We start from the raw sequence: 55599 nt of genomic DNA on the forward strand, positions 1-55599 counted from the left end.
GGGCGAAACTGCGGCCCAGGCCCCCAGCCATTGCCGTGGCCATCCGGGCGCCCCTGCCAGTCGCCACCGGGCCGTTGCCCCGGGCCACCGGCTTGCCAGTGGTGATCATCACCGTGGCGGCGGGGAATGTCCTGGTAATACCCCTGGCGCGGCGGCTGGGTCTGGCGCACTTCGTCGCGCGAGTTGAGCGAGCGCCCCGACGGCCCCTCGCCAGGCCCTTCAGCCAGGGCCCCAAGGCTGATGCTCAAACCTAGCAAACCAACACCTGCCAACTGCCAGATGCGCGACGTCATGGTGTTCCTCTCGGTAGAAAAAACTGCAACCATCGCCAGTCTACCGCGCCCATGACACAGGCCAATTAAAATTCCCGGCATGAAAAAAGGGAGGCCACAGGGCCTCCCTTCAGGAATTGTCGTCCGTGCTCGGCACTTGTGGCGCCGGCTCACCTCACACCGTCTTCTGGAAGGTGTGTAGCCCGGGGGCCTGCAGATCCTGTTGGATGGCTGGCCGCGACCGCCCGCCTAGGGCGCGTCGCCGTGGACTGATGTCCGGGCAGTGATTCTGGTGATAAAGATACCGGAGGGGTTGCGACAGAGGATTGCGAAGATTGCTCAGATAAATAGCACTTGCGCAATTTTTCACCCTGGATTGATAATTCGCAGCAATCCGAACAGAGAAGGCAAATGCCATGAGCAAACTTGACCGCTACGACCTGAGCATCCTCGCCGAATTGCAGCGCGATGCGCGCATTTCCAACCAGGAACTGGCCGAACGCATCGGCCTGTCGCCATCGCCATGCTCACGTCGGGTCAAGCAACTGGAAGACGACGGCTACATCTCGCGCCAGGTGGCCCTGCTCGACCGCAAGAAGCTGGGCCTGAGCCTGACCGCCTATGTGTTGATAGGCATGGACCGCCACACCCCGGAGCGCTTTGAAACATTCGAGGCCGCCATCCGCAACCTGCCGCAGGTGCTCGAGTGCAGCCTGGTCACCGGCATGGATGCGGACTATCAGCTGAAAGTGGTGGTGCCGGACATGGACCACTACCAGAAACTGCTTCTAGGCAGCCTGACGCGTATCGAAGGCGTCACCAGCGTGCGTTCGAGCTTCGTGCTCAACCAGGTACTGGCCAGCACCGAGCTGCCATTGACCCACCTGCGTTAAATGCTCACGCCAGCCGGCGTATAATCGGACGCTCAACCCGCCTGGAGAACACCGATGGATCCCGCCGTATTCGAAGAATGGATGATGATTATCCTGGTCACCGTATTGATCGGTTTCATGGGCTTCATCGTCTGGGACCTGGCGAAAAAGTCCAAGGCAGGCAAGTTCGGCACGCTGATCCTGTTCTTCGTGCTGGGCCTGGGGGTGCTGGCCTTCATCATCAAGAGCGTGGTGGTGGGGTTTCTGGAAGGCGTATAAAACATTTCAGGACCATTCGCGGGCACGCCCGCCCCCACAGGTTTGGCGCTGCCTTCAAGTACTGCGCCGTCCCTGTGGGAGCGGGCGTGCCCGCGAACAGACCCTTGACCTGAGCTAAAGCTTGGCAGGGGCCTCGCGCCAGCACCCCTGCTCCAGCCCATCCAGAGCCCAGTTACCGATCCGCACGCGCACCAGGCGTAACGTCGGCAAGCCCACAGCCGCCGTCATCCGCCGCACCTGGCGGTTACGCCCTTCGCGAATCACCAGCTCCAGCCAGCTGGTCGGCACACTTTTGCGAAACCGTACCGGCGGGTTGCGCGGCCACAGTTCGGGTTCTTCCAGGCGCCGCGCCTCGGCCGGCAAGGTCGGCCCATCGTTCAGCTCCACACCATCGCGCAAACGCTGCAACTGCTCGTCACTCGGTTCACCTTCCACCTGCACCCAGTAGGTTTTGGCCAGCTTGTGCTTCGGGTCGGCAATCCGCGCCTGTAGCCCACCATCATTGGTCAACAACAGCAGGCCTTCGCTATCGCGGTCCAAACGCCCGGCCGGGTATACGCCCGGGATGTCGATGAAGTCCTTGAGCGTCGCGCGCCCTTCACCGTCGCTGAATTGGGTCAGCACGTCGAACGGTTTGTTGAACAGGATCAGACGCGGCTCGGCGGGTGGCGCCTTGGCCTGGCGACGCGGGCCGGCGGCAGGCCGCGCCGGGGGGCGGCGCGGCTTGTTACGGGGTGGCAGTGACATGGATCCTCAGCGGAACGGCGGCTCATCGAAGCTGCGCAGTTTACGCGAGTGCAGCGAGTTGAGCTCGGTGCGCAGCAAGTCGAGGGCGGCAATGCCGATCTTCAGGTGCTGGCTGACCGCCCGGTTGTAGAAGGCGTTGGCCGAACCTGGCAGTTTGATTTCGCTGTGCAGCGGCTTGTCGGACACACACAGCAAGGTGCCGTAAGGCACGCGCAAACGGTAGCCCTGGGCAGCAATGGTGCCGCTTTCCATATCCACCGCCACGGCACGCGACAGGTTGATCAGCGGGCGTTCCTGGGCCCAGCGCAGCTCCCAGTTGCGGTCGTCGTAGGTCAGCACGGTGCCGGTGCGCAGGCGCTTTTTCAACTGCTCGCCACGCTCGCCAGTGACCTGTGCGGCAGCCTCCTGCAAGGCCATCTGCACTTCGGCCAGGGCCGGGATCGGGATATTCGGCGGCACGACCCGGTCGAGAATGCCGTCACGGCGCATATAGGCGTGTGCCAGCACGTAGTCGCCGATGGTCTGCGACTGCCGCAGGCCGCCGCAGTGGCCGATCATCAGCCAGCAATGCGGGCGCAGCACGGCCAGGTGGTCGGTGATGTTCTTGGCGTTGGACGGGCCGACACCAATGTTGACCAAGGTAACGCCATTGCCGTCGGCGGCGATCAGGTGGTAGGCCGGCATCTGGAAGCGGTGCCAGACCACGCTGGCCACCAGGGCCTGGGTTTCGCCATGGTCCATGCCCTTTTCGATCACGACGTTGCCCGGCAGCACCATACGCACAAAGCGCGAGTCGTCACGCAGCTGTTCCAGGCCATGGCTGATGAACTGGTCGACATAGCGGTGGTAGTTGGTCAGCAGGATCCACGGCTGTACATGGCGCCAGTCGCTGCCGGTGTAGTGCACCAGGCGGCGCAGCGAGAAGTCGACCCGCGCGGCATCGAACAACGCCAGTGGCATGATTTCGGCACGGTCCCAGTCGTACAGGCCATCAGCGATGTTGTCGGTGGCCGCCGACAGGTCGGTGCTGGGGAACACCCGCGCCAGCTGCGCAGCGGTAATGCCGCTGCCGGCCAGCTCGTCGCCCTGGTCGACCACATAGGGGTAAGGGATGTTCTGCTCGCTGACGCCGACTTCTACCGTGACGGTGTAGTCATGCATCAGCGGGCGCAGTTGTTCCAGCAGGTAGCCACGGAACGCAGCGGGCTGGGTGACGGTGACGCTGTAGGTGCCGGCAACCTGGACCTTGGCGTAGGCGCGGGTGGTGGCGGCGACTTCGCCATGGCTGTAGTAGGTCAGACGCAGTGCCGGGTAGCGGAACAGGTCGCGCTCATCGGCATCGGGCTCGGTACGGTCCTTCAGGTAACGCTTCAGGGCCTTACTAAGGGCCCCTGTGGCCTGTTCATGCAAGGCCGCCAGACGGTCGACGGCCTGTTCGGGGGTATCAACGACTACAAAAGCGTGGCTCACACTGTGCTTCCTGTCTGGACATGCATGTGATCCATCTTGCCTGCCTTCTTGGTTAAATACACCCCCATTGATCGCTGTTGGGTTGATTCGCGGGCGAGTCCGCTGCTACAGCGGCCAGGCAGGCGTAGCCCTTGTTACCAATGCCATCACATCCACACCTCGCGGTAGCGCCCCATACACCCGGCCACCACCGGCCAAGCGGCTGCCGATAAACGCATCACTGACCTCTGTATTCCCCGCCTCCAGCAGCAGCTTGGCCTGCAACGCCAGGGCAATATCCTCGGTCAGTTGGCGCGCGCGGTACTGCATGTCACCGGTGTCGGCAAACGCCCCCTTGAGGTTGCCGATATGCGCCGCCAGGCGCGGGTCGCCATGCCCGTCACCCAGCTCGGCAAACAGTGCATCGAGCACTCCCGGCTCCTTGGACAATGCCCGCAGCACATCCAGGCACTGCACGTTGCCCGAGCCCTCCCAGGTCGAGTTGACCGGCGCCTCGCGGTACAGCCGTGGCAGAATGCTGTCTTCCACATAACCCGCGCCACCCAGGCATTCGGCGGCCTCGTTGATCATGGCCGGCGCACGTTTGCAGATCCAGTACTTGCCCACCGCCGTGACCAACCGGGCGAAATGCGCCTGCTGCGGGTCGTCCAGTTGCTCCAGCGCCTGGCCCATGCGCAAGCTCAGGGCAAGCGCGGCCTCGCTTTCCAGGGCCAAGTCGGCCAGCACGTTCTGCATCAGAGGTTGCTCATTAAGCACCCGCCCGCCGACCTTGCGATGCGCGCAATGGTGGGCTGCCTGTGTCAACGCCTGGCGCATCAGTGCGCTGGAGCCGACCATGCAGTCGAACCGGGTCATGGCGACCATCTCGATGATGGTCGCCACGCCACGCCCCTCTTCGCCAATCATCCACGCCAGCGCACCGCGGAACTCCACCTCGCTGGAGGCGTTGGAGCTGTTGCCCAGCTTGTTCTTCAGGCGCTGGATATAGAACTGGTTGCGGTTGTCATCCGGGCGGTGGCGCGGCAGCAGGAAGCAGCTCAGGCCTTTTTCGGTTTGCGCCAAGGTCAGGAAAGCGTCGCACATAGGCGCCGAGCAGAACCACTTGTGGCCAACCAGCTCATAGGCTTGCCCCGGGCCCGGTGCACCGACCGGATAGGCACGGGTAGTGTTGGCGCGCACATCGGTGCCGCCCTGCTTTTCGGTCATGGCCATGCCCAGGGTGACCCCGGCCTTGTGGCGGTCACCAACGTTGCGCGGGTCATATTCGCAGGCAAGAACTTTCGGCAGCCAGTATTCAGCCAGCTCAGGCTGCAGGCGCAATGCCGGCACGGCAGCAAACGTCATGGTCAGCGGGCAGCCGGTGCCGGCCTCGGCCTGGCTGTGCAGGTAGGTCATCGAAGCCCGTGCAACATGGGCGCCAGCACGGGGTTCGGCCCATGGTAAAGAAGGCAGGCCATGTTCGACGGCGGTACGCATCAGTTCATGGTAGGCCGGGTGGAACTCGACCAGATCGATGCGATGGCCATAGCGGTCGTGGCTGCTGAACTCCGGTTTGTGCGCGTTGGCCAGGAAGCCTGCCTGCATCAGCGGGCCGCCGGCCAGGGCACCATAGGCGTCGATCCGCGACTCGGCCCAGCCCGCGCCAAAACGCCTTGACCATTCTTGCAAGGGCAGGTCGAGGCGGTACAGGTTGGCGCCGTCGAGCGGCGGCGGCTGGTTGGTGACTTCGTGGGTTTCAGCGTACTGGTGCAGGTTCATCGGAGGGCTCCTGGATCCGGGTAAGCTTGAGAGACCCAGTGAAGCACTGCTTGCGGGGTAGTCAAAGGGGTATTCATGACTAAACGTGTGGTTGCTGGCGTGCGCGCGTGTAGGAGCGGGTTTACCCGCGAATACGGTGGTGGCGGCAACGGTGAACGGCGGGTGGATATCGGCCAGCAGACCCGGCCCTTTCGCGGGTGAACCCGCTCCTACAACGACCTGTGTGTAGGAGCGGGTTTACCCGCGAATACGATGGTGGCGGCAACGGTGAACGGTGGGTAGATATTGGCCAGCAGGTCCGGCCCTTTCGCGGGTGAACCCGCTCCTACAACGACCTGTGCTGTGTAGGAGCGGGTTTACCCGCGAATACGGTGGTGGCGGCAACGGTGGGTGGATATTGGCCAGCAGACCCGGCCCTTTCGCGGGTGAACCCGCTCCTACAACGACCTGTGCTGTGTAGGAGCGGGTTTACCCGCGAATACGGTGGTGGCGGCAACGGTGAACGGTGGGTGGATATTGGCCAGCAGACCCGGCCCTTTCGCGGGTGAACCCGCTCCTACAGCGAGCGCCGCGCCTGCAGCATGTTCGGGTTCATCTGCGCCTGCGAAATCGCCATGTCCAAACTCAACTCGAAGCGGCTACCCAACCCGCGCGTCGATTCATGTGCCAATCTCGCCCCCAGCAACTCCCCCATCTGCCGGCAAATCGACAAGCCAATCCCCAAACCGCCATACCGCCGGGTCATCGAACCATCGACCTGGAAGAACCGCTGGTACAGGGTCGACTGCTCCAGATCATCGAAACCGATACCGCTGTCGCTGACGGTAAAGGTCAACGCCAGATCACCCGGCCCCACCCGGCGGCCGCGCACCTGGATCATCACCCCGCCCTGATGGGTGAACTTCAAGCCGTTGTCCACCAGGCAACCCAGGCAGTGCGCCAGTTTCTGCCCGTCACCGAGCAACTCGTCCGGCAGGTCGGCCGGAATATCCAGGCTCAGGTACAAGCCTTTGCCCAGAGCCTGCCCGGCATAACCGGCGCGCAAGCCCTGCAACAGGGCGCGCAGGCTGAACGGTGCCGGCTGCACCCGCAGGCGGCCGGCCTGCAATTCGGACAGGGTAAGAATGGCGTCGACCATATCCATCATGCCTTGGGCGGACCCCACTGCCGTGTGATGGTACTGAGCCATTTCGGTATCCATCGGCAGGGTATGCATCAGCTCGAGCGAGCCAATCACCCCGTTCATTGGGGTGCGCAGCTCATGAGTCACGCTGGCCAGGAACTCGTCCTTCAGGCGATTGCTCCTGGCCAGTTGCAGGTTCAGTTGCTCCAGCGTGCGCCCAGTGTCGCGCAAGGTCTGCGCCTGCTGCTCGCGCAGGCTGTTGATGCGGTCGGCCAGGGCCAGCGACAGCAAGGCCACCTCCAGCGCCGAACCCAACTGGCTGGCATACATGGTGATGAACACGTTCGGCAGGTAACCCAACACCATCAAGGTGTTGACCAAGCCGCCAAGCAGGAACGCCGTCCAGGCGATGATGAACCAGCGCGCCACTCGAAAGCCGCGCCACCAGGCGTACAAGCCGGCGCTGAAGACGCTTACGGTGAACAGCAGTGCCAGCAGCGTGGCCATGCGCAGAGCAGTACCGTAGGGCATGCTCACCGCCAGCACCATGACCAGCGCACCACCCAGCATCAGCAGTTGCAACAGGCGGTCGAAACCACGGCTGATGCCGCCCAATTGCAGGAAGTGCCGGGCGAACTGGCAACCGAACAAGCCGGCTGCACCAATGAACAATGGCGTGGAGGCATTCGCCCACCAAGGGCTGTCTGGCCAGAAGTAGGCTACACCGGCGCCGTTCACCGAGACCTGGTAAAGGCCGAACGAAGCAATGTAAAGGATGTAGTAGAGGTAGCTGACGTCGCGCACGCTCAGGTAGATGAACAGGTTGTATACCAGCATCACCAGCAACACGCCGTAGATCATCCCCAGCACATACAGGCGCGTGGGCTGCTCTTCCAGGTAGGCTTCAGGGGACCATAGCGCCAGCGGCGCTTGCACCGACCCCTGGCTGTGCAGCCGCAGGTACGCGGTAGTCACCTTGCCAGGGGGCAATTGCAGTTCGAACAAGTAGTTGTTCTGCCGGATCTGCCGGCTGTCGTAGGGCAAGGCATCGCCGGTGCGCTGCGCCAGTCGGTACATGCCGCTGCTGTCAGGCAAATAGAGTTCGAGGTGGTCCAGCGGCGGGTAGGCCAGCTCCAGCAACCATTGCCGCGGGGCTGCACTGGGCGCGGCAACGGGGCGCAACTCGACCTTGAGCCAGAACACCGAGGTGGAGTAACCGGCGTTCAGCACATCTTCATGGTGGGGCTGAAAGTGTTTGGCAAACCCGGGGGCACTGACCTGAGCGATGCTGGCATTGCCATCGGGGTCTTCATAAACCTGCATGGCCTTGCCCAGGGGAAGATGCCGGGTAGCGTCGTCGAAATCGACCGCTCCGGCCAGCACGGGCAGCAAGCCCAGAAGCACAATCAGCAAATAGCGCATACAGCCCCAGCATGGCCTGTCCGGTCGCGTCGCGGTAGCCTCCCATCCGTTTGAGACGACGTGATCCTGCAGAACCCGTTTGTAGAGTTATCCGAGCACTCTAGCATAGCTTCACAACCTGGCAATGGGCCATAAAAAACACAAAGAAAAGGCTCTAAATCAACGCTTTCAATAGAAAAACAACAAGCAACCTGACCGATCGATCAGTAAAACTCGTTTGTCGGACGATCCGCCCAAACAGGTTTGGTGGTAAGCTCGCCGACCATGAATACCTACAGCTCCCGCCCCGTTGTCCTCTGTCTCTCCGGCCACGACCCCAGTGGCGGCGCCGGCTTGCAGGCAGATATCGAAGCCCTTATCGCCCAAGGCTGCCACGCTGCACCTGCAGTGACTGCCCTGACCGTACAGGATACCGTCAACGTTTCCGACTTCCGCGTGCTCGACCGCGAGTGGGTGCTGGCCCAGGCCAACGCCGTGCTGGCCGACTCCACGGTGGCCGCCGTCAAGTTGGGCATGCTCGGCTCGATCGAGATGGTCGACACCGTCGCCGAGCTGCTGGCCGCCCACCCCCACCTGCCGCTGGTCTGTGACCCGGTGCTGCGCGCCGGTGGTGGTGGCCGCCTGGGCAAGGACGAGGTGGGCTACGCCCTGCGCGAACGCCTGCTGCCGCTGGCGACCATCGCCACACCGAACCTGCCCGAAGCACGCATCCTCGCCGAACTGCCCGAAGGCACCGCTGACGAATGCGCCGAGAAACTGTTGCCGTTCTGTAGACACCTGCTGATTACCGGCGGTCACGGCGACGAAGACGAAATCCACAACCGCCTGTACACCCAGGACGGCCAGCACTTCACCTGGACTTGCCAGCGCCTGCCAGGCAGCTACCACGGCTCGGGCTGTACCCTGGCCAGCGCCCTGGCCGGCCGCCTGGCGCTCGGCGAGCAGCTGGAAAGCGCCGTGCGCACCGCCCTGGACTACACCTGGCGCACCCTGCGTGACGCCGAGCAACTGGGCAAGGGCCAGTACGTGCCGCGCCGCCTGCCCCTGGACTTCTGCTCCTGATACGAGGCCTTCAATGAAGCTACGCGGTCTGTATGCCATCACCGACAGCCAGCTGCTCGCCGGCCGTTTCCTGTCCCATGTCGAGGCGGCCCTGGAAGGCGGCGTGTGTCTGCTGCAGTACCGCGACAAGAGCGACGATGCAGCGCGCCGCCTGCGTGAAGCCGAAGAGCTGATGAAGCTCTGCGAGCGTTACGGCACCCAGTTGCTGATCAACGACGACGCCGAACTGGCCGCACGCCTGGGTGTCGGCGTGCACCTGGGCCAGACCGACGGCCCGCTGACCCCGGCCCGCGCACTGCTCGGCCGCCAGGCAATCATCGGCTCCACCTGTCACGCCAGCCTCGAACTGGCCACCCAGGCTGCCAGCGAAGGCGCCAGCTACGTGGCGTTTGGCCGCTTCTTCAATTCTGTCACCAAGCCGGGCGCGCCCGCTGCCAACGTCGAGCTGCTGCAGCAGGCCCGCGCCCAGGTGAAACTGCCGATCGCAGTGATCGGTGGCATCACCCTCGACAACGCCGCCCCGCTGGTCGCCCACGGTGCCGACTTGCTGGCGGTGATCCACGGTTTGTTCGGTGCCGACAGCGCGCAGGAAGTCACCCGCCGCGCCCGCGCCTTCAACGCCTTGTTCGCATCCTGATTCGAGAGATACTTCATGTCCCGTTCCGAAGCCCTGTTCGCCCAAGCCCAGAAGCACATCCCCGGCGGCGTCAACTCGCCAGTCCGCGCTTTCAAGAGCGTTGGCGGCACGCCGCTGTTCTTCAAGCATGCCGAAGGCGCCTATGTCGTTGACGAGGACGACAAACGCTACGTCGACTACGTCGGCTCGTGGGGCCCGATGATCCTCGGCCACGGCCACCCGGACGTGCTGGACTCGGTACGCAAGCAACTGGAGCACGGCCTGTCCTACGGCGCGCCGACCGCCATGGAAACCGAGATGGCCGATCTGGTCTGCTCGATCGTACCGTCGATGGAAATGGTGCGCATGGTCAGTTCGGGCACCGAAGCCACCATGAGCGCCATCCGCCTGGCCCGTGGCTACACTGGCCGCGACGCCATCATCAAGTTCGAAGGCTGCTACCACGGCCACTCCGACAGCCTGCTGGTAAAAGCCGGCTCCGGCTTGCTGACCCAAGGCGTGCCAAGCTCGGCAGGCGTACCAGCGGATTTCGCCAAACACACCCTGACCCTGCCATTCAACGACATCGCCGCCGTCGAGAAGACCTTGGCCGAAGTTGGCCAAACCGTGGCCTGCATCATCGTGGAGCCCGTGGCCGGCAACATGAACTGCGTACCACCGGCACCGGGCTTCCTCGAGGGCCTGCGTGAGCAATGCGACAAGCATGGCGTGGTGCTGATTTTCGACGAAGTGATGACCGGTTTCCGCGTCTCGCTCGGCGGCGCCCAAGGCCATTACGGCATCACGCCGGACCTGTCGACCTTCGGCAAGATCGTCGGTGGCGGCATGCCGGTCGGCTGCTTCGGCGGCAAGCGTGAAATCATGGGCTGCATCGCCCCGCTCGGCCCGGTCTACCAGGCCGGCACCCTGTCGGGCAATCCGCTGGCCATGGCCGCCGGCCTGACCACCCTCAAGCTGATCAGCCGCCCAGGCTTCCACGCCGAGCTGACCGACTACACCAGCCGCATGCTTGACGGCCTGCAGCAACGCGCCGATGCCGCTGGCGTGCCGTTCGTCACCACCCAGGCCGGTGCCATGTTCGGCCTGTATTTCAGCGGCGCCGACGATATCGTCACCTTCGAAGACGTGATGGCCAGCGATGCCGAGCGCTTCAAGCGCTTCTTCCACCTGATGCTCGACGGTGGCGTGTACCTGGCACCGAGCGCATTCGAAGCGGGCTTCACCTCCATCGCCCATGGCGACAAGGAGCTGCAGATCACCCTGGATGCGGCTGAGAAAGCCTTTGCTGCCCTGAAGTGATGGCCAGCCTGTACCGGCCTCTTCGTGAGCCAACCCACTCCTACACTCATGAAAGCGACACCCCCTTGTAGGAGCGGGTTCACCCACGAAGAGGCCGGCACAGGCAATAATTACGCACACACAATCAGCTGACTTCCCCAACCAAGCAGAAATTCGAGTAAAACTTTGTAAGGTTGGCGCTGCTTATCCCATAATGTGCCACCAGAGACATTGGCCGCAGCTTTGCAGAGGTAAGTCGATCCCCATGAACCGCACCGGCCGCGCCCTGACCCTGGGCTGCCTGTTGCTTCTTCAGCCCCTGCTGGCCCTGGCGGAGGGCGGTAACTCGTTGCTGATTCCGGCGGCGGGCCGCTGCACTTTGAATGTTCAGCCTGAAGACCTGGCAAACGCCCTCAAGGCCTGCGAGCAGACGGCGACTGCGGGGGATGCCCAGGCGCAATTCGAACTGGGCGAGTATTACTACACGCAAACGCCAAAAAACCTGGGCAAAGCCCTGGACTGGTTCCAGAAGGCTTCGCTGCAAGGCCATGCCGACGCCCAATACCGCCTGGGTGCCATGTTCTTCCATGGCGAAGGGGTCAAGGCCAACAACGTGCAGGCCTACATCCTGCTGAAGATGGCTGCGGTCAATGGCGCTGAAGATGCGCTGGACATGGCCGACGAAGTGACCGAGCAAATGCCCCGCGACGAACTGGAGCATGCCACCCAGGTGCTCGGCCAGATTTTCCGCAAGTACCTGCTGGAACTGCAAAACGCCGAAGGGCGCACGCCGTTCTCGCCGCTTCCCTGAAGGTCACTTTTCCGGCATTGGCATCGGGAACGGCATCACATTGCCGCCACCCTTGGCCTCGCTGATCTTCGCCGTGCCCAGGCGCTCCACCTCATCGATGCGCACAATCGAGTGCATTGGCACGAAACTGCGGACCACTCCGTCGAACTGGCTCTTGAGCTTCTCCTCACTCGGGTCCACTACCAGTTGCGAGCGTTCTCCGAACACGAACTCCTCGATCTCCAGAAAGCCCCACAGGTCACTCTGGTAGATCTGCTTGGCGTACATCTCGAAGACCTGGCCCTGGTTCAGGAAGATCACTTTATAGATGGCGGGTTCGGGTTTGCTCATGTTCGGTCAGATAACACATGCGTAAGAAATGATGGGCATGATACCTGTTCTGGCCTCTTCGCGGGTGAACCCGCGCCCCAAGGATCTCCACCGGATTTGGAGGTGCGGGTTCACCTGCGAAGAGGCCAGAACAGCCCGTACATACCGTTGAACGTTTCAGTGCTTTCGCCACTGCCATTCAAGGGTTATTCTTGAGTTCAACTCCATCGCCGTCGAGCGGCTAAAAACGACCTTGAACGCACCCATAGAACCCCATCGTTTCATCCTCGAACCCTTCGAGGCCCACCGTTTCGCCAACTTGTGCGGCCAGTTCGACGAGCACCTGCGCCTGATCGAGCAACGCCTGGCCATCGAGATCCGCAACCGCGGCAATCAGTTCGAACTGATCGGCGAACCCAGGACCACTTCTGCTGCCGAACAGCTGCTGCGCCGTCTCTATCGCGAGACCAAGGCCACCGACCTGTCAGCGGAAACCGTGCACCTGTACCTGCAGGAGTCGGCTGTCGAAAACATCGACAACCCGGCCGTCAACGAGGTCAGCGTGTCGCTGCGCACGCGCAAGGGCAACATCCGCCCGCGCGGGCTCAACCAGCAGCGCTACGTCAAGGAAATCCTGGCCAACGACATCAATTTCGGCATCGGCCCGGCCGGTACCGGCAAGACCTACCTGGCCGTAGCCTGCGCCGTGGACGCGCTGGAACGCGAACAGGTGCGCCGCATCCTGCTGGTGCGCCCGGCGGTCGAGGCAGGTGAAAAGCTCGGTTTCCTGCCCGGCGACCTGGCACAGAAAATCGACCCGTACCTGCGCCCGCTGTACGACGCCCTGTACGAAATGCTCGGCTTCGAACACGTGGCCAAGCTGATCGAACGCCAGGTGATCGAAATCGCCCCTCTGGCCTACATGCGTGGCCGCACCCTGAACAACAGCTTCATCATCCTCGACGAAAGCCAGAACACCACGCTCGAGCAGATGAAGATGTTCCTGACCCGCATCGGCTTCGGCTCTACCGCGGTGATTACCGGTGACATCACCCAGGTCGACCTGCCCCGCGGCACCAAGTCGGGCCTGGCGCACGTCATCGAGGTGCTGAAGGACGTTCCCGGGATCAGCTTTACCCATTTCCAACCCAAGGATGTGGTTCGTCACCCACTGGTGCAGCGTATTGTCGAAGCCTACGACCGCTTCGAAGCCCGCCAGCCCAAGCCCGAGGCGCCCGGCAAAGATGCTTGAACTTGATATCCAACGGGCCACGGATGCTGCCACTCCAGATGACGTCGCCTTTCGCCGCTGGTGCGAATTGGCGCTGCGCCAGCGCAGCGCCGACTCGGAAATGACCATTCGCCTGGTCGACGAAACCGAAGGCCGCGAGCTGAACCACACCTACCGGCACAAGGACTACGCGACCAATGTGTTGTCGTTCCCGGCCGATGTGCCCGATGACCTGCTCGATATCCCGCTGCTTGGCGACCTGGTGATCTGTGTCGCGGTGGTCGAGCGCGAAGCGGCCGAACAAGGCAAATCGCTGGAAGCTCACTGGGCGCACCTGGTCATCCACGGTTGCCTGCACTTGCTCGGCTATGACCACATCGAGGATGAGGAGGCCGAAGAAATGGAAAGCCTGGAACGGGAATTGCTGGCAGAACTGGGTCACCCCGACCCGTATGCCGATGATGAAACCGACACAATCACACACTGATACACGAAGGATCACGAGAACCGCCATGAGCGAAGATCGATCGAGCAACGGGCAGAAGTCCTGGCTGGGTAAACTGACCCAGGCTTTTGCCCATGAGCCGAAAAACCGCCAGGAGCTGCTTGAGCTGCTGCGCGAAGCCCATCAGAACAAATTGCTGGACAGCGAAGCGCTGACCATCGTCGAAGGCGCCATTCAGGTCGCCGACCTGCAGGTTCGCGACATCATGGTGCCGCGCTCGCAGATGAACAGCATCAAGGCCGGCCAGTCGCCTCGCGAATTCCTGCCGGCGGTGATCGACGCCGCGCACTCGCGCTACCCGGTAATCGGCGAAAGCCATGACGATGTACTCGGGATCCTGCTCGCCAAAGACTTGCTGCCGTTGATCCTCAAGGAGAACGGCGACAGTTTCAACATCAAGGACCTGCTGCGCCCGGCCACCTTCGTACCCGAGTCCAAGCGCCTGAACGTGTTGCTGCGTGAATTCCGCGCCAACCACAACCACATGGCCATCGTCATCGACGAATATGGCGGCGTGGCGGGCCTGGTCACCATCGAGGACGTGCTGGAGCAGATCGTCGGCGATATCGAAGACGAGCACGACGTCGAGGAAGACAGCTACATCAAACCACTGCCCAGCGGTGATTTCCTGGTCAAAGCGCTTACCCCGATCGAGAACTTCAACGAGTTCTTCGACAGCGAGTTCTCCGATGACGAGTTCGACACGGTCGGCGGCCTGGTGATGAGCGCCTTTGGCCACCTGCCCAAGCGCAACGAAACCACCGAGATCGGGTCTTACAAGTTCCGTATTCTCAACGCCGACAGCCGGCGGATACACTTGCTGCGCCTGACCCCGATCACCCATTAAGGACAAACATGCGTTGGCTCACCCGCCCCGGCTGGCCCGGTAACCTGCTGGCCCTGGCGGCCGGTGCTTCCACCCTCCTGGCCCTGGCGCCGTTCGACATCTGGCCGTTGGCGGTGTTGTCCATCGCGGTGCTCTACCTTGGCCTGCGCGAGCTCAGCCCGCGCCAGGCCATGTGGCGTGGCTGGTGGTTCGGGTTTGGCCTGTATGGTGCCGGCACCTGGTGGATCTACGTCAGCATGAACACCTACGGCGGCGCCTCGCCGCTGCTGGCAATCGTGTTGTTGCTGGTGTTCTTCGCGGCACTGGCCTGGTTCTTCGCCCTGCCCACCTGGCTGTGGGCGCGCTGGCTACGCCGCAACGAAGCACCACTGGCCGACGCCCTGTGTTTCGCCGCCCTCTGGCTCCTGCAAGAGGCCTTCCGCGGCTGGTTCCTGACCGGTTTCCCCTGGCTCTACGCTGGTTATAGCCAACTGGACGGCCCATTGGCCGGCCTTGCGCCGTTGGGCGGCGTATGGCTGATTTCCTTCACCCTCGCCCTCACCGCCGCCCTGCTGTGCAACCTGCACCGCCTGCGCACCCGCCCCTCGTTCCTGGCCGTGGCCAGTGTGCTGTTGCTGGCCCCCTGGGTGCTGGGCCTGACGCTCAAGGGCCATGCCTGGACCATTCCGGCAGGCGAGCCGCTGAAAGTGGCGGCGATCCAGGGCAACGTCGAGCAGGACCTGAAATGGGACCCCGCGCACATCGACGCGCAACTGGCGCTATACCGCGACCTGAGCTTCAGCTCCAGGCCGGTGGACCTGCTGGTGTGGCCGGAAACTGCTGTTCCGGTGCTCAAGGACCAGGCCCAGGGCTACATCGACGTGATGGGCCGCTTCGCCGCCGAGCGGCATTCGGCGCTGATCACGGGGGTGCCGGTGCGTGAAGAAGTGCACCACCAGCGCCGCTACTACAACGGCATTACCGTCACAGGCGAAGGCGATGGTACTTACCTCAAGCAGAAGCTGGTGCCGTTTGGCGAGTATGTGCCGCTGCAAGACGTGCTGCGTGGGGCCATCGAGTTCTTCAACCTGCCCATGTCGGACTTCGCCCGCGGCCCGGAAGACCAGCCGCTGCTGCAGGCCAAGGGCTACCAGATTGCGCCTTACATCTGCTACGAGGTGGTCTACCCCGAGTTCGCCGCCGGCCTGGCTGCACGTAGCGACCTGCTGCTGACCATCAGCAACGACACCTGGTTCGGCAAATCCATCGGCCCCTTGCAGCACCTGCAGATGGCGCAGATGCGCGCGCTGGAGGCCGGCCGCTGGATGATCCGCGCCACCAACAACGGCGTGACTGCACTGATCGACCCGTTTGGCCGCATTACCACGCAGGTTCCGCAGTTCCAGCAGGCAGTCCTGTATGGCGAAGTGGTGCCAATGCAGCAGCTGACGCCTTACCTGCAATGGCGCTCATGGCCGCTGGCAATTGTCTGTGCATTGCTGCTGGGCTGGGCGTTGCTGGCAGGGCGTATTGCAAAAACCGTCTGATTGGCGATACGCGGCCACTGTAGGAGCGGGTTTACCCGCGAATACGGTAGTGGCGGCAACGGTGAACGGCGGGTGGAGATTGGCCGGCAGGGCAGGCCCTTTCGCGGGCAAGCCCGCTCCTACAGGGGATTATGTAAGCCGGTGAATCAGTAAAACACCCGGTACCCCACCAACCCCACCACTTCATTAAGCAGTTGCCCGCTCTGCCACATCGCCCGGCTTTCTGGCAGCAGCCCGCCAAACGGCCGTGCATGATCGCGCCCCAGGAACCCTACCGGCGCCGGCACCACCTCGAACCCCGCCTTTTCAAAACTCCAGCGTGAGCGCTGCATGTGCCAGGCCTGGGTCACCAGCACCACCCGGCGAATTCCCAAAGGCTGCAGCACCTTTGCCGTCAGCTGGGCATTTTCCCAAGTCGTGCGGCTGGCCTCTTCGCGCCATTTCACCTCGACAGCGAAATCTTCACGCAGGCGATCAGCCATCAGTCTCGCCTCGCTGGGCGGCGTCCCGTAATGCAACCCGCCACTGGTCAACACTGGCAGGCCCGAGGCCTTGGCCAGGCGCGCCGCAAAGCGCATACGCTCCAGCGCCGTGGCCGTGGGCTGGTCACCGCCGCCCCAGGCCGGATCCCCGCGCTCGCGCCCAGCGCCCAGCACCACAATGGCATCCGCCTGGCTCGCCAGGCCGGCCCACTCGCTCACGGCCAGCGGCGGCTCACTTTCCAGCGCACGGGCGGTTTCCTGCACCACCAGCGGCAGGCTCATCAGCCACAGGCCACCCAACCCTACGGCAAAGCAAAGCGCCGCCAACCGTGGCCGCCGCGTGCGCAGCCACCAGGCCGCAAGCAGCAGCAAGAACAGCAGGCCCGGCGGCATCAGCCATTGTTTGATGAAGAATCGGATCGGCATCGGCCACACCTCCTTGGCAGGCGTGCAGCCTAGAAGGATCGACGCCGGTCAACAAGTGCGTACCGGCGTCGATCGTGAGTTATGTGATAGTGAAGAACCGGCGCGCGATGGCCTGCACCTGGCGTCCTGAACGGCTAGCGATGCGGCAGCGTCCTGGGTCTCGCCTTGCTGGCGGGGCGTTTCTTGTCCTTGAGCCAGATGATCTTGGCCGATGTCGGCTCCGCTTGTGGGTAACTGCCGACAGAGGCATTGTGGCGCTCCGGAAGGGAATCCAGGTAGGCCTTGATCACTTCAAACTCCGCGTGGCTCAGGCCACGCAACTCAAGCTCAGCTGGCATCTCGTCGCGCAATCGAACCGAAGTCCTGGCCGCTTCCAGTGCCAGGCCAAGCCGGTCGATCAGGCGCTCGTAAAGCTCCGGTCTGATTGCGGGTAGCTGCGTCTCTCCCATCCGTTCACCTCATTGAAGGTAAGAATATCCCCCCCACACCTGAGCTTAGCGTCGCTGCAAAAAGCAGCCGCGTGCCGCGACCAGCGGGCATTCGCAACGAAGGTTTCCCACGATACGCAGCGCTGCTGTATGCTACGGCGTTCACTCTAAACGACACCGGAGTGCCGGACGCAGCGAGGTTCCGCTGCCTGGAACAAGGTCTCTTCTCTCTCAGCCAAAAGTAGCCATGCACGAACAATACACGCCCCGTGATATCGAAGCCGCCGCCCAGAAGTTCTGGGACGAGCAACAATCGTTCGCTGTTACCGAACAGCCAGGCAAAGACACCTACTATTGCCTATCGATGTTCCCGTACCCGAGCGGCAAGCTACACATGGGCCACGTGCGCAACTACACCATCGGTGACGTGATTGCCCGCTACCAGCGCATGCTGGGCAAGAACGTCCTGCAACCGATGGGCTGGGACGCTTTCGGCATGCCCGCGGAAAACGCGGCGATGAAAAACAACGTCGCCCCGGCCAAGTGGACGTACGAAAACATCGACTACATGAAGACCCAGCTCAAGAGCCTGGGCCTGGCCATCGACTGGGCACGTGAAGTCACCACCTGCAAACCCGACTACTACCGTTGGGAACAGTGGCTGTTCACCCGCCTGTTCGAGAAAGGCATCATCTACCGCAAGAACGGTACCGTGAACTGGGACCCGGCGGACCAGACCGTACTGGCCAACGAACAAGTCATCGACGGCCGTGGCTGGCGTTCGGGCGCGCTGATCGAGAAGCGCGAAATCCCGATGTACTACTTCCGCATCACCGACTACGCCGACGAGCTGCTGGAGAGCCTCGACGAGCTGCCGGGCTGGCCTGAGCAGGTCAAGACCATGCAGCGCAACTGGATCGGCAAATCGCGCGGCATGGAAGTACAGTTCCCGTACGACCAGGCCAGCATCGGCCACGAAGGCACCCTCAAGGTCTTCACCACCCGTCCGGACACGCTGATGGGCGCCACGTACGTCGCCGTCGCCGCCGAGCACCCGCTGGCCACCCAGGCTGCACAGGGTAACCCGGCGCTGCAGGCGTTCATCGATGAGTGCAAGAGCGGCAGCGTTGCCGAAGCCGACATGGCCACCCAGGAGAAGAAGGGCATGGCCACTTCCCTGCTGGTCGAGCACCCGCTCACTGGCGAGAAGCTGCCAGTATGGGTCGCCAACTACGTGCTGATGCACTACGGTGATGGCGCGGTAATGGCCGTGCCGGCCCACGACGAGCGCGACTTCGAATTCGCCCACAAGTACAACCTGCCGGTCAAGGCCGTGGTGCGCACCAGCGCTGGCGACGAAGTCGGCAGCGAGTGGCAGGCCGCCTATGGCGAGCACGGCCAGCTGATCAACTCCGCAGAGTTCGACGGCCTGGACTTTGCTGGCGCCTTCGACGCCATCGAAGCGGCCCTGATCCGCAAGGAGCTGGGCAAATCGCGTACCCAGTTCCGCCTGCGCGACTGGGGTATCAGCCGCCAGCGCTACTGGGGCTGCCCGATCCCGATCATCCACTGCCCGTCCTGCGGCGACGTACCGGTGCCGGAAGACCAGCTGCCGGTCACCCTGCCGGAGAACGTGGTGCCGGACGGCGCCGGTTCGCCACTGGCGCGCATGCCTGAATTCTACGAATGCATCTGCCCGAAATGCGGTGCTGCGGCCAAACGCGAAACCGACACCATGGACACCTTCGTCGAGTCGTCCTGGTATTTCGCCCGCTACGCCTCGCCAAACTACGACAAAGGCCTGGTCGACCCCAAAGCCGCCAACCACTGGCTGCCGGTAGATCAGTACATCGGTGGTATCGAACACGCGATCCTGCACCTGCTGTACGCGCGCTTCTTCCACAAGCTGATGCGTGACGAAGGCCTGGTCACCTCGAACGAGCCATTCAAGAACCTGTTGACCCAGGGCATGGTGGTCGCAGAGACCTACTACCGCGTTGCCAGCAACGGCGGCAAGGACTGGTTCAACCCGGCCGATGTCGAGATCGAGCGTGATGCCAAAGCCAAGATCATTGGCGCCCGCCTGAAGACCGACGGCCTGCCGGTGGAAATCGGCGGCACCGAGAAGATGTCGAAGTCGAAAAACAACGGCGTCGACCCGCAGTCCATGATCGAAGCCTACGGCGCCGATACCTGCCGCCTGTTCATGATGTTCGCCTCGCCGCCCGACATGAGCCTGGAATGGTCCGACTCCGGGGTCGAAGGTGCCAGCCGCTTCCTGCGCCGTGTCTGGCGCCTGGCTCAGGCTCACGTCAGCCAAGGCCTGCCAGGCAAGCTGGATGTTGCCGCCCTGGACGACGCACAAAAGGTCATCCGCCGCGCCATTCACGCTGCCATCAAGCAGGCCAGCATCGACGTGGGCCAGTTCCACAAGTTCAATACCGCCATCGCCCAGGTGATGACCGTGATGAACGTGCTTGAAAAGGCCCCGCAAGCCACCGAACAGGACCGTGCCCTGCTGCAGGAAGGTCTGGAAGCCGTCACCCTGCTGCTGGCACCGATCACTCCGCACATCTCTCACGAACTGTGGCAGCAACTGGGCCATGCAGGCTCGGTGATCGATGCCACTTGGCCAAGCGTCGACGAGCAGGCGCTGGTGCAGGACACCATTACCTTGGTGGTTCAGGTCAACGGTAAACTGCGCGGCCAGGTCGAGATGCCTGCCGCGGCCAGCCGCGAGGAAGTCGAAGCCGCTGCCCGCAGCAACGAGAATGTCCTGCGCTTCATCGATGGCCTGACCATCCGCAAGGTCATCGTGGTACCGGGCAAGCTGGTCAACATCGTCGCCAACTGATGAAAACGCCCACCTGCATTGGCTGCGGGCGGGCGGAACAGGCCCAAAAGGGAGCAACAACATGATCAAACGCAATTTGCTGGTAATCGGCCTGGCGGTCATGCTCAGCGCCTGCGGTTTCCAGCTGCGCGGCACCGGCTCCACCGAGCTGAGCGTGAAGGAAATGGACGTCAGCGCGCGCAATGCCTACGGCCCGACTGTGGTCCAGTTGCGTGAAGTACTGGAACGTAGCGGCGTCAACGTGCACGCTGGCGCACCGTATCGCCTGGTGCTGACCAACGAACAGGAGCGCGAGCGCTCGGCTACCTACAACAGTGGCAACCGTACCGCCGAGTACGAGCTGACCACCAAGCTGGATTACAGCATCCTGGGCCTGAACAACCTGGAGCTGATGAGCGACAAGCTGGAGGTGCGCAAGGTCTACGTGCGTGACGGCTCTAACATCACCGGCTCCGAGCAGGAAGCCAAGCGCGCCCGCGAAGAAATGCGCCGCGACCTGGTCAACGCCATGGTCGTACGTTTGCAGATGCTGTCCCCGTCCCAACTGGATGAGCTGCAACGTAAAGCCGACGAGCGCGCCAAAGCCGAAGCTGCCGCGCTGGAGGCTGCCCGCCGCCAGCAGGCCGAGACGCCTCAGCAATCGCCACTGGAAGTGCCGGGCAACTAAGCCCGTGAGGGGCGCCCTCGGGCGCCCCGCCTGCTCCCCATGAAACTCGCCCCCGCCCAACTCAACAAGCACCTGCAAGGCGCCCTGGCACCGGTCTACGTGGTCAGCGGCGACGACCCGCTGCTGTGCCAGGAAGCCGCCGACGCCATCCGCAATGCCGCGCGTCAGCAAGGCTTCGATGAACGCCAGGTATTCAGTGCAGACGCCAACTTCGACTGGGGCACCCTGCTCCAGGCCGGTGCAAGCCTGTCGTTGTTCGCCCAGCGGCGCCTGCTGGAACTGCGCCTGCCCTCAGGGAAGCCCGGTGACAAGGGTGCTACCGCGCTGATGGAATACTGCGCCAACCCCGCCGAAGACACGCTGCTGCTGATCAGCCTGCCCAAGCTCGACAGCAGTGCGCAGAAGACCAAGTGGGGCAAGGCGCTGATCGAAGGCGCCCATTGCCAGTTCATCCAGATCTGGCCGGTGGATGTGCACCAGCTGCCTCAGTGGATCAATCAGCGCCTGCAACAGGCCGGCCTGTCAGCCCAGCGTGATGCCGTCGACCTGATTGCCGCGCGTGTGGAAGGCAACCTGCTGGCAGCCGCGCAGGAAATCGAAAAGCTCAAGTTGTTGGCCGAAGGCAGCCAGATCACCGTGGAAACTGTGCAGGCTGCCGTCGCCGACAGCGCCCGCTTTGATGTCTTCGGCCTGGTCGATGCCATTCTCAACGGCGAGGCTGCGCATGCCCTGCGCATGCTCGAAGGCTTGCGCGGTGAAGGTGTGGAGCCGCCCGTCATCCTTTGGGCCTTGGCCCGTGAGCTGCGCCAGCTGGCTGGGGTGGCCCAGCAGTTCAGCCAAGGCGTGCCATTGGACAAAGCGTTCAGCCAGGCCCGCCCGCCCATCTGGGACAAACGCCGACCGCTGGTCAGCAAGGCCCTGCAGCGCCTCTCGGCGCAGCGCTGGGCGCAACTGCTGCAGGATGCCCAGCGTATCGATGCGCAGATCAAAGGGCAGGCAGAAGGTTCGCCCTGGATTGGCCTGGCGCGACTGTCGCTGTTGATGGCTGGCCAGCGCCTGACCCTGCCGCCCATGTAGGCGCGGGTTTACCCGCGAAAGGGCCGGGGCTGCTGGCCAATCTCCACCGGCCGTTCACCGTTGCCGCCGCTACCGTATTCGCGGGTAAACCCGCCCCTACACCTGATCGGTGGAGGACACACATCAGGGGTTGAACACAGGCCGTCGCAGGGGCGGGTTTACCCGCGAAAGGGCCGGGCCTGCTGGCCAATCTCCCTGGCCGGTCACCGTTGCTGCCGCCACCGTATTCGCGGGTGAACCCGCTCCTACGCTGATCGGGGGTGGGCACTGATCGGTGGTTGGGCGCAGGCCGTCGTAGGAGCGGGTTCACCCGCGAAAGGGCCGGGCCTGCTGGCCAATCTCCACCTGCCGTTCACCGTTGCCGCCACTACCGTATTCGCGGGTAAACCCGCCCCTACGCTGATCGGGGGTGGGTACTGATCGGTGGTTGGGCGCAGGCCGTCGTAGGAGCGGGTTTACCCGCGAAAGGGCCGGGCCTGCTGGCCAATATCCCTGGCCGGTTACCGTTGCTGCCGCCACCGTATTCGCGGGTGAACCCGCTCCTACGCTGATCGGGGGTGGGCACAGATCGGTGGTTGGGCGCCGACCGTCGTAGGAGCGGGTTCACCCGCGAAAGGGCCGGGCCTGCTGGCCAATCTCCACCGGCCGTTCACCGTTGCCGCCGCTACCGTATTCGCGGGTAAACCCGCCCCTACACCTGATCGGTGGAGGACACACATCAGGGGTTGGACACAGGCCGTCGCAGGGGCGGGTTCACCCGCGAAAGGGCCGGGGCTGCTGGCCAATCTCCACCTGCCGTTCACCGTTGCCGCCGCTACCGTATTCGCGGGTAAACCCGCTCCTACGCCGATCGGGGGTGGACACTCATTGATGATTGGGCCCAGGCCCGCTCCTGCATAGCACCAGAGCCTCGATCATATACACAATCAATTGGCCCCCACCCCTCGGGGGGCCTACAGTGCGCCCGAAACCCACCCAACCCCGGGATACCGCCATGAGCAAAAAGCCGAAAAAGCACGGCCCCAACAAGGCCAAGTCCATCATCGCCCAGCCACTGTTCCGATGCCGCCAGGAACAACCGAACAAGGGCAAAGGCAGCTACCGCCGCGAAGCCTTCCAATCGAGAGATTGGGAGGCTTCCTACTTTTTGGCTGCATGAAAGCATCGCAAGCGCAGGCATGGTATGGTCGTCACCTGACCTGCAACTCTGGATCTGTGCATGCTCTTCCGTATTATCCCCCGCTGGGAAACCCGCCAGCTGATCGCGGCCTCCAGCTTCATCTTGCTCGTGGCCTGTGCGGAAAAGCCCACCGCCGCCGACGCGCTGCCGCTGGCCCCTGCCCAACCCAATCCAGTGGTGACCGTGCCCGGCGCAACGTCCGACGTCAGCACTGAAATCCAGCCTCTGCAAACCTTCGCCCAATGGCAAGCGGGCTTCCGCGAGCAGGCCCTGCAAGCCGGCATTTCGCCGAGCACCTTCGACCGCGCCTTCCTCGGTGTCACCCCTGACCTGGACGTGATCAAGGCAGATCGCAGCCAGCCGGAGTTCACCCGCCCGGTATGGGAATACCTCGAAGGCGCCCTGTCGCCCCTGCGTGTGCGCAACGGCAAGAAGCTGCTGGCGCAGAACGCTGAGCTGCTGACTCGCCTCGAGCAACAATATGGCGTGGACCGCCAGGTGCTGGTCGCGGTGTGGGGCATGGAAAGCAACTTCGGCCAGTTCCAGGGCAGCAAGTCGGTGATCCGCTCGCTGGCCACTTTGGCCTATGAGGGCCGCCGCCCACAGTTCGCCCAGGACCAGCTGATTGCCGCGCTGCAGATCATCCAGCATGGTGACATCCAGCCTGAAGCCATGCGGGGCTCGTGGGCCGGCGCCATGGGCCAGACCCAGTTCATCCCGACCACCTACAACACCCATGCCGTGGACTTCGACGGCGATGGCCGCCGCGACATCTGGAACAGCACACCAGACGCCCTGGCCTCAACAGCGCACTACCTGCAGAGTTCGGGCTGGAAACGCGGCCAACCGTGGGGCTTCGAGGTACAGGTGCCGTCTGATTTCGACTTCTGGCAGGCCGATGGCGCACAGCGCAAACCGGTGAGTGAATGGCTGGCGATGGGCGTGAAACTGCCAGCAGGCACCCGCCTGCCGGCAGGTAGCAACCAACTGTCTGCCGCCCTGCTGCTGCCGGCCGGTGCACGCGGCCCGGCGTTCCTGGTGCTGGACAACTTCCGCGCCATCCTCAAGTACAACAACTCGTCATCCTATGCCTTGGCAGTGAGCCTGCTCGGGGATCGCTTCAGCGGCTGGGGCTTCATTGCCGGCAGCTGGCCGAAAGAGGATCTGCCGCTCAGTCGCAGCGAGCGCATGGAGCTGCAGCACTTGTTGAACAGCCGCGGGCATGATGCGGGTAATGCCGATGGCATTATCGGGGCCAATACCCGCAAGGCGATCCGCAATGCCCAGCAAGGGCTGGGATGGCCGGCGGATGGATACCCGACCCATAAGCTGCTTGAGAACCTGCGCCAGCAGTAAGCATTTCGGGGCCGCTGCGCGGCCCCGGCAATTTCATGCCCTGAACAGATCCTGCTCCAGCACCAGTGTTTGCTGACCACTGTCCAGCCTCACCCGAGCCCCCAGCGGCAAGCATACATTCGGGTCACAATGCCCGCTGCGCCAGCCCGCCAGCACCGGCACCCCCAGCGGTGCAAACATATCCTCCAGCAACGGCGTCAGCGCCGCTGTGGTAATCCCGGCAAAGTCGCCCACCAGCACGCCTTTGATCCCCTCCAGCTTGCCTGCCAGGCGTAACTGGGTCAGCAGCCGATCCACCCTGTACAGCGGCTCGTTGACGTCCTCGATGAACAGGATGCAGCCCTGGGTATCCAGCTCGGCAAGCGTCCCGATGGTCGCACCCAGCATCGACAGGTTGCCACCCAGCAGCGGCCCGCTGGCTACCCCCGGTAGCACACTGTCCAAAGCGAAACCCTCCGGGTGCACGACCTGCTCGCCTGCCCTCACAAGCCCACCCAGCTGCGCCAACAACGAGGACTCGGTCGGTGGCAACTTGGCCCCCAGCAGGTCGGCATTGAGCATCCCACCATGGAAGGTCACCAGTCCGGTATGCCGGTAGATCGCTGTATGCAGCGCGGTGATGTCGCTGTAGCCGATCAGCGGCTTGGGGTTACGCCGGATCAGTTCGAAATCGAGCTGGTCAAGCAGGCGCATGCTGCCGTAACCCCCACGCATGCACAGAATGGCGTCAATGGCCGGATCGGCAAAGGCTGCGTGCAAGTCCTGCAGGCGTTGCTGGTCCGGCCCCGCCAGGTAGCCCTGCGCCTGCAGGGCACCCGGGTAAATACTGCAACGGTAGCCGCGGTCAACGAACCACTGGCTGACCTTGTGCGCATCAAGCCGCGCCGCGCCCGCCGGGGCGACAATGGCAAAGCATGCGTTGGCCGGCAGCGCGGCTGGCAGGGTGGGTTGGAAGGTTTTGGCGCAATACATCGCGGCTCCTTGCAGCATGGGACACAAACAAAAATGCCGATGCCGCCCTTGGGCGTGCATCGGCATATGTGGCTCTGCTCTTGGCTAGAGCATAGCTCAGAGCTTGATTTTGGCTTCGTGAGCCTGCTGGTCGGCGTGGTACGAAGAACGCACCAGCGGGCCAGAAGCAACGTTCTTGAAGCCCATCTTGTAACCTTCCTCGGCAAACCAGGCAAAGGTGTCCGGGTGAACGAAACGCTGCACCGGCAAGTGGCTGCGCGACGGCTGCAGGTACTGGCCGAGGGTAAGCATGTCGATGTCATGCTCGCGCATGCGGTGCATCACTTCGATCACTTCCTCGTCGGTTTCACCCAGGCCGAGCATCAGGCCCGACTTGGTCGGTACGTGCGGCACCAACTGCTTGAACTTCTGCAGCAGGTCCAGCGACCAGTCATAGTCCGAACCCGGGCGCGCGGCCTTGTACAGGCGCGGTACGGTCTCGAGGTTGTGGTTGAACACATCCGGCGGCTCTTGCGCGGTGATTTCCAGGGCAACGTCCATACGGCCACGGTAGTCCGGCACCAAGGTCTCCAACTGCACGCCTGGCGACAGCGCGCGGATTTCCCGGATGCAGTCAGCAAAGTGCTGGGCACCACCGTCACGCAGGTCGTCGCGGTCCACCGAGGTGATCACCACGTACTTCAGGCGCAGGTCGGCAATGGCAACCGCCAGGTTTTTCGGCTCGTCCAGATCCAGCGGCTTCGGTCGGCCGTGGCCAACGTCGCAGAACGGGCAACGACGGGTGCAGATGTCACCCATGATCATGAAGGTGGCGGTACCACCCGAGAAGCATTCGCCCAGGTTCGGGCAGGAGGCCTCTTCGCACACGCTGTGCAGTTTGTGCTTGCGCAGCAGTTGCTTGATGCGGTCTACCTCGGGCGACACCGGGATACGCACGCGAATCCAGTCGGGCTTCTTTGGCAGCTCGTCGGTAGGGATGATCTTCACCGGGATGCGCGCGACCTTGTCGGCGCCACGCAGCTTGACCCCAGCTTCCACCTTCTTCGGCGCTGGGCGCGGGGTGGCATCCTGGGTAGGTATCAGGTTCGGCACGGCTTCTTGCACAGTTGTCATATTCAGTCGATTCCGCCCGTGAGGGTCGTCTGCTCAGCGTAGTCGAGGTGCTTGACCAGCTGTCCGCGCAGCCTTGTCCTGACCTCGTCGAGTTCGATCGGGCCTGCCAGATCGCGCAGCTGGGTCATCGCCAGCCCCGCATAGCCGCAGGGGTTGATTCGGCGGAATGGCGCAAGGTCCATGTCCACGTTCAGGGCAAGGCCGTGAAACGAACGGCCGTTGCGAATTCGCAGGCCGAGGGAGGCAATTTTCGCTCCGTCGACATAGACACCCGGGGCATCGGGCTTGGCAGACGCCTGAACAGCATAGCTGGCGAGCAGGTCGATGAGGGCCTGCTCGATACGGCTGACCAGCTCACGCACACCAAAGCCCAGCCGGCGCACATCCAGCAGCAGGTAGGCCACCAACTGACCGGGGCCATGGTAGGTGACCTGGCCGCCGCGGTCGGTCTGCACCACCGGGATGTCGCCCGGCACCAGCAGGTGCTCGGCCTTGCCGGCCTGCCCCTGGGTGAAGACCGAAGGGTGCTCGACCAGCCAGATTTCATCCTGGCTGTCCGGGCTACGCTGCTCGGTAAAACGACGCATGGCCTCAAGCACCGGTTCGTAGGGCTGCAGGCCAAGATCGCGAAAACCGAGACAGGCGGGCATCAGAGCACCATTTTCACGATGCCGGTAGCGCGCAGGGCGCTGTTGATATCGTGCAGCTGGTTCTCGCTTTCGGCAACGATGTGCAATTGCACGGTGGTGTACTTGCCTTCCTTGCTCTGGCGCTCGGCCAGGGTAGAAAGGTCGACTTTGGCGTGCTTGCTGAGAATCTCGATGACCGTGTCCTTGAAACCGACAACGGTGTCACCGATGACCTTGATCGGGTAATCGTCGCAAGGGAATTCGATCTTGTGCGACTTGACGTCTGGTTCGCTCATGGCGGAAACGGCCTCGTAAGCCGTGGCAACAACAACACCCCCGCGGTATGCGCGGGGGCATGCAGGTCACGTATCAGTTGAACAACCCGTAGAAGAATAGACGGATGCTATCCCACATACGGCGGAAGAAACCACCTTCCTCGACGCCATCAAGGGCGATCAGGTCGGCGCTGTGAACCACTTTCTCGTCCAGTTTGACTTCCACTTTGCCGATCACGTCACCTTTGGCGATCGGTGCGGTGAGCTGCGGGTTCATGGTCATCGAAGCCTGCAGGCGCTTCAATTGGCCTTTAGGCATAGTCATGGTCAGGTCGTCAGCCAGGCCAGCCTTGACTTGGCTGGTAGCGCCCTTCCAGACCGGCGCCTGGGTCAGCTCGGTGCCCTTCTGGTAGAAGGTCTGGGTTTCGAAGAAGCGGAAACCGTAGGTCAGCAGCTTCTGGGTTTCGGCAGCACGCGATTGTTCGCTGTTGGTTCCGAAGACCACGGCGATCAGGCGCTGGCCATCACGAACGGCCGAAGCCACCATGCAGTAGCCGGCTTCGTCGGTGTGACCGGTTTTCAGGCCATCGACGGTCTTGTCACGCCACAGCAGCAGGTTGCGGTTAGGCTGCTTGATATTGTTCCAGAAGAACTCTTTCTGCGAGTAGATGGCGTAGTGAGCCGGATCGACGTTGATGATCGCACGGGCCAGGGTCGCCATGTCGTGCGCCGACGAGTAGTGCTCGGGGTTCGGCAGGCCGGTCGGGTTCATGAAGTGGCTGTTGGTCATGCCCAGGTCGGCAGCCGTCTTGTTCATCATGTCGGCGAAGGCGTCTTCGCTGCCGGCGATATGCTCGGCCAAAGCGACCGAGGCGTCGTTACCGGACTGGATGATGATGCCGTGCAGCAGGTCGCTGACCGATACCTGGCTGCCAACCTTGATGAACATGCGCGAACCGCCGGTACGCCATGCGTTTTCGCTGACGGTAACCGGGTCACTTTCACCGATCTGGCCGCGGCGGATATCCAGGGTCGCGATGTAGGCGGTCATCAGCTTGGTCAGGCTGGCTGGCGGCAGACGCTCGTCACCGTTGTTCTCGACCAGCACGTTGCCGCTGGACGCGTCCATGAGTACGTAGGACTTGGCGGCCAGTTGCGGTGGCGCCGGCGTCATCTGCTCCGCCGCGAAGGCGGCAGGCGTGATCAGCAGCAGTACAGGCAGGCAAAGTCGTTTGGCAAGGTTGGTGATGTTCATCCGTCTCTCGAAAATCGCTAATGGTCTGAGATGTTCCCTGGGCAAGATCATGTGCCCAGCGCCAGTCAGTCTAGTTTTATGGCCGTTGGCCTGGCCCGCGACAGTGCGGCTTTATGTCGCTGCGGGCAAAAGCTGTCATTGTACATGGCCGAGCCCGGCAATTCATGACAAAACCGACAGTTTGGTGTTGCCGTCTTCGCGGGCGCGCCCGCTCCCACAGTCAGTCTGCTGTGACCAGCTTGGCCTGCCCCAAGTTCGCCAGGCGAATGCTGTCTTGCGCTTGCTGGATCTCGCCCTGGCTTCCGATCGGCCCAAGGCGCACGCGGTGCAGGGTCTGCTGGTTACGCACGATCGAGCTGATGAACACGGGAGCACTGACCATGGTGCTGAGCTTGGCGCGCAGCAACTCGGCAGCGTCAGGGTTGGCGAAAGCGCCTACCTGCAAGAAACTGCCAGCGTTGCCGCCGGGCACGTTGTTGCCACCCACTTGCACCGGTACCACTGCCGCTGCGTGTTGTTGTGGCGGCGGGGTCCATTGCTCGACACGCCCGGTGCTGGCCGGTATTGCCTGGGTCTGCGCCACTTGCGGCTCCTTCAACACCATCGGCGGCGTTTGGCCACGCTGAGCCCACCACTGCTTCGGATCGATACCCTCGACGCGCACGTGCGCGGTGCCGATCTCGGCATAGCCGAGCTTTTTCGCCGCAGCATAGGACAAGTCGATGATTCGGTCGGAATAGAACGGGCCGCGGTCGTTCACGCGAAGGATCACGCTGCGGCCGTTCGCCAGGTTGGTCACCCGCACATAGGCCGGCAGTGGCAGGGTCTTGTGCGCTGCGCTCATGCCATACAGGTCGTACAGCTCACCGTTGGCAGTGTTCTGCCCGTGGAACTTGGTGCCATACCACGACGCCGTACCCTCGGCGCGATAGTTGCGCGAGTCCTGCATCGGGTAGTAGGTCTTGCCAAGCACGGTGTACGGGTTGGCCTTGTAGTTACCGGTGTGCACGGTCGGTGTGGCATCGGGGATCTTGTTCACATCCACGTCCCACCACGGTGCGCCGTCCTTGTGCGCCCGGTTGATGTCCAGGCCGGGCTGGCTACGCACGACGCTGCCACTGCTTTGCTGGGTCGGTCGATTGGAGGAGCAGCTGGCCAGCACCACGCCGACAGCGAGGCAGGTGAGCAGCTTGAAAGAGTTGCCAGAGATGATTGCGCGCATTACTTGACGCCCCGTACTTGAACCAGCTGTTCCGCAAGCTGATGTACCGCCATGGCATACATCACGCTGCGGTTGTAGCGAGTGATCGCGTAGAAGTTTTTCAGGCCCATCCAGTATTCAGGGCCACTCTCGCCCTCGAGACGGAAGGCGGTAACCGGCAGATCATCGCGCAGGGAATCATGAACCGACCAGCCAAGCGTGCGCAACTCCCCTACCGTTTTCACCGGTTCGATGCCGGTGGTCAGGCCTTCGTCGGCGCGCTCACCTTCCACCCTGGCGCGACTGACGACTCCTTCCCCGGCAACCCAACCGTGGCGCTTGAAGTAGCTGGCCACGCTGCCGATGGCATCGTCAGGGTTGTTCCAGATATTGATATGGCCGTCCCCGTCGAAGTCCACCGCGTAGTTGCGGAAGCTGCTTGGCATGAACTGCGGCAGGCCCATGGCGCCGGCGTACGAGCCCTTGAGCGTCAAGGGGTCGAGTTGCTCCTCGCGGGCCAGCAGCAGGAACTCACGCAGCTCCTTGCGGAAGAACTCGGCACGTGGCGGGTAGTCGAAGCCCAGCGTCGACAGGGCGTCGATCACCCGGTAGTTGCCGGTATTGCGGCCAAAAAAGGTTTCCACGCCAATGATCGCGACAATGTACTGCGCAGGTACGCCGTACTCCTGCTCGGCCCGCGTCAATACGGCCTCGTGCTGGCGCCAGAAGTCCACACCGCGAGCGATACGCGCATCGGTGATGAACATCGGCCGGTAGTCCTTCCACGGCTTGACCCGTTCGGCCGGGCGCGATATGGCGTCGAGGATCGACTGCTTGCGCTGCACCTCACGAAACACGCCCATCAGTTGCTCAGGCGCAAAACCATAGTCGCGGCTCATTTCGCCAACAAACGCAGCTACCTGCGGCGAGCCTTCGTATTCGCCGGCATGGGCCAGCTGTACAGCGCCGAACAGGCCCACCGCACCAATCCAAGGCGCACAACGGGCAGCCCAGTTACGCACTGCTTGCATGAAATTGTTCACCTTATTCAAACCTGCGCGATCCACTTGCGGTGCGTATGGATCGACATCAAAACGCCAAACGCTGACAGCAGCGTCACCAACGATGTTCCGCCATAGCTGATGAAAGGTAGCGGCACGCCCACCACGGGCAGAAGGCCGCTCACCATTCCGATATTGACGAACACGTATACAAAAAAGGTCATGGTCAGACTGCCCGCAAGCAGCTTGCCGAACAGGGTCTGCGCCTGGGCCGTGATCACCAGGCCACGGCCGATCAGCAGCAGGTAGACAATCAGCAGCAGGCAGATGCCGACCAGGCCGAACTCCTCGCCGAGCACGGCGATGATGAAGTCGGTGTGGCTTTCCGGCAGAAAGTCCAGATGCGACTGTGTGCCAAGCAGCCAGCCTTTGCCAAACACCCCGCCCGAGCCGATCGCCGCCTTGGACTGGATGATGTTCCAACCGGTCCCCAACGGGTCGCTTTCAGGGTCGAGGAAGGTCAATACCCGCTGCTTCTGGTAGTCGTGCATGACGAAGAACCACATTGCCACCGCGACGGGCACTGCTGCCGCCAGCACGCTGAGGATCCAGCGCCAGCGCAAGCCGCCCATGAACAGCACGAACGCACCGGAGGCCAGGATCAGCAGCGCGGTCCCCAGGTCGGGCTGACGCACGATCAGCATGAACGGCACGCCGATCAGCACCAGGCTGATCGCCACGTGCTTCAAATGTGGCGGCAAGGTGCGCTTGGAAAGGTACCAGGCGATGGTCGCCGGCATGATGATCTTCATGAATTCCGAAGGCTGGAAGCGGATCACCCCGGGGATGTTGATCCAGCGTGTGGCACCCATGGCGTTGTGGCCCATCACGTCCACCACCACCAGCAACAGCACCCCGGCCAGGTAGGCCAGCGGCGCCCAACGCGCCATGAAGCGCGGCTCCAGCTGGGCGATGACGAACATCGACACCAGGCCGATGCCAAACGAGGTGGCTTGCTTGAGCAGCAGGTCCCAGTTCTTGCCACTGGCCGAATACAGTACGAACAGGCTGCCGGCTGCAAGGGTCAGCAGAATGATCAGCAAGGGGCCGTCGATATGGATGCGCTGCAAAAAGCTGGCACGCCGACGCATCACATCCTCGCTGGAGAGCATGCGATCGAAATTGTTCATCACAGGGCCGATTCCTGGGTAACGGTGGCTGGCGCGAACTCGGGTTTGAGCCGGCCATTTTCGTCGAGCAGCCAGGCGTCCATGATCTGGCGTACCACCGGTGCGGCGACACCCGAGCCGGACTCACCGTTCTCGACCATCACCGAAACCACGATTTTCGGGGCTTCGGCTGGGGCAAAAGCGACGAACAGGGCATGGTCGCGGTGGCGCTCCTGGAGTTTGTTGCGGTCGTACTTCTCGCCCTGCTTGATCGCCACCACCTGGGCGGTACCGCTCTTGCCGGCAATGCGGTACTGGGCACCGGCAGCTGCCTTGCGCGCGGTACCGCGGGCGTTGTGCATCACCTGCTCCATGCCATGGGTGACCTTGGCCCAGTCAGACTTGTCACGCAGCACGATGTCTTCCGGCGGGTTGTCGTCTACCGGCGGCAGGCCTTCGATGGTCTTGGCCAGGTGCGGGCGGTTCCACACGCCTTTGTTGGCGATCAGTGCAGTGGCCTGGGCCAGTTGCAGCGGCGTGGCCTGCATGTAGCCCTGGCCGATGCCGAGAATCAGGGTTTCGCCGGGGAACCAGGCCTGGCGACGGGTGGCACGCTTCCATTCGCGCGACGGCATCAACCCGGCAGACTCCTCGAACATGTCGAGGGAAACCCGCTGGCCGATACCGAACTTGTTCATGTAGCTGGACAACCGATCGATGCCCATCTTGTGTGCAAGGTCATAGAAGTAGGTGTCGTTCGAGCGCATGATGGCGGTGTCCAGGTCGACCCAGCCATCACCGGAGCGATTCCAGTTACGGTATTTATGGTCGTAGTTGGGCAACTGGTAGTAGCCCGGGTCGAACACCCTGCTGCTGGCATTGACTACGCCACTGTCCAGGCCGGCAATCGCCACCGCCGGCTTGATGGTCGAACCCGGCGGGTACAAGCCACGCAGCACGCGGTTGAATAGCGGCCGATCGATCGAATCGCGCAATTCGCCATAGGCCTTGAAGCTGATGCCGGTGACGAACAGGTTGGGGTCGAAGCTCGGCTGACTCACCATCGCCAGCACTTCGCCGGTTCGCGGATCGAGCGCAACCACTGCACCACGCCGGCCTCCCAAGGCGGCTTCGGCAGCCTCCTGCAGCTTGATGTCCAGGCTCAGCACAATGTCCTTGCCCGGCTTCGGGTCGGTGCGCTTGAGCACCCGAAGCACGCGGCCACGGGCGTTGGTCTCGACTTCCTCATAACCCACCTGGCCGTGCAGGGCGTCCTCGTAGAAGCGTTCGATGCCGGTCTTGCCGATATGGTGAGTGCCGCTGTAGTTCACCGGGTCGAGCGTTTTCAGCTCTTTCTCGTTGATCCGCCCTACATAACCCACCGAATGGGCGAAATGCGCACCCTGCGGGTAATGCCGCACCAGCTGGGCCACCACTTCCACACCCGGCAGGCGGAACTGGTTTACCGCCACGCGGGCGATCTGCTCTTCATTGAGTTCGAACAGGATCGGCACCGGCTCGAATGGCCGGCGGCCTTGGCGCATGCGCTTCTCGAACAGGGCACGGTCGTCAGCGTCAAGCTCAAGCACTTCGACGATGGTATCTAGCACTTCCTGCCAGTTACCTGCACGTTCGCGGGTCATCGACAGGCTGAAGCTGGGCCGGTTGTCGGCAACGATCACCCCGTTGCGGTCGAAGATCAGCCCGCGAGTCGGCGGGATCGGCTGCACATGCACCCGGTTGTTCTCCGACAGCGTGGAGTGGTAGTCGTACTGGATGATCTGCAGGTAGTACAGCCGCGCGATCAGCACGCAAATAAGCAGCATGATCGCCACTGCGCCGACCACGACGCGCTTGCGCACCAGGCGGGCGTCTTTCTCGTGGTCCTTGAGACGGATCGGCTGCGACATCGGACTGCTTACAGACTCATTTGTGGTAAGGGTGCCCGGACAACACGGTCCAGGCGCGGTAGATCTGCTCGCCGATGAGTATCCTTACCAACGGGTGCGGCAAAGTCAGCGGCGACAGCGACCAACGTTGCTCGGCGCGTGCGCAAACCTCAGGCGCCAGGCCCTCCGGGCCGCCCACCATCAAATTCACCGTGCGCGCATCCAGGCGCCAGCGGTCCAGCTCGGTGGCCAGCTGCTCGGTACTCCAGGGCTTGCCATGGACCTCGAGGGTGACAATGCGTTCCCCTGGCTGCACCTTGCTCAGCATGGCTTCGCCCTCCTGACGGATCAAGCGGGCGACATCGGCATTCTTGCCACGGGTGTTCAGCGGGATTTCCACCAGCTCCAGCGACAGCTCGGCGGGCAGGCGCTTGGCATATTCATGCCAGCCTTCCTCGACCCACTTCGGCATGCGCGAGCCAACCGCAATCAGGCGCAGACGCACAGCGCTTTCCTCATTCGCGGTCTTTGAGCTTGTCGGAGTACTCGTGGGCATGGTCCGGGCTGTGGTGCTTGCCATCGGCGGCACGGCTTTGCTCGGCACCCTGCCACAGACGCTCAAGGTCATAGAACTGGCGGGCAGCGGCGGTCATCATGTGCACGATGACGTCGTTCAGGTCCAGCAGCACCCAGTCGCTGTCGCCCTTGCCTTCTTCACCCAGTGGCTGGGCGCCCTTGGCCTTGACCGCTTCACGGACCTTTTCGGCCATCGCGTTGATCTGGCGGTTGGAGGTACCGGTGGCAATGATCATGTAGTCGGTCAGGCTGTGCTTGTCGCGCACGTCGATGACCTGGATGTCCTGGGCCTTGACGTCTTCCAGCGCTGCCTTGGTCACTGCGACCAGTTCTTCGCCGTAAATTTTCTGCTTGGTCATATAAAACTCGTTCAACTCGTTGGATGAGGCGCCAGAGGCACCGTCAGTTGGGCACACGATACAGTTCGTGCGCCTCGATATAGGCCAGTACGGCGTCCGGCACCAGGAACCTCACCGATCTGCCGCTGGCCAGCAGCTGTCGGATCTGTGTAGCCGACACCGCAAGCGGCGTCTGCCAGACGAACGAAATATTTCCCGCCGGGCCGGACATGGCGGTGGGATCGCTCTCCGAGCGCGCAGCCAAGAGGTTGCGCAACTCGTCAGGGGGTTCTACGTCGGCATCCGGACGTTGCAGTACCAGGATGTGACAGTGTTGCAGCAATTCTTCCCAGCGATGCCAGGCGGGCAGGCCACAGAAGGCATCCCAACCCAGCACCAGGAACAGCTGGTCGTTAGCGGACAATTCGGCGCGGATCGATTCCAGCGTATCAATGGTGTACGACGGCTTGTCACGTTCCAGCTCGCGGGCGTCGACGCTCAGGCAAGCGACGCCCTGCACCGCCTCACGAACCATGGCCAGACGATCCTGCGCGGCCACCTGTGGCGTGTCGCGGTGGGGCGGCCGGGCGTTGGGCAACAGGCATAGCTCGTCCAGCCCCATGAACTCGGCCACTTCCAGCGCGCTGCGCAGGTGGCCGATATGCACGGGGTCGAAGGTGCCACCTAGAATGCCGATGCGCCGGACTGCCTGGGCCTTGCTCAACTCAGCAGGACCCCTGGCCGCGCAACTGGCCATCGCCGATCACCACATACTTCTCGCAGGTCAGGCCTTCCAGGCCCACAGGGCCGCGGGCATGTAGCTTGTCGGTGGAAATACCGATTTCCGCACCCAGGCCGTACTCGAAGCCGTCGGCAAAGCAGGTCGGGGTGTTGAGCATGACCGACGCCGAATCGACTTCAGCCATGAACTGGCGGGTTTCACCCTGGTGTTCGGTGATGATCGAGTCGGTGTGATGCGAGCCATAGTGGTTGATGTGTTCGATGGCCTGGTTCAGGCCGTCGACCACGCGAATCGACAGGATCGCATCGAGGTATTCGGTGTGCCAGTCGCTTTCGGTAGCCGGTTTGGCGCTGATGATGGCCTGGGTACGCTCGCAACCGCGCAGTTCCACGCCCTTCTCGACGAAGCGGCGGGCCATTTCTGGCAGGAAGCGCTCTGCCACTTGCTGGTCGACCAGCAGCGTTTCCATGGCCCCGCAGATGCCGTAGCGGTAGGTCTTGGCGTTGAAGGCCACATTCCAGGCCTTGTCCAGGTCGGCATGCTGGCTGACATAGATGTGGCAGATGCCGTCCAGGTGCTTGATCACCGGCACGCGGGCATCGCGGCTGATGCGTTCGATCAGGCCACGGCCACCGCGCGGCACGATGACATCGACGAATTCCGGCATGCTGATCAGCGCGCCCACGGCTTCGCGGTCGGTGGTCTCGACCACCTGCACCACCGCCGCCGGCAGGCCGGCTTCGGCCAGGCCACGCTGAATGCAGGTGGCAATGGCGCGGTTGGAATGGATGGCTTCGGAACCGCCACGCAGGATGGTTGCGTTACCCGACTTGAGGCACAGGCTGGCAGCATCGATGGTCACGTTCGGGCGCGATTCATAGATGATCCCGATCACCCCCAGCGGGGTACGCATCTTGCCTACCTGAATGCCCGATGGGCGGTAGCTCATGTCGCGGATGGCACCGACCGGGTCCGGCAGGCTGGCCACCTGGCGCAAGCCGGTGATCATGCCGTCGATACGCGCCGGGGTCAGCGCCAGACGGTCGAGCAGTGCGGGCTCCAGGCCACTGGCGCGGCCGGCGGCCAGGTCCAGCTCGTTGGCAGCGGTGAGTTCGGCACGGGCGGCGTCCAGCGCGTCGGCGGCAGCCTGCAGGGCGCGGTTCTTCTGCGCGGTGCTGGCACGGCCAATGACCCGGGAAGCCTCACGGGCAGCGCGACCCAAGCGGGTCATATAGTCAAGAACGGACTCAGTCATGGGTTCGGTGTCTTGGCGAAGGGGAAATCGGCTGATTATAACTGCCGCGCAGGTGTACGCCCAGCGGCGGGTGGCGGATGGTAGAAAATGGATGGGGCAATGTGTAGGAAAGATGTAACCGGGGTTATCGAGATTTCCATCTCCTGTTGCGGCCCTTTCGCGGGCGCGCCCGCTCCCACAGGGATTTCACAAGGCTTGGAACTATGCACCACCAGTGGGAGCGGGCATGCCCGCGAAAGGGCCGACACTGCCAACATCACCATCCGATTCAGCCTCGATTAAGCCATTCATTGCTATCATCCCTGCCCCTCCAGCCACGAACAGCCCGCATGCCAGCCCTGCCCGACAGCTTTTTCGACCGCGACGCCCAGACCCTGGCCAAGGCCCTGCTGGGCAAGGTCATCCGCCACCGCCACGGCGACCTGTGGCTGGCCGCGCGGATCATCGAGACCGAGGCCTACTACCTTTCCGACAAAGGAAGCCACGCTTCGCTCGGCTACACCGAAAAACGCAAGGCGCTGTTCCTGGATGGTGGACACATCTACATGTACTACGCTCGCGGCGGCGACTCGCTGAACTTCAGCGCCCACGGGCCGGGCAACGCGGTGCTGATCAAGTCTGCCTATCCTTGGCAGGATATCCTCTCGGGGCCCGACAGCCTGGCGCAGATGCAACTGAACAACCCCGATGCAAGCGGCAAGCTACGCCCGCAAGAGCGCCTGTGCGCCGGCCAGACCCTGCTATGCCGGGCCCTTGGCCTGAAAGTGCCGCACTGGGACGCCCAGCGTTTTGACGCCGAACGCCTGTACGTCGAGGACTGCGGCAACGCCGTGCCCCGAGTGGTCCAGGCCGCTCGCCTGGGCATCCCGCACGGGCGCGACGAGCACCTGCCGTACCGCTTCGTCGACGCCGAGTACGCCCGTTTCTGCACACGGAACCCGTTACGTCGCGGCCAAGTCGAAGGCCGTGACTTCTTCATTCTCGAACAAGGAAGCTGAACATGGGCCAATGGCTCGACAGCCTGACCGGCTGGCTCAGCGCCAACCCGCAGTGGCTTGGCCTGGCGATTTTCCTGGTGGCCTGCATCGAATGCCTGGCCATCGCCGGCATTATCGTGCCGGGTACCGTACTGCTGTTCGCTGTTGCAGTACTGGCCGGCAACGGCGCCCTGAGCTTGGGAGAAACGCTGCTGCTAGGCTTTCTCGGCGGCCTGCTGGGTGACGCGTTGTCGTACACGGTGGGCAAGTACTTCCACCAGAACATCCGCCGCCTGCCACTGCTACGCCACCATCCGGAATGGATCGGCAGCGCCGAAAGCTACTTCCAGCGTTATGGTATCGCCAGCCTGCTGGTAGGCCGCTTCATCGGCCCGCTGAGGCCGATGCTGCCAATGGTCGCCGGCATGTTCGACATGCCCCTGCCGCGCTTCATCGCCGTCAGCCTGTTGGCGGGTGCCGGTTGGTCGGTAGCCTACCTGCTACCCGGCTGGGCCACCGGCGCCGCCATGCGCCTGCCCCTGCCGGAAGGCTTCTGGCTGGACGCCGGGATCATCGTTGGCGCCCTCGCGGTGCTGATCGGCCTGAGCCTGAACAGCAGCCTGCGAGACCAGCGACACGGCACTCGGCTGGTTGCCGCTCTCAGCTTCATCGCCCTGGCCGGTGTATTCCTCGGCTGGCCCTACCTCCATGAGTTCGACCAAGGCGTGATGACACTGGTCCAGGAGCATCGCAGCCAGGCCATTGACAGCACCGTGGTACTGGTGACACGGCTAGGCGATTTCCGCACCCAGTTCTTCCTCGGCGGCCTGCTGACCGGCCTGCTGCTGCTTGCCCGCCAGTGGCGACACGCATTTTTCGCCGCTGGCGCCTTGATGGGCACTGCGATCGCCAACGGCACACTGAAATGGCTATTTGCCCGGGCCAGGCCGGAAGTATTGACCGACCCACTGACCAGCTACAGCATGCCCAGCGGGCACAGCTCGGCATCGTTTGCGTTCTTCCTGGTGATGGCGGTGCTGGCAGGACGTGGGCAGCCACCACGGATGCGCCTGACCTGGGTGATGCTGGGATGCATTCCGGCGCTGTCGATTGCCCTGTCGCGGGTGTACCTGGGGGCGCACTGGCCAACCGACATCTTGGCTGGGGCCCTTCTGGCCTGCTGCGTGTGCGCACTCAGCCTGACATTGGCGCAACGCCAGCAGGCCCTGCCGGCTCTGCCGCTGCGGGTATGGTGGCTGGTGTTGCCGGCATGCATGGCGCTGCTGGCGTTCTTTGCCATGCATGCGCTGCCTCAGGCGTTGCTCAGGTATCAATATTGATGTCGCCTGTGCCGGCCTATTCGCGGGTGAACCCGCTCCTACGCAGGGGATCGCACTTCTTGTAGGCGCGGATTTACCCGCGAAGGGGCCGGCACAGGCAATACAGAACCATCAGGCGAACAACTCACCCTGAATCCGCTCCAACAGTTTCTGGATTTCCCCCAGCCGCTGCTGCGGCGAATCGAGAGTCAGCAGGTCCAACTTGTCTTCTTCCATGAACGGCAACAGGTACGCCAGCTGATTGGCCAGCGCCTGACGCCCGTCCACCGGGCGCGGCATGCCCAGCGCTTCGACCATGGGGTGCTCACCCAGAGCCACCAGCAGCGCCAATAGGTCGTCATCGGCTTCCAGCAAGGGGCTGTCGGCCTGCTCCGGCAGCCATTGCACCTGACCCACCAGCAACTGGTCCTTCTGCACCTCGGAGCTTTCCAGATTGAAGCGCCGCACGCCCTCGACGCGAATACCCAGCAAGCCATTATCCTGCTGCACGAAGTCGCGGATCACCGCTTCACAGCCGATCGAGGCGACCACCGGCGGCGCCTTGCCGACTTGTTCGCCCTCAAGGATGCACACCACACCAAACCCTTCGCCCTGCTTCATGCAGCGCCCGATCATGTCCAGGTAGCGCGCCTCGAAAATCTGCAAATCGAGAAAGCAGCCAGGAAACAGCACGGTATTGAGCGGAAACAGCGGTAGCGTCATCACAACTCCTCAAGCCACCAGGCTGACCGCCAGCGGCAGGAACACCGCTGTAGCCACCCCCATCAGGCTCATCGCCAGCGCGGCAAAGGCGCCGCATTCGTCACTTTCCTGCAGGGCCACCGAAGTGCCCACTGCGTGTGCGGTCACGCCCAGCGACATGCCGCGCGCCTCAGGGCTGTGCACGCCGAAGCGGCTCAGCAACGCCGGGCCGAAGATCGCCCCGATCACCCCGGTAATCAACACGAACACTGCTGCCAGGGCCGCCACCCCGCCAATCTGCTCGGCCACCAGCATGGCGATCGGCGAGGTGACGGACTTCGGCGCCATGGTCATCAGGATCATGTGCTCGGCACCGAACCACCAGCCCAGCACCAAGCAGCAGAGCGTGGCGAACAGGCCTCCGACTACCAGCGTAGTAAATGTAGGCCAGAACAGCTGGCGGATACGCCGCAGGTTGAGATAGAGCGGCACAGCCAGGGCCACAGTGGCGGGCCCCAGCAGGATGTTCATGATTTCGGTGCTTTTGCGGTACTCGCTGTAATCGATACCGCTCAGCAGCAACACGCCGATCACCAGCAGCATCGATACCAGTACAGGTTGCAAGAAGATCCAGCGGGTTCTCTCGTAGGCTGCCAGCACTACCTGATAGGCCCCCAGCGTAATGCCGATACCGAACAATGGGTGATGTATGACCGCATCGAGCGCGCCCTGCCAGTCGAACATCATGGCTGTTCCTCACGCTTGCCCTGGCGCTGGATGAGCTTCTGCATCAGCACACCGACGAACACCAGGGTCACCAGGCAGGAGATCAGCAAGGCCCCGACAATCGCCCAGAAGTCGGCGGCAATGTCCTTGGCATATACCATCACCCCAACTGCCGGCGGCACCAGTAACAGCGGCAGATAGCGCAGCAAGCTGCTGGCGGCCTCGTTCAGCGGCTTGCCAACCTCACCGCGGGCCATGAGGAAGCACAGCAACAACAACAGGCCGATGATCGGGCCGGGCAAAAACGGTACAAACAGGTGATTGATCGCCGTCCCCAGCAACTGGAACAGCACCAGCCAGGTCAAACCACGCAACAGCATAAGCATCTCCCTCGTGCATGGCCGCCATTATAAGCACGCGCAGCTAGAGACCGATATTCGCCGAAAAGCGGGCAACTTGACTGAAACGGTTCGCCGTGCTGATCTTGTACTTTCGTACCAACTGACAACCCGGAGAGTCCGCGATGCCCCATGTACCGGTTACAGAGCTTTCGCAGTACGTTGGCAAGGAGCTGGGCCACTCTGAGTGGGTGAAGATTGACCAGCAGCGCATCAATCTGTTCGCCGAGGCGACCGGCGACTTCCAGTTCATCCATGTCGACCCTGAGAAGGCGGCAAAAACCCCGTTTGGCGGCACGATCGCTCATGGTTTCCTGACCTTGTCGCTGATCCCCAAGCTAATCGAGGACATCCTCGTCCTGCCGCAAGGGCTGAAGATGGTGGTGAACTACGGGCTGGACAGCGTGCGCTTCATTCAGCCGGTCAAGGTCGACAGCCGCGTTCGGCTGAAGGTAAAGCTGGGCGAGGTGGTGGAGAAAAAGCCGGGGCAGTGGCTACTCAAGGCGATTGCCACACTGGAGATCGAAGGTGAAGAGAAGCCTGCTTATATAGCCGAGTCGCTGTCGCTTTGTTTTGTCTGATACATGCCCCAGGGGCTGCTATGCAGCCCCCGATCCACAAATCCCCCGCACTCGCGTAAACTGCCAGCCTTCGCGCAGCCTAGGGCTGCCCCTGTCGATTTATCAAAGGTGCCCGCCATGCCCTGGCTGCAAGTACGCCTGGCCATCAGCCCGGAACAAGCCGAAACCTATGAAGATGCGCTGCTTGAAGTAGGCGCCGTCTCGGTCACGTTCATGGATGCCGAAGATCAACCGATCTTCGAACCAGACCTCAACACCACCCCGCTGTGGTCGCACACCCACCTGCTGGCGCTGTTCGAGGCCGATGCCGACCCTGAACAGGTGTTCGCCCACCTGCGCCTGCTGACCGGCGCCGAGCTGCCCGAACACCAGGCCGAGGTGATCGAGGACCAGGACTGGGAACGCAGCTGGATGGACAACTTCCAGCCGATGCGCTTCGGTCGCCGCCTGTGGATCGTGCCCAGCTGGCACGATGCTCCGGAAAAGGACGCCGTGAACCTGCTGCTCGACCCGGGCCTGGCCTTTGGCACCGGCACCCACCCCACCACGGCCCTGTGCCTGGAATGGCTCGACGGCCAGCAGCTTGAAGGCACCCAGGTGCTGGACTTTGGCTGCGGTTCGGGCATCCTGGCTATCGCTGCATTGCTGCTGGGCGCCCGCGAAGCGGTAGGTACCGACATCGACGTGCAGGCCATCGAGGCTTCGCGCGACAACGCCCAACGCAACGGTATTGCCGACGAGAAACTGGCGCTGTACTTGCCCGAGCACATGCCGGCGATGCAGGCCGACGTGCTGGTTGCCAACATCCTCGCCGGCCCACTGGTGTCGCTGGCGCCACAATTGTCCGGCCTGGTTCGCCCAGGTGGCCTGCTGGCGCTGTCGGGTATCCTCGCCGAGCAAGGTGAAGAAGTGGCCGCCGCTTACGCCGCCGACTTTGAACTGGACCCGATCGTCGTGCGCGACGGCTGGGTACGCATCAGTGGTCGGCGTCGCTAAGCGGGCCTAGAATACATTTCTGCACAGCTCCCGGATCGCCGCATGACCGACAGTTTCGTCACCCAGTGCCCGCATTGCCAGACCAGCTTTCGCGTCACCCACCACCAGTTGAGCGTGGCCCGCGGTGTGGTGCGCTGCGGGCATTGCCTGCAGGTATTCAATGCCGCCAAGCAGTTGCTGGAGCAGAACCGCGCCGCGCCCACCAGCGCCCCCGTGGTACCGGCGTCGGCACCTGCAGCGCCTGCCGAACCGGCGCCAGAGCCTGCCATCAGTGTACGCGGCAGCTCCCCTGACCAGGACTGGGCGCTTACCGCCCAAGCGCTGGACGAGCTTGACCTCGACAAGGAACTGGAGCGCCTGGAGGGTCGCGGCCAACCGGCCCCGACCCGCCCGGCCAGCCTAGGTGATCAACTGCAGGCACGGCGCGACGAACTTCACCCGGACGAGCACGCAGAAGACCTTTTCGACACGGCTACCGATGAGCCCTACGCGCCGCAGGAACCGGCAGAGCCTGGCTCAGTACGACTGGAGCCTGAGCCCTTGGAACTGGACCTGGAGCCTGAACCCGGCGAGCGCACCGAGCCGACCCTGGGCAGCAACCTTGACCTGGACATCGATGGCGAGCCGCCCGCGCACCGTGCGGCCGAACGCGATGACCATCCCGCGCTCAGCGAACCGCTGCGCATCAGCGATGACGAAACCCCGGAAAAGGGCCTGAGTGCCCGTGACGACGAGCCATTGGCGCTGCGCCTCTCGGCGCATGACGACGAGCCAGTCGAGCCGCTGCCCGGAGAGCGCCTGGAACCAGGCCTTGCCGGCAAACCTGAGCGCCCCTCGCGCAAGGAGCCGCTGGTCGACGTGGTCGACGACCCGCTGCAGCTGGGCTGGGAAAGACCCGCACCCCACTGGGGCAAGCGCCTGCTGTGGGGCTTTCTGACCCTGCTGGCTGCCGGCCTGCTGGCCTTCCAGTACGTATGGTTCCACTTCGACGAAATGGCCCGCCAGGACCAGTATCGGCCGATTTTCCAGCAGATCTGCCCGATGGTCGGTTGCCAGGTGCCAACCCGCGTCGATATTGCACGGATCAAGAGCAGCAATCTGGTGGTGCGCAGCCACCCGGACTTCAAGGGCGCCCTGATTGTCGACGCGATCATCTACAACCGTGCGCCGTTCGCCCAGCCGTTCCCGTTGCTGGAGCTGCGCTTCGCCGACCTCAATGGCCAACTGATCGCCAGCCGTCGCTTCAAGCCCAGCGAGTACCTGTCGGGCGAACTGGCAGGGCGTGGCGAAATGCCCAGCCAGACGCCGATCCACATTGCCCTGGACATCCTCGACCCGGGGCCGAAGGCCGTGAATTACAGCCTGAGCTTCCGTTCGCCGGAATAAGCGACAAGCGGCCAGCAGCAAGCCACAAGACAAGAGGCCCAAAACGTAGCCGCTTTTGGCGTGTCGCTTGCTGCTTGAAGCGCAAAGGCATAAGCAGGCAACTGTTCAGATTTTATCCAAATCCATCTTTATCCAGTCATCGAGAGCGGGTATCATGCCAACCCTTTTTCGAACTCCAAGATTCGGCCCCACAACAGGGATCACCTATGTCGGCGGTACGCATCGGCCAATACACACTACGTAACAACCTGATCCTCGCGCCCATGGCCGGGGTGACGGATCAGCCTTTCCGTACGCTTTGCCAGCGCCTGGGCGCCGGTATGGTGGTGTCGGAAATGGTAAGCAGCGACATGAGCCTGTGGAACAGCCGCAAGTCGAGCCTGCGCCGCATCCATGAAGGTGATCCCGAGCCACGCTCGGTGCAGATCGCCGGCGGTGATGCGCAGATGATGGCAGCGGCGGCAAAGGCCAACGTCGAAGCGGGTGCCCAGATCATCGATATCAACATGGGCTGCCCGGCAAAAAAAGTCTGCAACAAAGCCGCAGGCTCTGCTTTATTGAGAGATGAAGCCTTGGTCAGCGAGATCCTCCACGCCGTGGTCAGCGCCGTGGACGTACCGGTGACCCTGAAAATCCGCACCGGCTGGGACCGGGCGAACAAGAACGGCCTGAACGTGGCGAAGATCGCCGAACAGGCTGGCATTCAGGCGCTGGCGGTGCATGGCCGCACACGTGCCGACCTGTACACCGGCGAAGCCGAATACGACACCATCGCTGCCATCAAGCAGGCGGTGTCAATCCCGGTTTTTGCCAACGGCGATATCACCTCGCCAGAAAAGGCCCGGGCGGTGCTGGAAACCACCGGGGTCGATGGCCTGTTGATCGGCCGGGCTGCCCAGGGGCGGCCATGGATCTTTCGCGAGATCGAGCATTACCTGCGCACTGGCGAACACCTGCCAGCGCCGCAACTGGACGAAGTGGAACGCATCCTGCTGGAGCACCTGGCCGCGCTGCATGCCTTCTATGGCGATGTGATGGGCGTACGTATCGCCCGCAAGCACGTTGGCTGGTACCTGGCAACACGACCCGGCGGCAAGGAGTTTCGCGCCCGGTTCAACGCTTTGGAAGACACACAAGCGCAGTGCGCCAACGTTCGCGCGTTTTTCAGCGAACGTCGACAGAGCCTTGAGACAGAGGACGGACAAGGGGTGGCCGCATGACGATGATGACCGAGACATTTGTGAGTGGAACAACGCCCGTGAGCGACAACGCCAACCTGAAACAGCACCTCAACACGCCGAGCGAAGAGGGCCAGACCCTTCGCGACAGCGTCGAGAAGGCGCTGCACAACTACTTCGCCCACCTGGAAGGCGCGACCGTGACGGACGTGTACAACCTGGTGCTCTCCGAAGTCGAGGCGCCCCTGCTCGAAAGCGTGATGAACTACGTGAAGGGCAACCAGACCAAGGCCAGCGAGATGCTCGGGCTGAACCGAGGCACCCTGCGCAAGAAGCTCAAGCAGTACGACTTGTTGTAAGCCAGAATCCCATCCAGAAAAGGCGACTCCCTGAACAGAGGCGCCTTTTTTGCTGACTCCACCGCGTTATTGGAATCCGAAATGACCGACCAGACTACCCGCCTGCCAGTCCGCCGCGCCCTGATCAGCGTCTCCGACAAGACCGGTATCCTCGAATTCGCCCGTGAGCTGCAGCAGCTCGGTGTCGAGATCCTGTCCACCGGCGGCACCTACAAGCTGCTCAAGGACAACGGCGTAAACGCGGTGGAAGTGGCCGACTACACCGGCTTCGCCGAAATGATGGATGGCCGGGTCAAAACCCTGCACCCGAAGATCCACGGCGGCATCCTCGGCCGTCGTGGTACCGACGACGCCATCATGAACGAGCACGGCATCAAGCCGATCGATCTGGTTGCGGTCAACCTGTACCCGTTCGAAGCCACCATTTCCAAGCCTGGCTGTGACCTGCCGACCGCCATCGAGAACATCGACATCGGCGGCCCGACCATGGTCCGCTCGGCAGCCAAGAACCACAAGGACGTGGCCATCGTGGTCAACGCCAGCGACTACGCCGGCATCGTCGAAGGCCTCAAGGCCGGTGGCCTGACCTATGCCCAGCGCTTCGACCTGATGCTCAAGGCGTTCGAGCACACTGCCGCCTACGACGGCATGATCGCCAACTACATGGGCACCATCGACCAGGCCAAGGACACCCTGAGCACCGAGGCGCGCAGCGAGTTCCCGCGCACCTTCAACAGCCAGTTCGTCAAGGCACAGGAAATGCGCTACGGCGAGAACCCGCACCAGAGCGCGGCGTTCTATGTAGAAGCCAAGAAAGGCGAAGCCAGCATTTCCACTGCTGTCCAGCTGCAAGGCAAGGAACTGTCATTCAACAACGTGGCCGACACTGACGCCGCGCTGGAATGCGTGAAGAGCTTCGTCAAGCCGGCCTGCGTCATCGTCAAGCACGCCAACCCGTGCGGCGTGGCGGTAGTACCGGAAGACGAGGGCGGCATTCGCAAGGCCTACGACCTGGCCTACGCGACCGACACCGAGTCGGCGTTCGGCGGCATCATCGCATTCAACCGTGAACTGGACGGCGAAACCGCCAAGGCCATTGTCGACCGCCAGTTCGTCGAAGTGATCATCGCTCCGAAAATCTCCCAGGCCGCTCGCGACGTGGTGGCTGCCAAGCAGAACGTACGTCTGCTGGAGTGCGGCGAGTGGCCAGCCGAGCGCGCTGCCGGTTGGGACTTCAAGCGCGTCAACGGTGGCCTGCTGGTGCAAAGCCGCGATATCGGCATGATCACCGCCGATGACCTGAAGATCGTCACCAAGCGTGCCCCGACCGAGCAAGAGATCCACGACCTGGTATTCGCCTGGAAAGTGGCCAAGTTCGTCAAGTCCAACGCCATTGTCTACGCCAAGCAGCGCCAGACCATCGGCGTCGGCGCCGGCCAGATGAGCCGCGTCAACTCCGCCCGCATCGCTGCAATCAAGGCCGAGCATGCTGGCCTGCAGGTGCAGGGCGCAGTCATGGCGTCGGATGCATTCTTCCCATTCCGTGACGGCATCGACAATGCAGCTAAAGTGGGTATCAGCGCCGTGATCCAGCCGGGTGGCTCGATGCGTGATGCTGAAGTCATCGCTGCTGCCGACGAGGCCGGCATCGCGATGGTCTTCACTGGCATGCGCCACTTCCGCCACTAATTACGCGGATCCCGAGGCGAGTCGAGATCCTGTGGGAGCGGGCTTGCCCGCGAATACGATGGTGGATTCACCGCCGCATTCGCGGGCAAGCCCGCTCCCACAGTGTTCGGTGCAAGCCACGGGATCACTTGAATCGAGGTTTTGACATGAAAGTTTTGATCATCGGCAGCGGCGGCCGTGAGCACGCCCTGGCCTGGAAAGTCGCCCAGGACCCACGCGTCGAGAAAGTCTTCGTTGCACCGGGCAACGCCGGTACCGCCATTGAAGCCAAGTGCGAGAACGTCGCCATCGACGTGTGCGCCCTGGAACAATTGGCAGACTTCGCCGAGAAAAACGTCGACCTGACCATCGTCGGCCCGGAAGCACCGCTGGTTATCGGCGTGGTCGACCTGTTCCGCAGCCGCGGCCTGGACTGCTTCGGCCCAACCAAGGGCGCGGCCCAGCTGGAAGGCTCCAAGGCCTTCACCAAGGACTTCCTCGCGCGTCACAAGATCCCGACCGCCGACTACCAGAATTTCACCGAGATCGAGCCAGCGCTGGCCTACCTGCAGGAAAAAGGCGCGCCAATCGTGATCAAGGCCGACGGCCTGGCGGCAGGCAAAGGCGTGATCGTCGCCATGACGCTGGAAGAAGCCGAAGCAGCCGTGCGTGACATGCTGGCTGGCAACGCCTTCGGTGAAGCCGGTTCGCGCGTCGTGATCGAAGAGTTCCTCGACGGCGAGGAAGCCAGCTTCATCGTCATGGTCGACGGCCATAATGTGCTGCCCATGGCCACCAGCCAGGACCACAAGCGCGTCGGCGACCAGGACACCGGCCCGAACACGGGCGGCATGGGCGCCTACTCCCCTGCCCCGGTCGTCACCGCCGACGTGCACCAGCGCGTGATGGACCAGGTGATCTGGCCAACCGTGCGCGGCATGGCCGAGGAAGGTAACGTCTACACCGGCTTCCTCTACGCCGGCCTGATGATCGACAAGGCGGGCAACCCCAAGGTCATCGAGTTCAACTGCCGCTTCGGCGACCCGGAAACCCAGCCGGTCATGCTGCGCCTGGAGTCGAGCCTGGTACTGCTGGTGGAAGCTGCATTCGCCAAGGCCCTGGACAAGGTCGAAGCACAGTGGGACCCGCGCCCGAGCCTGGGCGTGGTCCTGGCAGCTGGCGGTTACCCGGGCGATTACGCCAAGGGCGACGTGATCAACGGCCTGGACGCTGCCGCCAAGATCGAAGGCAAGGTGTTCCATGCCGGTACTGCGCTCAAGGATGGCAAGGTAACCACCAACGGCGGGCGCGTACTGTGTGCCACCGCCATGGGCAGCACCGTTGCCGACGCGCAGCAGCAGGCTTATCGCCTGGCCAAGGAAGTCAGCTGGAACGGCAGCTTCTACCGTTCCGACATCGGCTATCGGGCCATCGCCCGCGAGCGCGGTGAGCACCAGCAGTAAGTATTACCGGTTTGCCGTAGCTGATTCAGCTTGCGGCATCCGGCTCGTCGACAGGGCCCGGCATGGGCCTTGCCTTCGACTTGGCGCGCCGCGCATAGTGAGTACCCGGCACATCGGCCAAGAAGGGATTTCGTAGTGCGTCGGCTTCGGATTGCCTCAGTTCTGATCGTCAGCTTGCTGACCCTGCTCTGCATGTTTCCGGCTGCGGCCGAACATGACGGTGGCTGGACCGTTCTGCTCGACGAACAGGCCAACCTGCAACTGAGCGATGTGCGCTCCGAGCGCTATCGCAACCAGTTCAGCCCACTGCCTCTCGCCGACCTTGACGCTGCCCCGGCTGGGCAGGCCTTGTGGTTGCACTATCGTCTGGCTCCAGGTGACCAGGAGCAACTGCTGCGGGTATTTGCCCCGGACCTTTCTGGCCTGGACCTCTACGCCCTTGAAGGCGAGCAACTTCTGCGTCAGCTGCACCACGGGCGCCAGGCCGGCAATGCCAGCCCGACCCTGCGCGGCAGCGACCATGTATTGCCCCTGCCCAACAGCAGGCAACCGCTGGACATCTATCTGCGCCTGGTTTCAGAGCACCAGCTGCGGCCGGCCATCAGCCTGGAGTCTGCGGCCCAAGCGGCCTCGGACCAACGCCAGCCGCTGCTGTTCGGCATGCTGTTCGGCGGCCTGATCATGCTGATCATGCACAACCTGATCCGCTTCCTCTACACCCGCTCCAGCACTACCCTGATCCTGGCGCTATACCACGGCCTGATGCTGCTCAGCGGTCTGATCCTGCTGAACCTCAGCGGCCCCTGGTGGCATGTGTGGCACAGTGCGCAAACGCCTGCTGCCTACCTGACGCTGGTCCTGGCCGGCCTGTCCGGGCTGTATTTCACCCAACATTTCTTTTCGCCGTGCAATTCGCCACGGCTGAATCGCCTGCTGCAGGGTGAGATGCTGATTGTCGGGCTCAGTGGCCTGGTGCTGCTGTTCGTCGATACCCTGCCACTGAACCTGATGACCTACGCCCTGATGGCGCTGGGCAGCGTGAGCATGCTGCTGGTCAGCAGCTACCACTGGTACAAGGGCTATGCTCCCGGGCGCTTGTTCAGCCTGGCCATGGTGGTGTTCAACCTCGGAGGCCTGGTACTGCTGCCAGCCCTGCTGGGCCTGACACGCACCTCGACACCCTGGCTGCTGTGCATCCTGCTGGGCCTGACCGTGGTCAGTGGCCTGCTGCTCAACCTGGCAGTCAGTGAACGGCTGCGGCGCATAAGCGAGGAGCGTTTCAGCGCCAGCCGTGCACTGGCCGCCAGCGATGCGGAAATCAACGCCAAAGCCGAGTTTCTGGCCAAGATCAGCCACGAAATCCGCACCCCAATGAACGGCGTGCTAGGCATGACTGAACTGCTGCTGGGCACACCGCTGTCGGTGAAGCAACGTGATTATGTGCAGACCATCCACAGCGCCGGCAACGAGCTGCTGACGCTGATCAACGAAATTCTGGACATTTCCAAGCTGGAATCCCGGCAGATCGAACTGGATGATGTGCAGTTCGACCTCAACGCGCTGATCGAGGATTGCCTGAACATCTTCCGCGCCAAGGCCGAGCAACAGAACATCGAGCTGATCAGCTTCACCCAGCCACAAGTACCGCGGGTTATCAGCGGAGACCCGACGCGCCTGCGCCAGGCCTTGTCGAGCCTGCTGGAAAACGCCCTGAAAAACACCGACCAGGGCGAGATCCTGCTGGTGGTGGCGCTGGATCAACGCGGCGAGGTGCCACGCCTGCGTATCGCCGTGCAGGACAGCGGCGAGCCGTTGCCCGCCGCCGACCGTGAAGCCTTGTTGCAGGCCGAGCTGCACAGCCACCACTTCCTTTCCAGCAACAAGCTGGGCGGCCACCTGGGGCTGGTCATCGCCAAACAGCTGATCGGTCTGATGCAGGGCGAGTTCGGCATCAAGAGCAGCACCGGCATGGGCAACACCCTGTGGCTGACCTTACCGCTGGACCCTTCGCGCCTGGAACAGCCACCGGCGGACCTCGACAGCCCGCTGCGCGATGCCCGCGTGCTGGTGGTGGACGACAACGACACGTGCCGCAAGGTGCTTGTACAGCAGTGCAGCGCCTGGGGCATGAACGTCAGCGCGGTGCCGTCAGGCAAGGAGGCCCTGGCCCTTTTGCGCACCAAGGCGCACCTGCGCGACTACTTCGACGCGGTGCTGCTGGACCAGAACATGCCCGGCATGACCGGCATGCAGCTGGCCGCCAAGATCAAGGAAGACCCGAGCCTGAACCACGATATCCTGGTGGTGATGCTCACCGGCATCAGCAATGCGCCGAGCAAAGTCATCGCGCGCAACGCCGGGGTCAAGCGAATACTGGCCAAGCCGGTGGCCGGCTACACGCTGAAGACCACCCTGGCCGAAGAGCTGGCCCAGCGCGGCCGGGAACAGGCGATGCCTGCCAGCCTGCCTGGCACCCCCCAGGCGCTTGACCTGCCAGGCGATTTCCTCGTGCTGGTCGCCGAAGACAACAGCATCTCGACCAAGGTGATCCGCAGCATGCTCGGCAAGCTCAACCTCAAGCCTGATACCGCCTGCAATGGTGAAGAGGCCTTGCAGGCGATGAAAGCGCAGCATTATGACCTGGTGTTGATGGACTGCGAGATGCCGATACTGGACGGTTTCTCGGCCACCCAGCAGTTGCGGGCCTGGGAAGCTGAAAACCAGCGCCAGCGCACGCCGGTGGTGGCACTGACTGCGCACATACTGGCCGAACACAAGGAACGCGCGCGGCTGGCGGGCATGGACGGGCACATGGCCAAGCCGGTGGAGTTGTCGCAGTTGCGCGAGCTGATTCAATACTGGGCCAATCATCGGGAAGTCAAGGCGGACCCGGCACATACTCCCTGACCAATATCCAATGCTCTTGCAGGAGCGGCCTCGCGACACAAGGCCGCGCCGGCATAAACCCCAAGGAACACTGCTCATGCTCCATGAGTTGTTCAGCGTCTACCTGAAAATGCTCGTGCTCTACAGCCCGTTCTTCGTGCTGTCGTGTTTCATCAGCCTGACCCGCGGCCACTCCAGCAAGGAGCGCAAGCAACTGGCCTGGAAGGTCGCGTTCGCAGCCTTGGTCGCCAGCGTGATGCTGTACCTGTTCGGGCGGGCGATCTTCGGTATTTTCGGCATCACCGCCGATGCCTTCCGCATCGGTGCCGGCAGCGTGCTGTTCATTTCGGCCCTGGGCATGGCCCAGGGCAAGCCGGCGGTACAGGCCGACAACGTGCAGCAGGATGTGACCATCGTACCGCTGACCATTCCGCTGACGGTTGGCCCCGGCACCATCGGTGCCCTGTTGGTGATGGGGGTAAGCCAGCCGCACTGGGATGAAAAACTGCTGGCCATCGTCAGCATTGCCCTGGCCAGCTTTACCGTAGGCCTGGTGCTTTATCTATCGCACGGCATCGAGCGCCTGCTCGGTGACCAGGGTTTGCAAATCGTCAGCCGCCTGATGGGGCTATTCGTCTGCGCCCTGGCAGCACAGATCATCTTTACCGGGATTCGCGGTTACCTGCTGCCCTAGGGTATAGAGCCTAAGCGGTCCAGACCGGTAGGCCGGAGGCCTACAACCGCAGCTCAAGGATAGCCTTGCCATTTTGCTTGTCGACACTGGCCTGGGCCCGCTTGCGGTAGTCTTCGCGGAACCCCTGCAAGTTGAAGTGGATCACTTCGACACGCATGTCCAGGATTTTTACTTCACTGTTCAACTGCATGAACAGGAAGTCCTTGGAGGTCTTTTTCATCGACATTTCCATGTGGACCAACACCATGTCGATGAAGCCGCTCGACTGCTGGGAGCAAGGCAGCAACTGAAAACGTCCGACAGCTTTGGAGACTGCCCGGGATTCAAACGCGGTCAAGGTCTGGCTGTCATTACGCAGTGCCTGAAGCGACGACTGGGCAGATTGATAATGACCGGCGGAGCCTTTCTGACGAACCTGGGCAAGCGCCTGCTCAGCAAGGCTGGTCCTGTCCGGCCCCGGTCGAGTCGCAGTGGGCGCGAGCTTGCCATCAAAGCCCAGAAACGCGAGGTTACGCCAGTAGTTCCTGAACCAGTCCGGCTCCAGGCCTTCGTTAAAATCCCCCCAGGCAACTTGCTGGGCAAACGCATTGGCCAACAGGATGTCGTCACGGGCTTCGCGGCTAACACCTGGCAAGAATGAAAGCAGGCTGCTGTGGACGAGTTTGCCACTGGCGGCATTTTGATTGAACTCACTCATTGTCGACTCCTGATGATGTCGCAAGTTTGACCTGGCTGCGGTACTGCAATTGCTTGACCTTGATGGAGTCATGCAAGCCCGTACTAATCGAACTGATCACTTTTTCATGGGTGAAATAATTGGCATCGAACTGCTGAGCGGGATGGACACTTGCAAGTTTCAGTGGCTGCCACAGCCAATCCGTCGCCAGGTTCTCTGCTGTGCTAAAGCCCAACTCGGTACTGATGACGCCGGAATCAGCCAGTATCAGGCGTAACTCCATACGTACATGGCTCACACCCTCATCGTCCGGGGGCCGAACACACTCCACCCATAACAATTGTTCAATAGCGCCGTCTGGCTGGGCGGCGTAAGCGTCGAGGCATTTGGCTACCGGCCCCTGAAGGGCGCTTGGCACACCTGCCAAGAGATTGGTCCGCAGCATCTTCCACGGTTCACAGACCACTGCGGGTTCAGCAGGCGCGGCGCCGGAATGCAAGGTCGCGACTGTGCAGCCGAAGTTACCCTGAATTCGCAGATATTCCTTGTGCCACACAGCGTCCTGAATGGCGTGCCCCTTGTTAGCGGTCAGGTAGGCTGCCAGCTGAACATCCAACAGCGCTTCTGCTCGTGAAGCACTGACGGAGTTGTCGATCAATACCAGGCTATTGCCGTTCAACCACAAAGTGTAATTGGCATGCATCAGTAGGCCCTCCAGGCCCGTCGACGCCGTGTCGACAGGCCAACTTCATAGTCAGAGTTCCAGTGCCAGCAGGACCTGCAGGGCATTGTCGTCAAGTTTGGTTTCTACAATGGCGCGAACTTTGTCGTATCGGCGGCTATCGAAATTCAACACCGCACCACAGACAAAATTGGAGGTGCCGCTGCTTTCCCATTTGGCCAGAAGATAGTTGGCAGACTTGTCAGGCTTGGCGTCGGTCTGGATCGCACTGACCAGCATCGCCACCTGACCTTCGCCAGTTTGCTCACACTTGACCAGGCTCAGTTCGGTTCGGTCATCTTCCACCGACTTGCGATTGAGCAACTCGACGTATTTGGTACTGGCGGCCAAGGCTGAAACAACCGTTTTGCCGAGATTGTCCAGGGCCATTGCCACATCGCCAGTGAAAGCGCCATATGCTGCCTGCAGGCCCTTGCCTAGCAGGTTGCTGATCTCAAGGTGCATATTGCGTTCAGTGAGCTGCTGTACGTCGACATTGGTTGACGCCCAGCCCAATTTGGACATCAGGTAGATGTAGTGCTTGAACCAAAGCTGCGTTTCACGCATAGGGTCATGCTGCCTGTTGGCACCTTGCGTAGCCAAGGCATGACAAGCCTTTGCAGCATCGCGGTTTTGCTCACTCATTTGGTCGGGGAACACGAACAGATTCTTGTCCGGCAGAACCTGAAGCTGCAGCTTCTCTTTATCGGTCGTCATGGGAAAGGTCTCCAGGAAGGGTACGGTTGAAGCCAATTGGCTCCAGCCGCAAACCTACCTGTGCCCTTTGCATCAATCTGCCACGAAGCAGTTCCTCATCTGCCCGGGTTTCCGCCGCTTACGGCTTTGCGCCATACCAGCGTGGGGTATAAACCCAGAGCCCGCCATCTGCACGGTCGAAGGTGCAGGTAGTGGAGGATCCAACCAGCACCATGGTGCGCATGTCGACCATTTCTGGCAGCAGCTCGGCCAAGGTGACTACCTTCAGCGTCTGCCCCGGCCTACCGATGTCACGGCCCAGGACTACAGGCGTGTTCCCGTCACGGTGTCGGCGCACTACCTCCAAGGCCACACCGAGCTGGTGCGGCCTGGCCTTGGAGATCGGGTTGTAGAAGGCCAGCACCAGGTCGGCCTGGGCAGCCAGGTCCAGGCGTTTTTCAATGATCGACCAGGGCTTGAGGTTGTCCGACAGCGACATCACACAGAAGTCATGCCCCAGCGGTGCACCTGCCTGGGCGGCGGTTGCCAGCGAGGCTGATACCCCCGGCAAGATCTGCAGGTCAACGCGATGCCAGGTGGGGTCGCTGGATTCGTGCAATGCTTCTAGCACCGCAGCGGCCATGGCGAAAACGCCCGGGTCACCCGACGAGACCACCACCACCGAACGGCCTTGGGCTGCCAGTTCGAAGGCATGCCGGGCGCGCTGCATCTCTTCGCGGTTGTCTGTGCAGTGCAGCACCTGGTCGCTGCGGAACGGGCCAGCCATGCGCACGTAAGTTTCGTAACCGAGCACATCTTCGGCCTGCGCAAGTTCGGCCTTGACCGCCGGCACCATCAGTTCCGCCGCACCTGGGCCAAGGCCGATGACAGCCAGGCGACCGCGACGGCGGCCGACCTGCGCTACCTCGACCGGGGCAGGCGCCACCGCGACCACGACTTCTTCAAGCGCTATCAACTCGCAATCGGGCACCGCCGCAGCGACCATGCTGGCCACATCGCCAGGGCGGGTGGCGAAGCGCAAGGGGACACCCAGGGCCTGCGCAGCTTCGTGCAACGCGCTGTCGGCCATGGTTCGCTCGTCTGCCAGTACGCAGGCTACCGAGGGCTCGGCGATGCCG

General features: G+C 62.7%; 55 protein-coding genes (2 of these 55 cut by a window edge). 27 read left to right on the top strand and 28 right to left on the bottom strand.

Annotation, left to right across the window (positions count from 1 at the left end):
- Nucleotides 1–293, bottom strand: the start of a protein-coding gene (locus INQ47_RS11110; protein ID WP_404701686.1) for a DUF6515 family protein. 508 nt of this gene lie to the left of the window's left edge; 293 of the gene's 801 nt are visible here — the first part of the coding sequence; its start codon is at nucleotides 291–293; its stop codon lies off the left edge, out of view.
- 395 nt (nucleotides 294–688) lie between these two features.
- On the opposite strand from INQ47_RS11110, the gene INQ47_RS11115 reads away from it, so the two are divergent.
- Nucleotides 689–1165: an Lrp/AsnC family transcriptional regulator gene (locus tag INQ47_RS11115; RefSeq protein WP_003249795.1), complete on the top strand. Its 477-nt coding sequence runs from the start codon at nucleotides 689–691 to the stop codon at nucleotides 1163–1165.
- A gap of 54 nt (nucleotides 1166–1219) precedes the next feature.
- Nucleotides 1220–1423: a DUF2788 domain-containing protein gene (locus INQ47_RS11120; protein ID WP_003249787.1), complete on the top strand. Its 204-nt coding sequence runs from the start codon at nucleotides 1220–1222 to the stop codon at nucleotides 1421–1423.
- 114 nt (nucleotides 1424–1537) lie between these two features.
- Here the strand turns inward: INQ47_RS11120 and INQ47_RS11125 are convergent, their stop codons facing one another.
- From INQ47_RS11125 to INQ47_RS11135, 3 genes are all read right to left on the bottom strand, one after another.
- Nucleotides 1538–2170, bottom strand: coding sequence for a pseudouridine synthase (locus tag INQ47_RS11125; protein ID WP_404701687.1), 633 nt, complete (start codon nucleotides 2168–2170; stop codon nucleotides 1538–1540).
- 6 nt (nucleotides 2171–2176) lie between these two features.
- Complete coding sequence (amn, locus tag INQ47_RS11130) at nucleotides 2177–3640, bottom strand: AMP nucleosidase (RefSeq protein WP_021784379.1); 1464 nt, start codon at nucleotides 3638–3640, stop codon at nucleotides 2177–2179.
- 105 nt (nucleotides 3641–3745) lie between these two features.
- Nucleotides 3746–5398, bottom strand: coding sequence for an acyl-CoA dehydrogenase family protein (locus tag INQ47_RS11135; RefSeq protein WP_252459398.1), 1653 nt, complete (start codon nucleotides 5396–5398; stop codon nucleotides 3746–3748).
- A 75-nt stretch (nucleotides 5399–5473) separates the two neighbouring features.
- On the opposite strand from INQ47_RS11135, the gene INQ47_RS11140 reads away from it, so the two are divergent.
- Nucleotides 5474–5599, top strand: coding sequence for a diguanylate phosphodiesterase (locus INQ47_RS11140; protein WP_404701688.1), 126 nt, complete (start codon nucleotides 5474–5476; stop codon nucleotides 5597–5599).
- Between the two features lie 355 nt (nucleotides 5600–5954).
- On the opposite strand, the gene INQ47_RS11145 is transcribed toward INQ47_RS11140, so the two are convergent.
- Nucleotides 5955–7943: a 7TM diverse intracellular signaling domain-containing protein gene (locus INQ47_RS11145; protein WP_339444016.1), complete on the bottom strand. Its 1989-nt coding sequence runs from the start codon at nucleotides 7941–7943 to the stop codon at nucleotides 5955–5957.
- Nucleotides 7944–8207: 264 nt separating this feature from the next.
- Between INQ47_RS11145 and INQ47_RS11150 the strand changes: the two genes are divergently transcribed.
- The 4 genes from INQ47_RS11150 to INQ47_RS11165 all read left to right on the top strand — a co-directional run bounded on the left by INQ47_RS11150 (nucleotide 8208) and on the right by INQ47_RS11165 (nucleotide 11731).
- On the top strand, nucleotides 8208–9005 hold the full coding sequence (locus INQ47_RS11150) for a hydroxymethylpyrimidine/phosphomethylpyrimidine kinase (RefSeq protein ID WP_010955404.1): 798 nt from the start codon (nucleotides 8208–8210) through the stop codon (nucleotides 9003–9005).
- Nucleotides 9006–9018: 13 nt separating this feature from the next.
- Nucleotides 9019–9642, top strand: a complete 624-nt coding sequence (gene thiE / locus INQ47_RS11155; protein WP_339444017.1) for a thiamine phosphate synthase — start codon at nucleotides 9019–9021, stop codon at nucleotides 9640–9642.
- Between the two features lie 15 nt (nucleotides 9643–9657).
- Nucleotides 9658–10941, top strand: coding sequence for a glutamate-1-semialdehyde 2,1-aminomutase (hemL, locus tag INQ47_RS11160; protein ID WP_012053798.1), 1284 nt, complete (start codon nucleotides 9658–9660; stop codon nucleotides 10939–10941).
- 244 nt (nucleotides 10942–11185) lie between these two features.
- Complete coding sequence (locus tag INQ47_RS11165) at nucleotides 11186–11731, top strand: tetratricopeptide repeat protein (protein ID WP_252458611.1); 546 nt, start codon at nucleotides 11186–11188, stop codon at nucleotides 11729–11731.
- Between the two features lie 3 nt (nucleotides 11732–11734).
- Here INQ47_RS11165 and INQ47_RS11170 read toward each other — a convergent pair whose 3' ends face one another.
- Complete coding sequence (locus INQ47_RS11170) at nucleotides 11735–12061, bottom strand: DUF1820 family protein (protein WP_252458610.1); 327 nt, start codon at nucleotides 12059–12061, stop codon at nucleotides 11735–11737.
- Between the two features lie 232 nt (nucleotides 12062–12293).
- Between INQ47_RS11170 and INQ47_RS11175 the strand changes: the two genes are divergently transcribed.
- From INQ47_RS11175 to lnt, 4 genes are read left to right on the top strand one after another with little or no spacing between them, the layout of a single operon-like run.
- A complete protein-coding gene (locus tag INQ47_RS11175; RefSeq protein WP_404701689.1) occupies nucleotides 12294–13292 on the top strand; it encodes a PhoH family protein in 999 nt (332 codons plus the stop codon).
- Entirely contained in the window at nucleotides 13285–13758 is a 474-nt protein-coding gene (ybeY, locus tag INQ47_RS11180; protein ID WP_404701690.1) for an rRNA maturation RNase YbeY, read from the top strand. The genes INQ47_RS11175 and ybeY overlap by 8 nt, the downstream gene beginning before the upstream one ends.
- A gap of 25 nt (nucleotides 13759–13783) precedes the next feature.
- Complete coding sequence (locus INQ47_RS11185; protein ID WP_404701691.1) at nucleotides 13784–14623, top strand: HlyC/CorC family transporter; 840 nt, start codon at nucleotides 13784–13786, stop codon at nucleotides 14621–14623.
- A gap of 8 nt (nucleotides 14624–14631) precedes the next feature.
- The gene (lnt, locus tag INQ47_RS11190) at nucleotides 14632–16149 is read left to right on the top strand and encodes an apolipoprotein N-acyltransferase (RefSeq protein ID WP_404701692.1); all 1518 of its coding nucleotides are present in this window, start codon (nucleotides 14632–14634) and stop codon (nucleotides 16147–16149) included.
- Nucleotides 16150–16295: 146 nt separating this feature from the next.
- Here the strand turns inward: lnt and INQ47_RS11195 are convergent, their stop codons facing one another.
- Together INQ47_RS11195 and INQ47_RS11200 are read right to left on the bottom strand one after the other, a co-directional pair.
- Complete coding sequence (locus INQ47_RS11195; RefSeq protein ID WP_404701693.1) at nucleotides 16296–17057, bottom strand: YdcF family protein; 762 nt, start codon at nucleotides 17055–17057, stop codon at nucleotides 16296–16298.
- Between the two features lie 134 nt (nucleotides 17058–17191).
- Nucleotides 17192–17506 (bottom strand): hypothetical protein, encoded by a 315-nt coding sequence (locus tag INQ47_RS11200; protein ID WP_252458607.1) that lies wholly within the window; start codon nucleotides 17504–17506, stop codon nucleotides 17192–17194.
- A 226-nt stretch (nucleotides 17507–17732) separates the two neighbouring features.
- Between INQ47_RS11200 and leuS the strand changes: the two genes are divergently transcribed.
- From leuS to INQ47_RS11225, 5 genes are all read left to right on the top strand, one after another.
- Complete coding sequence (gene leuS / locus INQ47_RS11205; protein WP_404701694.1) at nucleotides 17733–20339, top strand: leucine--tRNA ligase; 2607 nt, start codon at nucleotides 17733–17735, stop codon at nucleotides 20337–20339.
- 61 nt (nucleotides 20340–20400) lie between these two features.
- The gene (gene lptE / locus INQ47_RS11210) at nucleotides 20401–21006 is read left to right on the top strand and encodes an LPS assembly lipoprotein LptE (RefSeq protein WP_004576919.1); all 606 of its coding nucleotides are present in this window, start codon (nucleotides 20401–20403) and stop codon (nucleotides 21004–21006) included.
- A gap of 39 nt (nucleotides 21007–21045) precedes the next feature.
- Nucleotides 21046–22083, top strand: coding sequence for a DNA polymerase III subunit delta (holA, locus tag INQ47_RS11215; RefSeq protein ID WP_404701695.1), 1038 nt, complete (start codon nucleotides 21046–21048; stop codon nucleotides 22081–22083).
- Nucleotides 22084–23077: 994 nt separating this feature from the next.
- Nucleotides 23078–23242, top strand: a complete 165-nt coding sequence (arfA, locus tag INQ47_RS11220) for an alternative ribosome rescue factor ArfA (protein ID WP_003257578.1) — start codon at nucleotides 23078–23080, stop codon at nucleotides 23240–23242.
- A gap of 60 nt (nucleotides 23243–23302) precedes the next feature.
- Nucleotides 23303–24619, top strand: a complete 1317-nt coding sequence (locus tag INQ47_RS11225; RefSeq protein WP_404701696.1) for a lytic murein transglycosylase — start codon at nucleotides 23303–23305, stop codon at nucleotides 24617–24619.
- 33 nt (nucleotides 24620–24652) lie between these two features.
- On the opposite strand, the gene INQ47_RS11230 is transcribed toward INQ47_RS11225, so the two are convergent.
- The 13 genes from INQ47_RS11230 to INQ47_RS11290 all read right to left on the bottom strand — a co-directional run bounded on the left by INQ47_RS11230 (nucleotide 24653) and on the right by INQ47_RS11290 (nucleotide 37034).
- Nucleotides 24653–25591, bottom strand: a complete 939-nt coding sequence (locus INQ47_RS11230) for an LD-carboxypeptidase (RefSeq protein ID WP_404701697.1) — start codon at nucleotides 25589–25591, stop codon at nucleotides 24653–24655.
- A 96-nt stretch (nucleotides 25592–25687) separates the two neighbouring features.
- A complete protein-coding gene (gene lipA, locus INQ47_RS11235) occupies nucleotides 25688–26704 on the bottom strand; it encodes a lipoyl synthase (RefSeq protein ID WP_003249742.1) in 1017 nt (338 codons plus the stop codon).
- A gap of 2 nt (nucleotides 26705–26706) precedes the next feature.
- On the bottom strand, nucleotides 26707–27354 hold the full coding sequence (gene lipB / locus INQ47_RS11240; RefSeq protein ID WP_028697854.1) for a lipoyl(octanoyl) transferase LipB: 648 nt from the start codon (nucleotides 27352–27354) through the stop codon (nucleotides 26707–26709).
- Nucleotides 27354–27629 carry a DUF493 domain-containing protein gene (locus INQ47_RS11245; RefSeq protein ID WP_003249736.1) on the bottom strand — a complete coding sequence of 92 codons (276 nt, stop codon included), beginning with the start codon at nucleotides 27627–27629 and terminating at the stop codon, nucleotides 27354–27356. Before INQ47_RS11245 ends, lipB begins: the two co-directional genes overlap by 1 nt.
- Nucleotides 27630–27702: 73 nt before the next feature.
- Entirely contained in the window at nucleotides 27703–28863 is a 1161-nt protein-coding gene (locus tag INQ47_RS11250) for a D-alanyl-D-alanine carboxypeptidase family protein (RefSeq protein ID WP_021784394.1), read from the bottom strand.
- Nucleotides 28864–29083: 220 nt separating this feature from the next.
- Nucleotides 29084–30085, bottom strand: a complete 1002-nt coding sequence (locus INQ47_RS11255) for a septal ring lytic transglycosylase RlpA family protein (RefSeq protein WP_252460493.1) — start codon at nucleotides 30083–30085, stop codon at nucleotides 29084–29086.
- Nucleotides 30085–31095: a lytic murein transglycosylase B gene (gene mltB / locus INQ47_RS11260; protein ID WP_103443724.1), complete on the bottom strand. Its 1011-nt coding sequence runs from the start codon at nucleotides 31093–31095 to the stop codon at nucleotides 30085–30087. The genes INQ47_RS11255 and mltB overlap by 1 nt, the downstream gene beginning before the upstream one ends.
- A 17-nt stretch (nucleotides 31096–31112) precedes the next feature.
- Nucleotides 31113–32216 (bottom strand): rod shape-determining protein RodA, encoded by a 1104-nt coding sequence (gene rodA, locus INQ47_RS11265; protein WP_252460523.1) that lies wholly within the window; start codon nucleotides 32214–32216, stop codon nucleotides 31113–31115.
- A 38-nt stretch (nucleotides 32217–32254) separates the two neighbouring features.
- On the bottom strand, nucleotides 32255–34144 hold the full coding sequence (gene mrdA, locus INQ47_RS11270; protein ID WP_252460495.1) for a penicillin-binding protein 2: 1890 nt from the start codon (nucleotides 34142–34144) through the stop codon (nucleotides 32255–32257).
- 16 nt (nucleotides 34145–34160) lie between these two features.
- Nucleotides 34161–34628 carry a 23S rRNA (pseudouridine(1915)-N(3))-methyltransferase RlmH gene (gene rlmH, locus INQ47_RS11275; RefSeq protein ID WP_003249722.1) on the bottom strand — a complete coding sequence of 156 codons (468 nt, stop codon included), beginning with the start codon at nucleotides 34626–34628 and terminating at the stop codon, nucleotides 34161–34163.
- A gap of 10 nt (nucleotides 34629–34638) precedes the next feature.
- Entirely contained in the window at nucleotides 34639–35058 is a 420-nt protein-coding gene (rsfS, locus tag INQ47_RS11280) for a ribosome silencing factor (protein WP_003249719.1), read from the bottom strand.
- A 43-nt stretch (nucleotides 35059–35101) separates the two neighbouring features.
- Nucleotides 35102–35794, bottom strand: a complete 693-nt coding sequence (nadD, locus tag INQ47_RS11285; RefSeq protein ID WP_404701698.1) for a nicotinate-nucleotide adenylyltransferase — start codon at nucleotides 35792–35794, stop codon at nucleotides 35102–35104.
- Complete coding sequence (locus INQ47_RS11290; protein WP_404701699.1) at nucleotides 35763–37034, bottom strand: glutamate-5-semialdehyde dehydrogenase; 1272 nt, start codon at nucleotides 37032–37034, stop codon at nucleotides 35763–35765. The genes nadD and INQ47_RS11290 overlap by 32 nt, the downstream gene beginning before the upstream one ends.
- 329 nt (nucleotides 37035–37363) lie before the next feature.
- Here INQ47_RS11290 and INQ47_RS11295 point away from each other — a divergent pair, with 329 nt between their 5' ends.
- Together INQ47_RS11295 and INQ47_RS11300 are read left to right on the top strand one after the other, a co-directional pair.
- Nucleotides 37364–38032, top strand: a complete 669-nt coding sequence (locus INQ47_RS11295) for a DNA-3-methyladenine glycosylase (RefSeq protein WP_404701700.1) — start codon at nucleotides 37364–37366, stop codon at nucleotides 38030–38032.
- 2 nt (nucleotides 38033–38034) lie between these two features.
- Complete coding sequence (locus tag INQ47_RS11300) at nucleotides 38035–39351, top strand: bifunctional DedA family/phosphatase PAP2 family protein (RefSeq protein ID WP_252460503.1); 1317 nt, start codon at nucleotides 38035–38037, stop codon at nucleotides 39349–39351.
- Nucleotides 39352–39462: 111 nt separating this feature from the next.
- Here INQ47_RS11300 and INQ47_RS11305 read toward each other — a convergent pair whose 3' ends face one another.
- From INQ47_RS11305 to INQ47_RS11315, 3 genes are read right to left on the bottom strand one after another with little or no spacing between them, the layout of a single operon-like run.
- On the bottom strand, nucleotides 39463–40053 hold the full coding sequence (locus INQ47_RS11305; RefSeq protein WP_003249708.1) for an LON peptidase substrate-binding domain-containing protein: 591 nt from the start codon (nucleotides 40051–40053) through the stop codon (nucleotides 39463–39465).
- 9 nt (nucleotides 40054–40062) lie between these two features.
- The gene (locus tag INQ47_RS11310; RefSeq protein WP_209963225.1) at nucleotides 40063–40779 is read right to left on the bottom strand and encodes an LrgB family protein; all 717 of its coding nucleotides are present in this window, start codon (nucleotides 40777–40779) and stop codon (nucleotides 40063–40065) included.
- On the bottom strand, nucleotides 40776–41138 hold the full coding sequence (locus tag INQ47_RS11315; protein ID WP_209963223.1) for a CidA/LrgA family protein: 363 nt from the start codon (nucleotides 41136–41138) through the stop codon (nucleotides 40776–40778). Before INQ47_RS11315 ends, INQ47_RS11310 begins: the two co-directional genes overlap by 4 nt.
- 143 nt (nucleotides 41139–41281) lie before the next feature.
- Between INQ47_RS11315 and INQ47_RS11320 the strand changes: the two genes are divergently transcribed.
- From INQ47_RS11320 to INQ47_RS11360, 9 genes are all read left to right on the top strand, one after another.
- Nucleotides 41282–41737 (top strand): MaoC family dehydratase, encoded by a 456-nt coding sequence (locus INQ47_RS11320; protein ID WP_019752601.1) that lies wholly within the window; start codon nucleotides 41282–41284, stop codon nucleotides 41735–41737.
- A gap of 117 nt (nucleotides 41738–41854) precedes the next feature.
- The gene (gene prmA, locus INQ47_RS11325; protein ID WP_209963221.1) at nucleotides 41855–42733 is read left to right on the top strand and encodes a 50S ribosomal protein L11 methyltransferase; all 879 of its coding nucleotides are present in this window, start codon (nucleotides 41855–41857) and stop codon (nucleotides 42731–42733) included.
- Between the two features lie 42 nt (nucleotides 42734–42775).
- Nucleotides 42776–44119: a DUF3426 domain-containing protein gene (locus INQ47_RS11330; RefSeq protein ID WP_404701701.1), complete on the top strand. Its 1344-nt coding sequence runs from the start codon at nucleotides 42776–42778 to the stop codon at nucleotides 44117–44119.
- A gap of 206 nt (nucleotides 44120–44325) precedes the next feature.
- Nucleotides 44326–45339, top strand: coding sequence for a tRNA dihydrouridine synthase DusB (gene dusB, locus INQ47_RS11335; RefSeq protein ID WP_003249695.1), 1014 nt, complete (start codon nucleotides 44326–44328; stop codon nucleotides 45337–45339).
- Nucleotides 45336–45656 (top strand): DNA-binding transcriptional regulator Fis, encoded by a 321-nt coding sequence (fis, locus tag INQ47_RS11340; RefSeq protein WP_012274390.1) that lies wholly within the window; start codon nucleotides 45336–45338, stop codon nucleotides 45654–45656. The genes dusB and fis overlap by 4 nt, the downstream gene beginning before the upstream one ends.
- 81 nt (nucleotides 45657–45737) lie before the next feature.
- The gene (purH, locus tag INQ47_RS11345; RefSeq protein WP_003249687.1) at nucleotides 45738–47345 is read left to right on the top strand and encodes a bifunctional phosphoribosylaminoimidazolecarboxamide formyltransferase/IMP cyclohydrolase; all 1608 of its coding nucleotides are present in this window, start codon (nucleotides 45738–45740) and stop codon (nucleotides 47343–47345) included.
- Between the two features lie 146 nt (nucleotides 47346–47491).
- Nucleotides 47492–48787 carry a phosphoribosylamine--glycine ligase gene (gene purD / locus INQ47_RS11350; protein WP_003249685.1) on the top strand — a complete coding sequence of 432 codons (1296 nt, stop codon included), beginning with the start codon at nucleotides 47492–47494 and terminating at the stop codon, nucleotides 48785–48787.
- A gap of 135 nt (nucleotides 48788–48922) precedes the next feature.
- Nucleotides 48923–51694, top strand: a complete 2772-nt coding sequence (locus INQ47_RS11355; RefSeq protein WP_404701702.1) for a response regulator — start codon at nucleotides 48923–48925, stop codon at nucleotides 51692–51694.
- Nucleotides 51695–51770: 76 nt separating this feature from the next.
- Entirely contained in the window at nucleotides 51771–52367 is a 597-nt protein-coding gene (locus tag INQ47_RS11360) for a MarC family protein (protein WP_014592545.1), read from the top strand.
- A 40-nt stretch (nucleotides 52368–52407) separates the two neighbouring features.
- Here INQ47_RS11360 and INQ47_RS11365 read toward each other — a convergent pair whose 3' ends face one another.
- The 4 genes from INQ47_RS11365 to cobJ form a co-directional block, all read right to left on the bottom strand.
- The gene (locus INQ47_RS11365; protein ID WP_252460508.1) at nucleotides 52408–53064 is read right to left on the bottom strand and encodes a hypothetical protein; all 657 of its coding nucleotides are present in this window, start codon (nucleotides 53062–53064) and stop codon (nucleotides 52408–52410) included.
- Complete coding sequence (locus INQ47_RS11370) at nucleotides 53057–53746, bottom strand: hypothetical protein (protein ID WP_404701703.1); 690 nt, start codon at nucleotides 53744–53746, stop codon at nucleotides 53057–53059. The genes INQ47_RS11365 and INQ47_RS11370 overlap by 8 nt, the downstream gene beginning before the upstream one ends.
- 51 nt (nucleotides 53747–53797) lie before the next feature.
- Nucleotides 53798–54481, bottom strand: a complete 684-nt coding sequence (locus INQ47_RS11375; RefSeq protein ID WP_404701704.1) for a hypothetical protein — start codon at nucleotides 54479–54481, stop codon at nucleotides 53798–53800.
- 118 nt (nucleotides 54482–54599) lie between these two features.
- Nucleotides 54600–55599: the 3' portion of a precorrin-3B C(17)-methyltransferase gene (cobJ, locus tag INQ47_RS11380; RefSeq protein WP_404701705.1), read on the bottom strand. The gene runs 698 nt beyond the window's last position; 1000 of the gene's 1698 nt are visible here — the last part of the coding sequence; the start codon falls outside the window, past its right edge — the gene reads right to left on this strand; the stop codon is at nucleotides 54600–54602.

The sequence above is a fragment of the Pseudomonas sp. 3HC3 genome, assembly GCF_044904505.1.
Taxonomy (GTDB): Bacteria; Pseudomonadota; Gammaproteobacteria; order Pseudomonadales; family Pseudomonadaceae; genus Aquipseudomonas; species Aquipseudomonas putida_Y.

What these genes read in the sequence shown, in the direction of transcription:
- purH (WP_003249687.1), top strand. Translation starts at nt 45,738, where the DNA reads ATGACCGACCAGACTACCCGCCTGCCAGTCCGCCGCGCCCTGATCAGC.
- INQ47_RS11245 (WP_003249736.1), bottom strand. Translation starts at nt 27,629, where the DNA reads ATGAGCGAACCAGACGTCAAGTCGCACAAGATCGAATTCCCTTGCGAC.
- mrdA (WP_252460495.1), bottom strand. Translation starts at nt 34,144, where the DNA reads ATGTCGCAGCCGATCCGTCTCAAGGACCACGAGAAAGACGCCCGCCTG.
- INQ47_RS11375 (WP_404701704.1), bottom strand. Translation starts at nt 54,481, where the DNA reads ATGACGACCGATAAAGAGAAGCTGCAGCTTCAGGTTCTGCCGGACAAG.
- leuS (WP_404701694.1), top strand. Translation starts at nt 17,733, where the DNA reads ATGCACGAACAATACACGCCCCGTGATATCGAAGCCGCCGCCCAGAAG.
- INQ47_RS11115 (WP_003249795.1), top strand. Translation starts at nt 689, where the DNA reads ATGAGCAAACTTGACCGCTACGACCTGAGCATCCTCGCCGAATTGCAG.
- INQ47_RS11255 (WP_252460493.1), bottom strand. Translation starts at nt 30,085, where the DNA reads ATGCGCGCAATCATCTCTGGCAACTCTTTCAAGCTGCTCACCTGCCTC.
- dusB (WP_003249695.1), top strand. Translation starts at nt 44,326, where the DNA reads ATGTCGGCGGTACGCATCGGCCAATACACACTACGTAACAACCTGATC.
- fis (WP_012274390.1), top strand. Translation starts at nt 45,336, where the DNA reads ATGACGATGATGACCGAGACATTTGTGAGTGGAACAACGCCCGTGAGC.
- INQ47_RS11145 (WP_339444016.1), bottom strand. Translation starts at nt 7,943, where the DNA reads ATGCGCTATTTGCTGATTGTGCTTCTGGGCTTGCTGCCCGTGCTGGCC.
- ybeY (WP_404701690.1), top strand. Translation starts at nt 13,285, where the DNA reads ATGCTTGAACTTGATATCCAACGGGCCACGGATGCTGCCACTCCAGAT.
- INQ47_RS11360 (WP_014592545.1), top strand. Translation starts at nt 51,771, where the DNA reads ATGCTCCATGAGTTGTTCAGCGTCTACCTGAAAATGCTCGTGCTCTAC.
- INQ47_RS11330 (WP_404701701.1), top strand. Translation starts at nt 42,776, where the DNA reads ATGACCGACAGTTTCGTCACCCAGTGCCCGCATTGCCAGACCAGCTTT.
- INQ47_RS11300 (WP_252460503.1), top strand. Translation starts at nt 38,035, where the DNA reads ATGGGCCAATGGCTCGACAGCCTGACCGGCTGGCTCAGCGCCAACCCG.
- thiE (WP_339444017.1), top strand. Translation starts at nt 9,019, where the DNA reads ATGAAGCTACGCGGTCTGTATGCCATCACCGACAGCCAGCTGCTCGCC.
- lnt (WP_404701692.1), top strand. Translation starts at nt 14,632, where the DNA reads ATGCGTTGGCTCACCCGCCCCGGCTGGCCCGGTAACCTGCTGGCCCTG.
- INQ47_RS11290 (WP_404701699.1), bottom strand. Translation starts at nt 37,034, where the DNA reads ATGACTGAGTCCGTTCTTGACTATATGACCCGCTTGGGTCGCGCTGCC.
- INQ47_RS11140 (WP_404701688.1), top strand. Translation starts at nt 5,474, where the DNA reads ATGACTAAACGTGTGGTTGCTGGCGTGCGCGCGTGTAGGAGCGGGTTT.
- rsfS (WP_003249719.1), bottom strand. Translation starts at nt 35,058, where the DNA reads ATGACCAAGCAGAAAATTTACGGCGAAGAACTGGTCGCAGTGACCAAG.
- INQ47_RS11370 (WP_404701703.1), bottom strand. Translation starts at nt 53,746, where the DNA reads ATGCATGCCAATTACACTTTGTGGTTGAACGGCAATAGCCTGGTATTG.
- INQ47_RS11170 (WP_252458610.1), bottom strand. Translation starts at nt 12,061, where the DNA reads ATGAGCAAACCCGAACCCGCCATCTATAAAGTGATCTTCCTGAACCAG.
- INQ47_RS11250 (WP_021784394.1), bottom strand. Translation starts at nt 28,863, where the DNA reads ATGAACATCACCAACCTTGCCAAACGACTTTGCCTGCCTGTACTGCTG.
- arfA (WP_003257578.1), top strand. Translation starts at nt 23,078, where the DNA reads ATGAGCAAAAAGCCGAAAAAGCACGGCCCCAACAAGGCCAAGTCCATC.
- INQ47_RS11365 (WP_252460508.1), bottom strand. Translation starts at nt 53,064, where the DNA reads ATGAGTGAGTTCAATCAAAATGCCGCCAGTGGCAAACTCGTCCACAGC.
- lipA (WP_003249742.1), bottom strand. Translation starts at nt 26,704, where the DNA reads ATGACAACTGTGCAAGAAGCCGTGCCGAACCTGATACCTACCCAGGAT.
- holA (WP_404701695.1), top strand. Translation starts at nt 21,046, where the DNA reads ATGAAACTCGCCCCCGCCCAACTCAACAAGCACCTGCAAGGCGCCCTG.
- INQ47_RS11195 (WP_404701693.1), bottom strand. Translation starts at nt 17,057, where the DNA reads ATGCCGATCCGATTCTTCATCAAACAATGGCTGATGCCGCCGGGCCTG.
- purD (WP_003249685.1), top strand. Translation starts at nt 47,492, where the DNA reads ATGAAAGTTTTGATCATCGGCAGCGGCGGCCGTGAGCACGCCCTGGCC.
- rodA (WP_252460523.1), bottom strand. Translation starts at nt 32,216, where the DNA reads ATGCGTCGGCGTGCCAGCTTTTTGCAGCGCATCCATATCGACGGCCCC.
- INQ47_RS11305 (WP_003249708.1), bottom strand. Translation starts at nt 40,053, where the DNA reads ATGACGCTACCGCTGTTTCCGCTCAATACCGTGCTGTTTCCTGGCTGC.
- prmA (WP_209963221.1), top strand. Translation starts at nt 41,855, where the DNA reads ATGCCCTGGCTGCAAGTACGCCTGGCCATCAGCCCGGAACAAGCCGAA.
- INQ47_RS11165 (WP_252458611.1), top strand. Translation starts at nt 11,186, where the DNA reads ATGAACCGCACCGGCCGCGCCCTGACCCTGGGCTGCCTGTTGCTTCTT.
- INQ47_RS11315 (WP_209963223.1), bottom strand. Translation starts at nt 41,138, where the DNA reads ATGCTGTTGCGTGGTTTGACCTGGCTGGTGCTGTTCCAGTTGCTGGGG.
- INQ47_RS11150 (WP_010955404.1), top strand. Translation starts at nt 8,208, where the DNA reads ATGAATACCTACAGCTCCCGCCCCGTTGTCCTCTGTCTCTCCGGCCAC.
- nadD (WP_404701698.1), bottom strand. Translation starts at nt 35,794, where the DNA reads ATGGCCAGTTGCGCGGCCAGGGGTCCTGCTGAGTTGAGCAAGGCCCAG.
- INQ47_RS11225 (WP_404701696.1), top strand. Translation starts at nt 23,303, where the DNA reads ATGCTCTTCCGTATTATCCCCCGCTGGGAAACCCGCCAGCTGATCGCG.
- lptE (WP_004576919.1), top strand. Translation starts at nt 20,401, where the DNA reads ATGATCAAACGCAATTTGCTGGTAATCGGCCTGGCGGTCATGCTCAGC.
- hemL (WP_012053798.1), top strand. Translation starts at nt 9,658, where the DNA reads ATGTCCCGTTCCGAAGCCCTGTTCGCCCAAGCCCAGAAGCACATCCCC.
- INQ47_RS11200 (WP_252458607.1), bottom strand. Translation starts at nt 17,506, where the DNA reads ATGGGAGAGACGCAGCTACCCGCAATCAGACCGGAGCTTTACGAGCGC.
- mltB (WP_103443724.1), bottom strand. Translation starts at nt 31,095, where the DNA reads ATGCAAGCAGTGCGTAACTGGGCTGCCCGTTGTGCGCCTTGGATTGGT.
- INQ47_RS11320 (WP_019752601.1), top strand. Translation starts at nt 41,282, where the DNA reads ATGCCCCATGTACCGGTTACAGAGCTTTCGCAGTACGTTGGCAAGGAG.
- INQ47_RS11135 (WP_252459398.1), bottom strand. Translation starts at nt 5,398, where the DNA reads ATGAACCTGCACCAGTACGCTGAAACCCACGAAGTCACCAACCAGCCG.
- INQ47_RS11230 (WP_404701697.1), bottom strand. Translation starts at nt 25,591, where the DNA reads ATGTATTGCGCCAAAACCTTCCAACCCACCCTGCCAGCCGCGCTGCCG.
- INQ47_RS11185 (WP_404701691.1), top strand. Translation starts at nt 13,784, where the DNA reads ATGAGCGAAGATCGATCGAGCAACGGGCAGAAGTCCTGGCTGGGTAAA.
- lipB (WP_028697854.1), bottom strand. Translation starts at nt 27,354, where the DNA reads ATGCCCGCCTGTCTCGGTTTTCGCGATCTTGGCCTGCAGCCCTACGAA.
- INQ47_RS11295 (WP_404701700.1), top strand. Translation starts at nt 37,364, where the DNA reads ATGCCAGCCCTGCCCGACAGCTTTTTCGACCGCGACGCCCAGACCCTG.
- INQ47_RS11120 (WP_003249787.1), top strand. Translation starts at nt 1,220, where the DNA reads ATGGATCCCGCCGTATTCGAAGAATGGATGATGATTATCCTGGTCACC.
- INQ47_RS11310 (WP_209963225.1), bottom strand. Translation starts at nt 40,779, where the DNA reads ATGATGTTCGACTGGCAGGGCGCGCTCGATGCGGTCATACATCACCCA.
- INQ47_RS11125 (WP_404701687.1), bottom strand. Translation starts at nt 2,170, where the DNA reads ATGTCACTGCCACCCCGTAACAAGCCGCGCCGCCCCCCGGCGCGGCCT.